At 56.2% G+C, this 50949-nt stretch carries 41 protein-coding genes and 2 pseudogenes; 18 read left to right on the plus strand and 25 right to left on the minus strand.

Translation table 11 applies throughout. The features are described from left to right. Positions 1-50: 50 nt before the first annotated feature. From Z945_RS0104085 to Z945_RS0104130, 10 genes are all read right to left on the minus strand, one after another. Positions 51-689 carry a TetR/AcrR family transcriptional regulator gene (locus tag Z945_RS0104085; RefSeq protein ID WP_161634072.1) on the minus strand — a complete coding sequence of 213 codons (639 nt, stop codon included), beginning with the start codon at positions 687-689 and terminating at the stop codon, positions 51-53. 84 nt (positions 690-773) lie between these two features. Then, entirely contained in the window at positions 774-2414 is a 1641-nt protein-coding gene (locus tag Z945_RS0104090; RefSeq protein WP_025050847.1) for an AMP-binding protein, read from the minus strand. Between the two features lie 9 nt (positions 2415-2423). Further along, positions 2424-3128: an ABC transporter ATP-binding protein gene (locus Z945_RS0104095; RefSeq protein ID WP_025050848.1), complete on the minus strand. Its 705-nt coding sequence runs from the start codon at positions 3126-3128 to the stop codon at positions 2424-2426. After that, complete coding sequence (locus Z945_RS0104100) at positions 3121-3888, minus strand: ABC transporter ATP-binding protein (protein WP_025050849.1); 768 nt, start codon at positions 3886-3888, stop codon at positions 3121-3123. Before Z945_RS0104100 ends, Z945_RS0104095 begins: the two co-directional genes overlap by 8 nt. Then, entirely contained in the window at positions 3885-4883 is a 999-nt protein-coding gene (locus Z945_RS0104105; protein ID WP_025050850.1) for a branched-chain amino acid ABC transporter permease, read from the minus strand. Before Z945_RS0104105 ends, Z945_RS0104100 begins: the two co-directional genes overlap by 4 nt. Next, complete coding sequence (locus tag Z945_RS0104110; RefSeq protein WP_025050851.1) at positions 4880-5764, minus strand: branched-chain amino acid ABC transporter permease; 885 nt, start codon at positions 5762-5764, stop codon at positions 4880-4882. Before Z945_RS0104110 ends, Z945_RS0104105 begins: the two co-directional genes overlap by 4 nt. A gap of 84 nt (positions 5765-5848) precedes the next feature. Beyond that, complete coding sequence (locus tag Z945_RS0104115; protein WP_037970507.1) at positions 5849-7111, minus strand: ABC transporter substrate-binding protein; 1263 nt, start codon at positions 7109-7111, stop codon at positions 5849-5851. A 79-nt stretch (positions 7112-7190) separates the two neighbouring features. Then, a complete protein-coding gene (locus Z945_RS0104120; RefSeq protein ID WP_081780933.1) occupies positions 7191-7988 on the minus strand; it encodes an enoyl-CoA hydratase-related protein in 798 nt (265 codons plus the stop codon). 26 nt (positions 7989-8014) lie between these two features. Next, the gene (locus Z945_RS0104125) at positions 8015-9118 is read right to left on the minus strand and encodes an acyl-CoA dehydrogenase family protein (RefSeq protein ID WP_025050854.1); all 1104 of its coding nucleotides are present in this window, start codon (positions 9116-9118) and stop codon (positions 8015-8017) included. 2 nt (positions 9119-9120) lie between these two features. Further along, a complete protein-coding gene (locus Z945_RS0104130; RefSeq protein WP_025050855.1) occupies positions 9121-10311 on the minus strand; it encodes an acyl-CoA dehydrogenase family protein in 1191 nt (396 codons plus the stop codon). A gap of 183 nt (positions 10312-10494) precedes the next feature. Between Z945_RS0104130 and Z945_RS0104135 the strand changes: the two are divergent. Further along, positions 10495-10764: pseudogene (locus tag Z945_RS0104135) on the plus strand (transposase); the annotation flags it as partial. A gap of 36 nt (positions 10765-10800) precedes the next feature. Here the strand turns inward: Z945_RS0104135 and Z945_RS0104140 are convergent. From Z945_RS0104140 to Z945_RS0104165, 5 genes are all read right to left on the minus strand, one after another. Then, positions 10801-11930 (minus strand): IS3 family transposase gene (locus tag Z945_RS0104140; protein WP_152541047.1). Its coding sequence is split into 2 segments (ribosomal slippage): positions 10801-11699 and positions 11699-11930, totalling 1131 coding nucleotides; the frame shifts between segments, so codons are not numbered across the junction. Positions 11931-12103: 173 nt separating this feature from the next. After that, positions 12104-13489, minus strand: coding sequence for a polymorphic toxin type 4 domain-containing protein (locus tag Z945_RS0104150; RefSeq protein ID WP_025050859.1), 1386 nt, complete (start codon positions 13487-13489; stop codon positions 12104-12106). Continuing rightward, positions 13476-16472 carry a hypothetical protein gene (locus tag Z945_RS20580; RefSeq protein WP_025050860.1) on the minus strand — a complete coding sequence of 999 codons (2997 nt, stop codon included), beginning with the start codon at positions 16470-16472 and terminating at the stop codon, positions 13476-13478. Before Z945_RS20580 ends, Z945_RS0104150 begins: the two co-directional genes overlap by 14 nt. Before the next feature lie 910 nt (positions 16473-17382). Then, positions 17383-17742: a response regulator gene (locus tag Z945_RS19310; RefSeq protein ID WP_025050861.1), complete on the minus strand. Its 360-nt coding sequence runs from the start codon at positions 17740-17742 to the stop codon at positions 17383-17385. Between the two features lie 11 nt (positions 17743-17753). After that, complete coding sequence (locus Z945_RS0104165; protein ID WP_025050862.1) at positions 17754-21191, minus strand: CheR family methyltransferase; 3438 nt, start codon at positions 21189-21191, stop codon at positions 17754-17756. A 47-nt stretch (positions 21192-21238) separates the two neighbouring features. Here Z945_RS0104165 and Z945_RS0104170 point away from each other — a divergent pair, with 47 nt between their 5' ends. Continuing rightward, the gene (locus Z945_RS0104170; protein ID WP_025050863.1) at positions 21239-21790 is read left to right on the plus strand and encodes a PAS domain-containing protein; all 552 of its coding nucleotides are present in this window, start codon (positions 21239-21241) and stop codon (positions 21788-21790) included. A gap of 882 nt (positions 21791-22672) precedes the next feature. Continuing rightward, entirely contained in the window at positions 22673-23248 is a 576-nt protein-coding gene (locus Z945_RS21015) for a transglycosylase domain-containing protein (protein ID WP_025050864.1), read from the plus strand. A gap of 743 nt (positions 23249-23991) precedes the next feature. On the opposite strand, the gene Z945_RS0104185 is transcribed toward Z945_RS21015, so the two are convergent. Both Z945_RS0104185 and Z945_RS0104190 read right to left on the minus strand, forming a co-directional pair. Beyond that, positions 23992-24738 carry an ATP-grasp domain-containing protein gene (locus Z945_RS0104185; protein WP_206537300.1) on the minus strand — a complete coding sequence of 249 codons (747 nt, stop codon included), beginning with the start codon at positions 24736-24738 and terminating at the stop codon, positions 23992-23994. A 772-nt stretch (positions 24739-25510) separates the two neighbouring features. Further along, a complete protein-coding gene (locus Z945_RS0104190) occupies positions 25511-26692 on the minus strand; it encodes a LysM peptidoglycan-binding domain-containing protein (RefSeq protein WP_025050866.1) in 1182 nt (393 codons plus the stop codon). A 524-nt stretch (positions 26693-27216) separates the two neighbouring features. On the opposite strand from Z945_RS0104190, the gene Z945_RS0104195 reads away from it, so the two are divergent. Then, positions 27217-28203, plus strand: coding sequence for a YHYH protein (locus tag Z945_RS0104195; protein ID WP_025050867.1), 987 nt, complete (start codon positions 27217-27219; stop codon positions 28201-28203). Positions 28204-28238: 35 nt separating this feature from the next. Then, the gene (locus tag Z945_RS0104200; RefSeq protein WP_206537301.1) at positions 28239-28853 is read left to right on the plus strand and encodes a hypothetical protein; all 615 of its coding nucleotides are present in this window, start codon (positions 28239-28241) and stop codon (positions 28851-28853) included. Between the two features lie 84 nt (positions 28854-28937). Here Z945_RS0104200 and Z945_RS19315 read toward each other — a convergent pair whose 3' ends face one another. The 6 genes from Z945_RS19315 to Z945_RS19320 form a co-directional block, all read right to left on the minus strand. After that, positions 28938-30077, minus strand: a complete 1140-nt coding sequence (locus Z945_RS19315) for a patatin-like phospholipase family protein (RefSeq protein WP_025050869.1) — start codon at positions 30075-30077, stop codon at positions 28938-28940. 50 nt (positions 30078-30127) lie between these two features. Next, positions 30128-31300 (minus strand): YHYH protein, encoded by a 1173-nt coding sequence (locus Z945_RS0104210; protein WP_025050870.1) that lies wholly within the window; start codon positions 31298-31300, stop codon positions 30128-30130. 35 nt (positions 31301-31335) lie between these two features. Further along, the gene (locus Z945_RS0104215; RefSeq protein ID WP_025050871.1) at positions 31336-32853 is read right to left on the minus strand and encodes a di-heme oxidoredictase family protein; all 1518 of its coding nucleotides are present in this window, start codon (positions 32851-32853) and stop codon (positions 31336-31338) included. Positions 32854-33170: 317 nt separating this feature from the next. Continuing rightward, positions 33171-33578: a hypothetical protein gene (locus Z945_RS0104225; RefSeq protein WP_025050873.1), complete on the minus strand. Its 408-nt coding sequence runs from the start codon at positions 33576-33578 to the stop codon at positions 33171-33173. A gap of 166 nt (positions 33579-33744) precedes the next feature. After that, positions 33745-34425: a response regulator gene (locus tag Z945_RS0104230; protein ID WP_025050874.1), complete on the minus strand. Its 681-nt coding sequence runs from the start codon at positions 34423-34425 to the stop codon at positions 33745-33747. After that, positions 34422-35876: an ATP-binding protein gene (locus Z945_RS19320; protein WP_025050875.1), complete on the minus strand. Its 1455-nt coding sequence runs from the start codon at positions 35874-35876 to the stop codon at positions 34422-34424. The genes Z945_RS0104230 and Z945_RS19320 overlap by 4 nt, the downstream gene beginning before the upstream one ends. 549 nt (positions 35877-36425) lie before the next feature. On the opposite strand from Z945_RS19320, the gene Z945_RS0104240 reads away from it, so the two are divergent. The 8 genes from Z945_RS0104240 (at position 36426) to Z945_RS0104275 (ending at position 46128) form a co-directional block, all read left to right on the plus strand. Further along, positions 36426-37058 carry a tyrosine-type recombinase/integrase gene (locus Z945_RS0104240; RefSeq protein ID WP_025050876.1) on the plus strand — a complete coding sequence of 211 codons (633 nt, stop codon included), beginning with the start codon at positions 36426-36428 and terminating at the stop codon, positions 37056-37058. A gap of 889 nt (positions 37059-37947) precedes the next feature. After that, positions 37948-38553, plus strand: a complete 606-nt coding sequence (locus tag Z945_RS20220) for an ATP-binding cassette domain-containing protein (protein ID WP_025050877.1) — start codon at positions 37948-37950, stop codon at positions 38551-38553. Positions 38554-38561: 8 nt separating this feature from the next. Beyond that, entirely contained in the window at positions 38562-39263 is a 702-nt protein-coding gene (locus Z945_RS19325; RefSeq protein WP_037970530.1) for a FadR/GntR family transcriptional regulator, read from the plus strand. Positions 39264-39266: 3 nt separating this feature from the next. Further along, entirely contained in the window at positions 39267-40916 is a 1650-nt protein-coding gene (locus Z945_RS0104255) for an amidase (protein ID WP_025050878.1), read from the plus strand. A 73-nt stretch (positions 40917-40989) separates the two neighbouring features. Then, a complete protein-coding gene (locus tag Z945_RS0104260) occupies positions 40990-42537 on the plus strand; it encodes an ABC transporter substrate-binding protein (protein ID WP_081780936.1) in 1548 nt (515 codons plus the stop codon). A 50-nt stretch (positions 42538-42587) separates the two neighbouring features. After that, positions 42588-43529: an ABC transporter permease gene (locus Z945_RS0104265; RefSeq protein ID WP_025050880.1), complete on the plus strand. Its 942-nt coding sequence runs from the start codon at positions 42588-42590 to the stop codon at positions 43527-43529. Then, positions 43526-44341: an ABC transporter permease gene (locus Z945_RS0104270; RefSeq protein WP_025050881.1), complete on the plus strand. Its 816-nt coding sequence runs from the start codon at positions 43526-43528 to the stop codon at positions 44339-44341. The genes Z945_RS0104265 and Z945_RS0104270 overlap by 4 nt, the downstream gene beginning before the upstream one ends. Further along, the gene (locus Z945_RS0104275) at positions 44338-46128 is read left to right on the plus strand and encodes an ABC transporter ATP-binding protein (RefSeq protein ID WP_025050882.1); all 1791 of its coding nucleotides are present in this window, start codon (positions 44338-44340) and stop codon (positions 46126-46128) included. The genes Z945_RS0104270 and Z945_RS0104275 overlap by 4 nt, the downstream gene beginning before the upstream one ends. A 529-nt stretch (positions 46129-46657) precedes the next feature. On the opposite strand, the gene Z945_RS0104280 is transcribed toward Z945_RS0104275, so the two are convergent. Both Z945_RS0104280 and Z945_RS20920 read right to left on the minus strand, forming a co-directional pair. Continuing rightward, positions 46658-47074, minus strand: a complete 417-nt coding sequence (locus tag Z945_RS0104280) for a hypothetical protein (protein WP_025050883.1) — start codon at positions 47072-47074, stop codon at positions 46658-46660. A 216-nt stretch (positions 47075-47290) separates the two neighbouring features. Then, complete coding sequence (locus tag Z945_RS20920) at positions 47291-47419, minus strand: hypothetical protein (protein WP_277618909.1); 129 nt, start codon at positions 47417-47419, stop codon at positions 47291-47293. Between the two features lie 342 nt (positions 47420-47761). On the opposite strand from Z945_RS20920, the gene Z945_RS0104290 reads away from it, so the two are divergent. The 5 genes and pseudogenes from Z945_RS0104290 to Z945_RS20235 all read left to right on the plus strand — a co-directional run. After that, positions 47762-48394 carry a hypothetical protein gene (locus Z945_RS0104290; protein ID WP_025050884.1) on the plus strand — a complete coding sequence of 211 codons (633 nt, stop codon included), beginning with the start codon at positions 47762-47764 and terminating at the stop codon, positions 48392-48394. After that, entirely contained in the window at positions 48312-48545 is a 234-nt protein-coding gene (locus tag Z945_RS20925; protein WP_277618911.1) for an HGGxSTG domain-containing protein, read from the plus strand. Before Z945_RS0104290 ends, Z945_RS20925 begins: the two co-directional genes overlap by 83 nt. Positions 48546-49221: 676 nt before the next feature. Continuing rightward, positions 49222-49416 (plus strand): helix-turn-helix transcriptional regulator, encoded by a 195-nt coding sequence (locus Z945_RS20230; RefSeq protein ID WP_081780938.1) that lies wholly within the window; start codon positions 49222-49224, stop codon positions 49414-49416. A 152-nt stretch (positions 49417-49568) separates the two neighbouring features. Next, entirely contained in the window at positions 49569-50144 is a 576-nt protein-coding gene (locus Z945_RS0104295; protein WP_025050885.1) for a hypothetical protein, read from the plus strand. Between the two features lie 30 nt (positions 50145-50174). After that, positions 50175-50949 (plus strand): annotated as a pseudogene (locus tag Z945_RS20235) (IS3 family transposase); the annotation flags it as partial.

A 50949-nucleotide genomic window follows, 5' to 3' on the forward strand; every position in this document is an offset into this window, starting at 1 on the left:
TGCCCGTCAGTATCAGGGCCTGCAATAGCAGACTGTCCGGTCGCTTTGCATCAGGCTTCCAACCCCAAACAGGCATGCATCCCCGCTACGACGAATGTCACATAATTATCGATCAACTCCGGCTGCAGCGCTCGTAAGCCGGAGTCTTCTTCGCAGAACCGCATGAAGAGAAAAGACCGCGCGCCCATCATCATGGATGCAATGGCCTCAATCTGCCGCGCGTCCGGCATTGTGTCTCCGAGGATGCGGCGGAAGGAACGTAGATAGCCACGCACAAGAAATTCGTGGTGCCGTTTGTAGGCTGCAGGCGCGTGCTGTGGCGCCTCATACATCACTCTGTAGATATGCGGATGCCGCACGAGATAGGCGATATTAGAGGTGATGCCGCGCCGCTCCACCTCTTCGAGCGTTTCTGCGCCTCTGACCGCCGTTGAGATGTGGGCAACCATCTCCATGCCCAATTCCGGGAGCAGGACGTCAAACAGTTTCTGCTGGTTTTTGAAGTGCAGGTAGAAAGCCCCATGCGAAATGTTGGCAAGCTCGGTGACCTTTGCGATCGAGCAGCCAGCATATCCTTTAAGACCAACGAGCTGTCCAGCGCTGTGGATGATTGCTAGCCGCGTTTCCTTGTTGCGCTTTTGCTGTGCCACGGATGTTGTGCGCGGCTTTGATTTGGCTACTTTAGTCACTGCAATTTCTTTTCCAGACATCCGCCTCGTGTATCGGTTAAGACAGTCATTCTATTGGAATCCGATCACTATTTCCAGCCGAGATCACCGAGCTGGTCGGGCAACCTCTTTTGCGATCTTTTTGCGCAAGACGTCTTTGCGGACTTTCCCGGAGGCAGTGCGCGGCAGATCAGTCACGTATTCGATTCGTTCGGGTACCTTTTGCCGCGCCAAGCCGAGTTGGCCAAGGAATGTGCTGAAGTCCGCAATGCCCGGGCGATCGTCGCCTGAAGGGATGACGTAGGCACAGACCGTTTCACCAAGCCTGTCGTGAGGCATAGAAATGACAGCTGCTTCAGTGACGGCAGCGTGCTGGTGCAACGCGTCCTCTATCTCCTTGGCCGACAGGTTTTCGCCGCCTCGTATAATTAGGTCTTTCTTACGACCAGTAATGATTAGACCGCTGTCCTGTACGTAGCGCCCGATATCACCGGTCAGGAAATACCCATCCGGATTCACCGCCCCCACACGGTCCTCTGGACGGAGATAGCCGAGGAATTGCGCAGGGCCACGGGCCAGCACCTCCCCTTCGCCTTCGGTCACAGTCAGGCCAGCATCATCCACCAACTGCACCTCGTAGTCGACTATTTCGCCGTCGGTGTCGCTGGCCAGCTCGGCATTCGCGTCGCCTAAGTATCCCAGCGTCACGACAGGTACTTCGGTTGATCCATAAACGCGAAATGCGCAGGTGTTCTCGAGTACTTTGTTCGCCTTGCGGATCAACGCCGGTGGCACCGCGGCACCGCCGCAGCCAAAGACGCGCAGGCTGGGCAGGCGGGATCCGGCCTTTTCCGCGGCCCCGACCAGTTCGGCCAGAAAGGGAGTCGCGCCAATCGTCGATGCGACGTTGTAAGCGTCGATGAGGTGAACTGCCTTGTCCGCGTTCCATTGGTCCATAAAGACGGTTCGCGTCCCTTGGATCAGCGGCCATTCGATGCCGTAGCTGAAGCCGGTCACATGCGTAACCGGCGAGGGCATCAGGGTCCAGTCATCAGCTTTCAGTCCCCAGTGGTCAAAGCAGGCCGACAACCCGCGGGCAACGGTCTCGTGGCTATGCAACACGCCTTTCGGTCTGCCGGTCGTGCCGGAGGTGTAAAGGATCATCTTGGCGGCTTCCGGGCGCTGCCGGGGCCAGGGCACATCCCCGCCTGCGGGGTCCATCAGTGCATCGAACGACAGCATCCCTTCGTGCGGGGTGCCACGTAGAACGACGACGTGCTGCAATTCGGGCAGGTTTGGCCGCAGGTCGGCGACCATCGCGGCGTAGTCGATGCTGCGGAATTTCTCGGGGATGAACAGCACCTTGGCTTCGCAGTCGGCGAGGATCATCGCCAGTTCCGCATTGCGGTAGATAGGCACCACCGGGTTGACCACAAGCCCCAGAAGGACGCAAGCGATGTCGAGGATGACCGTTTCCGTCCAGTTAGGAAGCTGAAAGCTGACAACATCGCCCTCTCGCAACCCCATGGCGTAAAGGTTGCTGGCCAATGCCTCAGCTTGGGTCAGTGCCGCCCCCGCCGTCAGGTGGTTGTCGCTTTCGACCCACAGCACCTTGTCGGGTGTCTGTTTCGCGCTGTCGCGTGCGTCGTCAGCCAGCGTCCGGTTGCGCCAGACCCCGGAAGTCCGATAGCGGTCGATCCGTTCGGGAGAAGGTTCGACGCTTTTGAGATCCTGATGTGTTGTCATGTCTGTCTCCTAGAGAACGAGGTAGCGGTCAACGAGGTCAGCGTTGCGAGAGAACTCCTCCCAGGTGCCCGAGAACACAACGGAACCGACATCAAGCAGGTAAAGGCGGTCCGTCGTCTGACGGGCAAAGTCTATGTTCTGCTCGGTGACGACAATTGACCGGCCCTCGGCCTTGCGGATGGCGTTGATAGTATCGGAAAGTTCGTCAACAATGACGGGTGCCAGCCCCTCGGCCGGTTCGTCAAGCATCAAAAGCCGGGGGCGCGCGATCAGCCCGCGCGCGATGGCAACCATTTGCTGCTGTCCGCCGGAAAGCTGATAGCCGAACCGGTTCAGCAGCGGACCGACCATCGGCAGCAGGTCCACCACCTCGGCGATGGTGTAGGGTTTCTGTTCTTCTCGAGCTGCAAAGGCACCCATTTCGATGTTCTGCGCCACGGTCAGCTTAGGGAAGATACGCCGGTCCTCGGGCACTAGGGACATGCCCAAGCGCGTGCGCGTGTGCGTCGGCTGGGTATCGAGGGTTTGGGCACCGAACCGCATCGCCCCCTCCGTTCTGGGGTCGGCGTTGAGCAGGGCTTTGAGAAAGGTGCTCTTACCGGCGCCGTTGCGCCCTAGCAGAGCAATGCTTTCGCCTTCAGCCAGATCCAGGTTGATCCCGTGCAGGATGTGGCTTTGGCCATAAAAGGCATTCAGATCGCGGACCTCAAGCATAAGCGTTCCGCCCGAGATAGATTTCGCGCACCATCGGATTCTGCCGCACCTCTTCCGGCGTGCCAGAAACCACAAGTTCACCATAGTTGAGCACGGACAACCGGGTGCCCAATTGAAACACGACGCCCATGTCGTGCTCTGTCAGGATCAGGCTGATCCCGTTATCGCGCATGATCCGGTCGATCAGATGGACGGCGGCAGCGCGGTCCGTCGGGGACATGCCAGCAGTCGGTTCGTCCAGCATCAGGATGCGGGGCCGCAAAGCGAGACTCATTGCGAGTTCGAGCCGTTTGCGGTCGCCGTGGCTGAGCATCGACGCGGGCGTGTCCCTAAGCGCGTCAAGGCCGAGAACACTAAGGAGTTCTGCCGCTTCGTCCATGACCCGCCGCGTGGCCGAGATGCGCCAAAGGCCGGGCCGCACCCCTTCGTATGCATGGCGCGCCTCGGCGGCCACCGCGACATTGTCGAGCGCGGTCATTTCCAGAAACACCCGCGCCACCTGAAATGACCGGCCCACGCCGCGCCGTACCCTGTGGAACCCGGTGGTCCGGCTCACGTCATCGCCTTCCAGAAGAATCTGGCCCGCGGTTGGGCGCAGTTCACCCGACAACACCTTGAACAGGGTAGTCTTTCCGGCCCCGTTGGGTCCGATGATGACGTGACGCTCACCCTCTTCAAGTGTCAGTGTCACATCCTTCAAGACCTTGATCGGCCCATAGTTGAGGTGAATGCCCTCGGCGGATAGCAAAGATTGGCTCATGGATTTTTCTCCTTTCTAACCAGCGACTTGGCGGGTTTGCGCGCAATCACCGACTTCAAAAGGCCCAACACGCCGCCAGGAACGGCGAGGACGACGGCCAGCAGCAGGCCGCCAACCATCAGATCCGATATCCCGACAAGCGTGCGGGTGTTGTATTCCAGCACGCTGAACAGCACCGCGCCGACCACCGGCCCAAAGAAGAAGGCCGTGCCGCCCAGGAGCGCAAAAAGCAGCGGCATGGTTGATTGGCTCCAATGGGCGAGGTCAGGTGTCACGATCTGTGCCCAGGGCGCGAAAAGTGCTCCGGCCAAGGCGGTCGCCGCACCCGACAGGACCAGCGCCTGCAATCGTTTGCGGTTGATGTCCGTACCCAGGAAGTCAGCGCGCATCGGGTCGGATTTCACGGTTTGCAGGGCGCGACCAAACCGGTTCGACCACAGCACCCAAAGAATCGAGATCAGGACGGCGCAGGACAGGATAATGAAATAATAATAGGAGTCGCCTTGGCTGAGGTCGATTTGAAACACCGCGAAGTCCAACGTCGGGCGAAAGACGCCAACCATGCCGTCGTTGCGGCCAAGGAAATCCATCTTGGTAATCAGTACGTGGATCAGTTCTCCGACGGCCAGGGTGATGACTGCGAAATAGACACCGCTTGATCGCCGCAGGGCCAGCAGGCCCGTGATGAGGGCAAGAAGCGCCCCGGCCAGACCGCTGAGCGCGATCATCAGCAGAAAGGGGATCTGCGGGACCTGGGTGATCATGTAGCCGGTTGCATAGGCACCGGTGGCAAAGAACATGGCGTTGCCAAAGGACAGGATGCCCGCCTTTTGGAACGCGATGTTGAAGGCGATGCCAAAGACCATGTTGATTGCGACCACGCCGCCCAGGAACACGATGCCCCGGTTGGCGACATGCGGCAGCAGGAACCCTGCCACGATCAGCAGGGCCATGACGCCTGCAAAATGTTGCGGTTTGATGCGTGTGATGCTCATGTCGTTGCCCTGCCCAACAGCCCTTCGGGGCGTAAGATCAACACCGCGGCAATCGTGGCGAAGAACAGGACGCCGGGGTAGCTTGGCAGGTAGGTGGCGCTGATCGCCTCGACAAAGCCCAGCAGGATCGCCGCAATGAAAGCGCCACGAATTGAGCCCATGCCACCCACGATGACCACGCCAAAGGCCTGGAGGATGAAGATACCCGCCAGATCCGGTGACAGGCTTTGGTTCGCAACCAGTAGCCCCCCTGCCAGACCCGCCAGTGCGAACCCCACGATCATCGTCCAGCGGTAGACGGACGAGACATTGATGCCCAGAACCTGGGCCATCCAGGGGTCCGCCGCGATCGCCTGAAGTGTTCGCCCGACAGATGTGTGGTTCAGCACCGCCTCGAGCACCAGAAACGTCAAAAGACCGGCCAGCACCACGAAGATCGAAAAATGCGGAAGAATCGCGCCGCCGGCAAAGAGCACACCCAGAAGGCTCTCGGGAGGGGAGACGCTGTGATAGTTCAGCCCCCAGACCAGTTTAACAAAACCGTCGCAGACCAGCAGCAGCGCGTAGGTAGCGATCAGAACATAGACGCCCTCAAAGTTCTTCAGCCGTCGGAACACAACCTGATCCACGGCCGCCCCTGCTGTCCCCATGGCGGCGGCTGCGACAATCGCGGCCATCAGGTAGGCCCAGAGGGGCACCGTTGCGCCAAACTGTTCGAGGACCGTGTAGGCAACATAGGCACCGATCATGAAGAACCCGCCGTGCGAAAAGTTGAGCACGTGCAGGATTCCGAAAACTAGCGTCAGGCCTGATGCAATTAGAAACGTCGCCATCGACCAGATGAGCGCGTTAAAGGCGATGGTGATCAGTTCGCCAGTCATGGCTACCTATCCTTGTCGATCAGTTGTGTTGATGTCTGGCAGCCGCCCGCCCGGGGCAGGCGGCCGCTGAGTCACAAATAGCGGTCAGGTGGGGCTGCGCAGCTCGACCGCCTGGCCTGGCGATGGCGGTTCGATTACGCTGGTGCCTTCGACCTTTACGTAGTCAGTCACGGCATAGCCCTTTTCGGTATCCGGTTTTGGTTCAATATAAATCAGTTCCACGTCCTTGATCGCCTGATTGTCCTCGGCGCGCATGGTCCGCTCGCCGGTGACGGTTTGCCAGACCAATCCTTTGAGACCCGATATCACCGCATCCGTTTCTGTTGAGCCGGCTTTCTCTATCGCCTTGGCATAGGCGTAGATGCCGGCGTGCGCCTCGGCCAACCAGCCCATCGGCGTCGTGTCACCGGTCATTTCCACATAATCGGCATAGAGTTGATCGCTCATCTCGTTGCCCTTGTTGGTTTCATGATACCAGTGGATACCGGTCCAATGCGGCGGCGTCTGGGTACCCAGCGCACCTGCCACGATGAATTCATTCGCGGAATCCATCAAGATGCGATCCTCGAACAATCTGTAGGGCTTGGCTTGCTGGAACAGCGTTACTGAATCGCCCCCATAGGTGGAGTTGTAGATCCCCTTGGCAGAGCTGCGGGCGGCTTGGGTGATGAAGCTGCGGTAATCGCCTGCGCCGTAGGGCACGATGATGGGGTCGATGATCTCGGGCTGGACGCCCGCGATGTCGGGGTAGAATTCCAATAGCCCGTCCACAAAGACAGCCCAAGTTGTGCGACCATATTCGTGATCAGGAATGATCCCAGTCCAGCTTGTCACTTCGGGCTGACGCTCTGCCATGAGTTGCGCCTGCGCCCGCATCCTCATGTAGGGGCCGTCACCCGGCCGGAACACGTGCTTGTTGTAATTCTCATGATTGATCTTTTCCGAACCCGCACCGCAGGTTATGACCACGCCTCCTTCTTGAGACATCAACGGCCCCATCGCCAATGCCACGGCGGAGGATATTGTGCCAATCTGCAAGTGCGCACCCAGACCGATCAGTTCGCGCGCGGCGGCGGTGGCGTCGGCGGGATTGGCTCGGTCGTCGCGAACCTCCAGCACCAGTTCGCGCCCCATCACGCCGCCTTGCGCGTTAATCTGGTTTACGGCGATCTTGCAGCCGTTCAGCACAAAGCTGCCGATGAATTCTTGCGGGCCGCTCAGCGATGTGACCACGCCGATCTTGATCGGCTCGTCCGATTGCGCCCAAGCGGTCCGCGTCAGGAACGGCGCTGTCAGGGCCGAAGCCCCCAACCCCCCAATGACGGTTCTTCTCTTCAAGTGGGTCATGCTATCCTCCTCAGTGGTGATGCGTACGTCGCGCACGCGGCTATCCATCCCGTCCTGCCTCCCCAGGTGACGGGATCGGTCACTTTCCGGTAAACTGGGGTTCTCTCTTATTGCGATAGGCATCCACGGCCTCGCGGTGGTCCGCGCTGACATTGGAAACCGTTTCATACGCAAGCCCCGCGTCGAAGGAAGCGTGCATCGCCTGCTTAAGCTGAAGGTTAGTGGCCACCTTGGTCCAGACAATCGCCTTGAGCGGCCCCTTGGCAAAACGCTTAGCCAGGCCATAGACCTCGTCCTCCAACGCATCGGCCGGGACCACCTTAGTGATCAGGCCGATACGCTCGGCTTCTGCGGCGGTCATCAGGTCACCGGTCATCAGATAGTATTTTGCCTTGGCGTACCCAATGTTCTGCGGCCAGAGCACAGCCCCGCCATCGCCGGCCACCAGACCCATGACAACATGGGGGTCGCCGATCTTCGCCTGGTCACTTGAGATGATGACATCGCAAAGCAGGGCAATCGTCGCACCGAGCCCCACCGCATGACCATTCATCATGCAGATCACAGGCTTGTCGAGGTCAAGCAGGTTGAACACGATGTCGCGCGCCTCGCGGCCGGTCCTTTCGAACTGGCCGGGGTCGTCGATCCCTTCTTGCATCCAGTTGATGTCGCCCCCTGCAGAGAACGCCTTGCCAGCGCCGGTCACGACGACTACGTCGACATCGTCGTCGTGCCGCACATCAGCAAAGATGCATGAGACCTCCTGATGGAGAGTGGCGTCCGTTGCATTCATCTGTTCGGGCCGGTTCAGGGTCACAGTCATGATCCGGTCGCCCAGATCGCATCGGATCGTCTTGTAGTGATCATAGTTCATCATCGAAATTCTCCCAAACTTTCTGTTTCTCAGGGCCGCAGTTGGCGATACTTTTCCGCGTGCCAATCGGCGTCCCCGAACATTGTCTCGCTCAGCATTAACCGGCGAAAATAGCGGCTTATCCTCAGGTCGTCTGTCATGCCGATGCCGCCATGAAGCTGCACAGCTTCCTGCGACACATAGCGGGCGGCGCGGGCGCAAACGATCTTGGCTAAGGCAATTGCGCGCGCCTCGCGCGCTGTGCCTTGGGCATCGAGGGCGGCTTCCAGCGTCGATTGCGCCTCTTCGAGATGCATCAGCATGTCGACCATGCGGTGCTGCAACACCTGAAACTGCGACAACGGCTGGCCGAACTGCTTGCGTGTCTGCAGATAGGTTTCCGTCTCAGCAATCAGGACGTCCATCGCGCCGATTGCCTCGGCGCAGACAAGCAGCGCCGCGCCGTCCAGCACCCGAGAGACCAGCGCGTCGACATCCGCCCCTTCGGCAAGGTCGGCATCAGTGGGCAGGCGGCATCCCTCAAAACGGGCCGTTCCCAAACGCCGTTGGTCCACCGACCGGTGCTGATCCAGGGTCAGGCCCCTTGTGTCAGGCGTCACGGCGAGCAGGGCCATCCGGCCTGCTGCATCCCGTGCCGTCACCAAAAGCACATCCGCGCCGACCACGTCGAGCACTGGCGCCTTGGCCGCATTCAGGTCCAACGTGTCGTCCACGGGCCGCAGCGTGCTGTCGGACAAGCCCCGGTCGAACCCGGCATCACGTTCGTAATGGCACAAGACGGCTGTTTTTTCGCCGTTCATGATCTGCGCCAGCAACGTGTCGGCCGCCGGTGTCCCCAGCCGCGCCAGCAGGGGCGCAGTGATGCCGCCTATTGACAGGACAGGCTCAGAGACAAGACCCCTTCCGACGGCCTGCATGATCCCGGCCATTTCGGCCAGATCGCCGCCGGTGCCATCCTTGTCCTCCGGCACCATGGCACCCAGCCACCCCTGCTGTGCGATCGCATCGTGCAGAACGGCATCAAAGCCGGTTGCGCTGTCGCGTCCCGCTTTTTCACGATCCTCGCCATAGTTCTCATCGACCCACTTGAATGCGTGGTCACGTAGTATTTCTGCGTCTGTAGGCTCTAACATGCTCAAAACCCGAACCTCGCCTTTGATACGATATTTCGCTGAATCTCGTTTGAGCCGCCGTAGATGCTGGCGGCGCGTTGCGTCAGGTGTTCGCGCAAAAGCCCCGACATTTCTGCGTTGGGGTCAGGGGCCTCGTTCGTACCGTCGAACATCTCCACGGTCTCCAGCGGCATTCCTGATCGGGCCGCGACCCGCGTCGCCAGCGCGGTGATTGACTGCAACAGTTCCGATCCGCGTATCTTGAGCAGCGATGCCTCGAAACCGGGTTGCTGCCCCTGCGCCGCCCGTTTCAGAAGGCGCGTGCAGAATGCTTCGAGCGTTTCCAGCGCGATTTCCGTTTCGGTGAAGGCATTGGCGAAAACCGGGGTATCCAAAAGCGGTTTCCCGCCTTCACGTGCGTCACCTGCAATCTGTCTCACCTGATCCAGCAGTCGGCGCGATTTACCTGTTTCGGCCACGATCAAACGCTCGGTGGACAGCAGGAATTTCGCTATCTCCCAACCGGCCCCTTCGGCACCGACAAGGTTGTCTATCGGCACTCTTACATCTTCCAGAAATACCTCGTTGACGTGATGCCGCATGTCCATTGTCACGATGGGCCGGATGGTCACGCCGGGCTGGTTCATGTCCAGCAGCAGGAATGAGATGCCCTTTTGCGGGCGGTCCTCGTCAGAGGTGCGGACAAGGCAGAACATCATGTCCGCCCAATGCGCGTAACTGGTCCAGAGCTTTTGGCCGTTGACGATATAGCTGTCACCATCGCGTGCCGCGCGTGTCTTGAGCCCGGCCAGGTCCGATCCGGCACCGGGTTCGGAGTACCCCTGACACCAAGCGGTTCGCGAAGAAATGATAGCTGGCAAAAACCGCTGCTTTTGGTCGTCTGACCCGTATTCTGCGATGACCGGGCCGACATAAGCAGGACCAAACGGCAGGATCCAGGGCGCGCCCGCCTCTGCCAATGCCTGCTCTAATGCATAGCGCTTGAGCGGTGACCAGCCTGCGCCGCCGTCCTCTTTCGACCAATGCGCGCAGTACCATCCCTTGTTCTCGAGTATCTTTTGCCAACGGACGAAATCGTCCTTTTCCAACTCTGCGTTCAGGCGAACTTTTTCGGCGATGTCTGACGGCAGATTCGATTCGACGAAGGTCATGACCTCCTGCTTGAACTCGGCAAGCGCTTGAAGCGTTTCCATCCCTGCATCCTCCCAAACACAAAATATGATTTATGAATCACTAATCATATTATTTTTGAGATTGTCAACGGGTTTGCAAAAAAGCAAACAAAGATAGGTTCTGTAATTGGAGGTACATTGGGCTTTGTTGCACAAACGAGTTGAGGGATTCATCTCGCCAATCCAGCATGATAGCTTGAGCACATGAGCAGCTGGGCCCCTACGAAGTACAAGACCACGAACTGGTCGACTTACAATGACAGCTTGAAGCGACGTGGGTCGCTATCAATCTGGTTTGATCCTCAGATGATCTGGATACCGCCACCGACGGGCAAACGCGGTCGGCGGCAACAATTCAGTGACGCCGCGATCCAGGCCTGCCTGACACTGAAGGTGTTGTTCGGCATGCCGCTCCGGCAGACGACAGGCTTCGTTGAGAGCTTGCTGAAGTTGGTATGGTTGGGCTGGGAAGTGGACCTGTCCCGCTTTAGTGCCGCCCCAAGTGCTCGTTTAAGCCACCTTGCGTTCTAAAGCGACCGGGCTTTTCCAACCCAATGCTGAGTGTCGGCGACGCGGATTGTAGAAGCCATTTATGTATTCGAAGATCGCCATCTCGGCTTTCCGTCGCGTTTCCCAAGGATGCCGCCAGATCAGCTCAGCTTTAATGGTTTTGAAGAAGGTCTCGACTGCCGCATTGTCATAGCAATTGCCTTTGCCGCTCATCGACACCTTGAAGCCATGCTTGCGCAAGATTTTCTGATAGTCGTGAGAACAATATTGGCTGCCACGATCCGTGTGGTGGATGCAGTCCTTCGGCGGTGACCGGAATGCGATGGCCATCTTCAATGCTCTGATTGCCAAGTCGCGTTTCATGCGGTTGCTAACAGCCCAACCAATGACACGGCGTGAGTGCAGGTCCAGTATCACAGCCAGATACAGCCAGCCCTCGCGGGTCCAAACGTAGCTGATATCGCCTGCCCATTTCTGATTGGGCGCATCAGCGGTGAAGTCCCGATCCAGTAAGTTGGGCGCGATGTTGAACTTATGGTCGCTGTCCGTGGTCACTTTGTGTTTGCAGGTTCTTACGACTGATATGCGGTTCTGGCGCATCAGCCTACCTACGCGGCGGTGCCCCACATTCAGACCAATCTCTTTCAGCTCTTCGGTCATTCGTGGCCTGCCATAACTGCCCAAGCTGAGACGGGACTGTTCCTTGATGTGGACCAGCGTGACCAGATCAGATCGCTGTCTGCGACTGGCCGGTCGATTGCGGAATGCTCGTAAACCACGTGAACTGACATCCATGACCTTGCAAAGACGCGCCATTTCGAAAGCTCCCGTGTGTTCTTCAATAAACCTGAACCTCATGGCTTTTGGCCCGCGAAGAACTGCGTTGCTTTTTTTAAGATCTCCCTCTCCTCCTTGAGAATACGGTTCTCGCGCCGAAGCCGGTCATTCTCCTTGGCAAGGCTCAAATCCTCTTTCGACACCACATCCGTGTCTCTATGCGCAGTAATCCACTTGTTCAGCGTCGACATGCCGACACCCAGATCGTCGGCCACCTGCTTGCGCGTTAGCCCACTGGTCAGCGCGATACGCACTGCATCTTGCCGGAATTCGTCCGTCCGTTTCAGTCCCATAGTCAGTCTCCTTTGTTGCAGTAAATGCTATCAAAGGAGCGGCTTCAAACCGCGACAGGTCCAAACATTGCCGATTATCAAGCCTGGAAGGACAACATAATGTGCTGCCGGATCAAAGGGGATAAGCCTTCAATCCGCAATTGCAGCGTTTTGGTGCTTGAAAGGGGGGCCACTCAGTTCTTCTTAACTGGTACCCACTTCTCCAACTCCATGAACAGGGCGCTCTTGCTGTTTTTCCAATCCTGACCCGCGGTGACCGAAACATTGGGTTTGGCACCCTGCATGACGTCTAGTGGGTCGTTGTCCAGACTGATCATGAATTTCTGTGACACGGTGCCTTCGGGCGTTGTCAGATCCATGTGATAGGTCACACTCCTGAAGAATGGCTCTTTGGTTTCTGACGTCAGCCCCTTGGGCGTGGGATTTCCCCAGGTGGTCATTTCAATTCGCAGCTTGAAATGCAGGTTGTCGGCGCGGTGGGGCGCGACCTGTTCAGAGATGCTGCGAATGAAATCCTCGATGCCGGCATTCTGATACTCGTGGTTGATTTCCCACGGACCGAGGGCCAGACCGGCCCCTGCCTCATCTCCAAAGCCGGGGCCGGCGAGGTGCAAGCGGTTCCAGCCCCCCTTGCCACCGCTCAAGATGACCACGGTGAGCTCCCCCGTTTCGGGATTCACGACCTCAAGCCGTTTGCCGTCGACCAACATCTCAAGCTCATTGATGGCTGGTTTGATCTTGGTGTTGAAATCCGGTGCCAGGTTCTGACCAGGTTTCAGCATGCCTTCGCTGCCGCGGGTCATTCGGTGGGCGAGAGGCTCCATCGACAGGGTGACTTTCTCGCCCCCGCCAAGCAGTTCCACGCAGGTGATATCGTCAAAGGCCCCGGTGCCGCCAATCTCATCTCCATATTGAAAGATCTGGTTGAGTAGCTTGCGGTGCTCTTCGTTTTTGATGACGTCGTCGGGGGCAGGGATGGACCCGGTAGAGCTTGGGTTGGGTGCCGCCTTGCGGGAGCGCACTGGGGTTGCATCCGGCAAGTAGAACCGCATTCGGTCCATGATTTCGTCGACTGTCAGGTTGGGATGCTCCATCCAGAACATCAGCGAGCTGTTCAACTCTGCCGCGCCAAGCTTGTTCTCAGCAACGTAAGCGTCAAGCACCTTGAAATCGTCCATGGCCTTGCCATAGGCCGCGCGGACGTTGGCCAATGCCTTGGTGTCGTCGGGTCCGACGCGCGCCAGCAGTTCGGCGGCATGGCGGGTATCCTGATACGCTTCAAAGCCGCGCGTGCCCCAAAATGCCCATGCGCAGGCGGAACTGGTAAGGGATTTGCGAAAGTCATCGACCGTTGAGGCGGCGGCCGGCGGGACATTTGCCGCAATCCCGATGGCAAAACTTGCCCTCAAACGGGCCTCAACCAGGGCGGCGGCCTTAAGCGATTTGCGCAGCCGTGCAGGATCTGGGGTGACCCCCTTGGTCTTGGTCACTTTCATGGGGGCTGCGTCAATCGCGGCCTCAAATGCCTCAAGGCCCCTGCCTGCCTTAAATCTGCTCAAGTAAATCCTCCGGGTCTGCGGCGTTAAAGGCCCTGACGGCGTCACCCGTCTCGGCATCAAGAAGCTCCGCGATCGCCTTGATGCGTCGAGCTTTGGCAACTTTGGCGGCGACCCCCACCACTTCGAAAGCGTCCGGGCCCACGCTGACCATGGCGATGACGGCCCATGCGAAATTTGGCTCGGTGCGTATGAGACCTGCGTTTGAGCCTGCTTCATCTTGCAGATAGCGGTTATAGGTCTCCCACGCGTCATAGCTGCTGATGGCAAAGGAAGCGGTCGCTCCGATGACAGCCACCGTTCCGGTGCCCATGGTCAGCAGACCCGCAGCAATGGCGGCCGCGCCAAGTTTCAGGGCATCTGCGAGTTCTTCATCTGCGATCTTCTCAAGCTCGTCCCCGACGATTTCCGCGTGGATCGAGCTCGGCTTGGCTCCGCTCTCCTGCAGGTTCTGTTGAATGGCACCGGTGCGCCAGATGAAGTCTTCCGGGTCTTGTTCCTTGATGAACTTGCGGCTGTCTTCGATCCCTTTGCGGCGCTTGGAGACCAGCTTTTGCAGCTCATACTTGAACTTGCTCGCGGCTTTGGGGTCGTCTGGATCGAACATCGCAAAGAACTCGTAAAACGTGCCCATTGTGTCGGACCGGTTTCCGCCAAAAGGTTCGTTGCCGCCAAGCGCGTCCAATATCTGCGCTAGGAGCGGATTGCCACGCGCCAACGCTTGCAACTCCAGGAAGAGGTAGTCGTTGTCCCCCATGTTGTTGGTTCTTTCCAGAAAAGCCACACAGGTGTCGCGGCATTCCGCGAAGGTTTCGGCAAACGCGGCGTCGTCCGCCATGGCGATCGACACCGCATCAAACTCCGTCTCGAATTGCGCCATGCCGCGCAGAGCGACCTGTTCTGCCTCTTTTTTGAATGCGGCCTTGTATTCCTCCACATCCGCCATGAAGGCATCAACCATCTGACGCACCGTCCCGGTATACCCCCAAGCCTCCAGCTTCGGGCCAAGGATATTTTCAAGCGCGGCCGCGCTTACCGGACCATCGAGGTACTTCTTTGCCAGATCATATTCATACGCCATCCCGGCAATTTGCTCTCCCTTGGCAAAGCGATCCTCTGACGCGGCCTCCCGCCCTTCGGCAGCGGCAAGAAATTCATCGAGCTTGCCCCTGAGGTCAGCCACGCTGTCACATCGGCCCGCAAAGGCCACAAACCCGGCCCGCTCGGTCGGCGAAAGCTGTAGCAGGTCCTTGGCAATGCCGATGAGCGCCTCGGCGTTCTCAAAGAGCCGCATTTCCTCACCGGGAGCTGGCAGGCCCAAGGGCATGCTCGGCAGGACCTGCTCGAAAATTGTGCGCGCGCTGTCTGGCAGATTTGAAAGACGCACAACCCTGCCCATGAACTCACGCCGCATAGCGATCCAGGCCTCGGCCTCGATATGCTGGCTTGAGGGAATTTCGTATCCCGGCTTGTGCGCCATAGCGAGGTAGAAGGCGTCATCGGTCGCCTTGTTCAGCGCATCGAGGCCTGCCTGATCCAGATCGTCGATATATTCGTCGATAAACGCGGCGCTGTCTTCTTCACGCACGGGAATGTCGAGCGGCACGATCTTGAGCCACGCTCCGCCATCGCGCTCAATCTCGGCCCAGTAATTGTCGGTGATGACCAAAAGCTCGCCTGTAGTGAGGTCGAGCAGGGGTCCCGCTTCGTCCTTGAACCTCAGGAAAAGATCATAAGTGTATTCTTCCCCGTGCTTGTGACGCAGAAAAGTCTCATAGGCGTGGTCGGTGAGCGCGTCATTGGTCATTTCACGCTCAATGCCGCGCAGAAAGAAGGGGCCGCGCCGCCGGGTTGTCTGAACATAGTTTTCATCTTCGAGAAACTGCGAAATGGCCCAGGTTTCATCGTCGGCGAAGGCCTCGAACATGTCGGCATCAAGTTCCACGGGCAGGGCACCAATCGAGCCTTCGGGCTCGTCCCCCGGGCCGCCTTCCAGGAGGGTATCCGCGTCCTGCGCAGGAGGGGCTGCACCTTCCTCATGGGGGGCGATGAGATCCTCCAGCATGGCCAGCAGTTGCTCTGACTTTACGACCTCACCACCTGCCAGTTTGGTGGTCATGAGGGTCGCGATGGATTGTGCCCGTTTGGCGTCATTCTCGGGCATCATGGGCAGGATCGCCTCAAGCCGCGCAGCGGTTGCTGCCATGCGGTCTTCGACGCTTTCACCGTCGAGGGCGGCATCGTCGAGGTCGGCCAAGTCGTCTTCGAGCACGTCGCCCTCGGGCGTGCGAATGCTCACCTGCAGGGAATGGCCAGCGTTGCGCAGGAAGACCCGCGCTTTCTTGGCCGCAGTTGGGGGCGGCCTGTTTTCGACCGTCATGATCAGCAGGCGGCCCTCGCGGTTAAGCTGCCCCCACGCACCTTGCGGCCCGGCGCCTTCGGCCTTGGCGGCGCGCACCAGTTTCGCAGCAGGGTGACGCTTGTGCCCTTTTAGTACAGAGGGATTTCCGAAGAGGAAGGCAAAGTTGTAGGTCTTGCGCAGAACCGCCTTTAGTAGGGCCGTAAGATCACCTGCAGCGGCGGCGATGTCATCTTCGTCATCACCGGGGTCCGGCGCGTCTTCTTCTGGTTCGGCTTGAGGTGTGCTGGCGACGGTCGGCTCTTCTGCCTCTCCGAACCGCACGGTCATTGAGTGGCCGTGCTGCGACAGCATGGACTGGAGAGATTTACCCAGGCTGCTTGGTGGCAACGCGTCGCAGGTGAGCAGTAGAGTGCTGCCCTTAACAGACATGTGGCCAGCTGCCCCGTTGGATGACCCGCTGGTTTTGCGGACGGTCTTGAGCAGTTGGGCGGGGCTCTTGCGCAGGTCGGCTTCAAGCACAGCACCATCGCGGCCGACGCAAGCAGCAAAATTTAGCGGTGCTTTGCGGGCCAGCGCAATAATGCCTTTGATCCGCTTGGTCTCGTTCGACTTGTCCGCAGCCATACGGAGCCTCACATCACCAGATTTTATACACTACCACAGATGGAAAAGTCCGCCAACCCTATCTCCATTGATCTGCGAAGCTTCGCCGAGTTGAGTTATCTGTCGATCAAGAAGGGACGCACTGATCCGCTCCCCTTAGTGTCCCGGGCCGCTCTCGGCCCATTGCGGACCTTCACGTTGGCTTGAAATCTGCGGTGCGGCGTCCGTAAAGCGGTCATTCGTCGTTTGTGCAGCAATTTGACCACCCAAAGGTCGGGTATGCGGACAAAGCGGCTATTCACTTTTTAGACTTCGCTGACGCGGCATGTCCTCGCGCTTGCTACATGTCTGTCGCCGCGTTGCAACTCAGGTCGCCAATGGGGTCATTCAATTCTGCTTAATGGGGTCGAATCCGAACTGCACTTTAGCTACACGGTGTCGGCACAATCGAGACGTGGTCTTTCCCATGGTTCGTTTCTGTGAACTTCGCTGACGCAGCAGTTACTCGAGGACATGCCGCTGTTTTCGTAGACTTTTCACAAACGTCTCATCTGTTACCCGGTAACGCACCGCGCAGCAATGTTTCGAAAATGGGGTCATCTAAATTGCAGCATCGGAGCCTTATGCCCTTGCGGCTCTAACGCTAGAGCCGCCGTCTAATGGCAAACTGCCTTCCAATGAAGGAAATCATGAAGCTACCTTCTTAGTAAAATAAGATGGCCTGATAAAACATCCCGACAGGTTTTTGGCGGCACCCATTCACAGCCTTGCGTGTGATTTGGCAGTGGTATTACCGTTTGATCGCTCGTCCGGACCACTGCAATCAAGGAAAGAATGACCTTCGTTCAGGACAGCGCGAGAGCTGAAAAACAATAGCGAATCTTGGAGATATCGGGAGTGGTGTTGGTCGCGAATTAGGACTGCCAAGAATTTAGGTATTGGCGGCTTGCTTCAGCATCGACGTTAACTGGGTCAGCGAAAATGGCTTATCAAGGAACAAGATACTTTCTCCACTGATTTCGCGACCTAAGCTGCTATTGCCCGATGCAAAAATGACCTTGGTGCCGCGCGATGCAAGTTGATGCCCCAACTCAAGGCTGGTTTGGCCCTTGTCAACGTTGATGTCGAACAAGGCAACATCGAAATTGTCTTCGCAGGTCAAAGCCTCGGCATCCCTGAGCCTTGAGACCACTTTAACTTCACCGAATCCAAGATTCTTAAGATGCTCGCTTGTATCGAGCGCCACAATTGGTTCGTCTTCTAGATAAACGATCTTGAGGTCGTCAAACATAAGTGCCCATTTTATTCTATAGTGTTCTCTTCAAATCCTAGCTTGATAACAACCCGCAGTCCGCTTGGTTCCCAGCTCTTTTCGAAATCGCCGTCAAGGTTGCTCGTGAGCGTCGAAGAGATCAGCTGACTTCCAAATCCCAACTTTTCAGGTCGTTCGACTTTGGGTCCCCCGGTCTCGACCCAATTGATCACGAGGCGGTCACTTTCGGCGTCGTTGATCCGCGACCAGCTGATCGTAACATGGCCCTCAGGTACGCTGAACGCGCCGTATTTGGCCGCATTGGTTGAAAGCTCGTGGATCGCCATGCCAAGTGCCAGCGTAGCCTCGGACGTGACTTTGATGTTCGGCCCCGAGAGCGTCACGCGTTCTTCGCCATAGATATCAACCGTTTCGGGTCGGATGATATCTTCGAGTGATGCAGAGGACCAAGACTCAGACGTGAGCAAAGCATGGGTATTGGCCAAGCCGCGCACCCGGTCGCTGAGCGTTTTGAACACTTCACTATCGGTTGTCGCTTCGCGGGACGCACGGTTCACCAGGGCGGTGACATTGGACAGCATGTTTTTGACGCGATGCTCAAGCTCTCCCATGATCAGTCGCAGATTGTCAGCGACATCGACCTCCTCAGTGATGTCCCGCACTGTGAAAGACACGCCGGTCAATTCCCCGCTGGAATAGAAAGGTGTCCAATCGCTTTCCCAGACACGACGGTTATCAGGATCGAACAGAGTGGACCCTCGAACACGTTCGCCAAGAATCGGCGTCTCGGTCTCTAGAACCTTTTTCACCAAGCTCTCCGTGTGCTCCGCAACCGCTGGAATAACTTCCCTGATGGTCCGACCGATGATATTTTCGATCGCCATACCGTTGATTTCCGCCAGCTTTGAGTTCAGCCGGACGTACCTCATCTGCGTATCGACAAGACCCATGGCGATCGGACTGGCAGAGTAAATCTGCTCAACCTCTTCCATGCGTACCTCAGCAATGGATTTTGCATCATGCGCGCCTTTGATGGCGTCGCGCAGCTCGGTGACATTCTGCAGCGTGAACACGACGCCAAGGCTTTGACCGCCTTCCGGCGCGTAGGGCATGATACGAACCGACAGACTGACATCTCCGTCCTTGGTCTGGAATTCTGCGTCACGCTCTTGTTTGTCGCTGACCGTCAGCGCGCAAAGGTCGAGCAGATCGTCTTCTTCCAGAACCGAATTCAGATCAGTCATGGGGCGGCCAATATCACTTGCCGAGAAGCTGAAGTACTCAGTGGCCTCGGTCGTGTAGCGCAGCAGGTTAAGCTCTCCGTCCAGAAAGACTGTCGCGATACGCGCGCTTTTCTCGAAGCTCTTGAGGTTGATGTTCGCAAGGTTAAGCTCGCGCAGCTTTTCTTGAAGCTCGTCATTGATCGTCGTGAGCTCTTCGTTGGCCGACTGAAGCTCCTCGTTCATCGACATCATTTCTTCGTTGGAACTTTTTAATTCCTCGTTCGAGGTTTCAAGTTCTTCGACAGTGGTGCGCACTGCTTGGCGGGCATCGTCCAGCTCGGACTCAAGCTGTCGAATATAGCTTTCCTGATTGTCGTTGGTGTCGCCGCTCGCAGAGGGGCGTCGCTCAAGGAGTTGCAGATTGTCCTTGATGACAAACAGCTGCCCTCCGTCCGGCGTTGCACGGGCACTGACGATCAGCCGCTGCTGCTGGTCGCCTATTTTGCCCTGAAACTCATATTCTGCAGCATGATCGTCGGTCGCTTTCAGACGCGACAACCGTCTGAACGTTGCCTCCAATTCTGGACTGACGAATTGGAACAGATCGGTGGTGATGGCCCCACCGCGCACCGACAGATACTTTTTGGCATTCTGGGATGCAAAGGTCACCTTGCCGTCCACGTCCACTTGCAAATAGGCCGGTGCAAATTCGTCGAGAATAATGCGCTCGGCGTCTGACGGGTCGGGCTCGGCGTTTGCCCGCTCGGCCGCAGCACTTGGGCGGTTCATCACTGTAACCGACAACCTGCCGAGATTGAGCGTTTTTGAAGGCCCCGGTCGGCGTTTGAAGATGCGGGCACGGGCTGCGACCTCGGAAAACAGGTTCCCGAGGTCCTTGGGATTCTCGCTGGGCCCGAGGAAAAGATAACCGTCTTCGCGTAGCGCATAGTGAAAGATGCGGTTGCTGAGAACCTGCAGGCTATCTTTGAGGTAGATCAGCACATTGCGACACGACACCAAGTCGAGCTTCGAAAACGGGGGATCCTTGATAAAACTGTGCCGCGAGAAACGGACCATTTCGCGCAATTGCGCCCCCACCTCGTAGCCATCTTTCACGGGCTTGAAATAACGTTCGAGCAAAGCAGGGGGAATACTGTCGACAAGCGTGTCGGGGTAAAGCCCCTGACGCGCGGTGTGCAGGGCCTGTTCATCGATATCAGTGCCAAAAATCACCGCGTGACATGGCTTTTTCACGCGGCTGATCTCTTCGGCCACAAGCATACCGATCGTATAGGCCTCTTCGCCAGTTGAACACCCGGCCACCCATATGCGCAGCTCGCCGTGTTCTTCGGCCGCATCGACTAGCTCGGGGATGACAGACTTCTTCAACGTCTCGAAGTGGTCTGCGTCGCGGAAAAAGCTTGTCACATTGATGAGCAAATCGCGAAACAGAAGGTCGCCTTCGGACTTCGTCTCAACGATATATTTCAGATATTCCTCTGGTTTGGTAATGTTGAGCACGGACATGCGCACCGCAATGCGGCGCAGCATGGTGGCGTTCTTGTATTCTGAAAAGTCATGACCGGTCCGGAACCGGACATGGCGCAGAATTCTCAGCAGGAATTCCTCGTCAGAGCCGAACGCCCCCTCTCGGTCCACGCGAAGGTTGAAATAGTCGCGCACCACATCGATGATTTCTTCCGAGTTGGCAACGACATCTGCACCGCCCAAATCCATGACGCCGCGCGGCATTCCGTCATACTTGGCCTGACTGGGATCCTGCACCAACACCAGGCCGCCTTTGCCCTTTAGCTCGCGGGCGCCGTTTGCCCCGTCACTTCCGGTTCCCGACAAAACGACCGCCGCGGCATGATCGCCATGCTCGGCGGCCAGACTGTTGAAAAAACGATCGATGGGACGGCGCAATCCGCGGGGGGATTCGAAATCCGCGAGCTTTAGCGTGCGACCCGAGATTTCCATCTCGTAGCCCGGTGGCATCAGGTAAATGTGCCCGGTTTCAACCTTCATCCCGTCCGTTACACTGTGGACGGGCGATTTGGTTTTGGCCGCCACAAGCTCTGGCATCAGGCTTTCGTGGTTGGGATCAAGGTGCTGGATCAGAACAATAACCAGCTCATGCTCATCGGGCAAACCGGTCAGCAAGCTTTGAAACGCCTCAAGCCCGCCAGCCGAGGCCCCAATTCCCACAATTACAGGGCTGTCGGTCGCTAATTTTTCTGTCATGAAGTATAAGTCTGAATTCCACGTCGGCTGTCAAGAAAGGTATCTCATTGACCGAGAGAAGCAAACTAGATTTTGGCTCACTTGACGCAACGCTGGATCGTGCGCCGTACCCGTTGACACTGTCAGACCTGGACCGTGACGACCAGCCGCTGATTTATATGAACCGTGCCTTCCGCGACATGACGGGTACGACGGACGCGCATTTGGGGCAAAACTGCAGATTTCTGCAAAGTGATCTGGAAAACGATGCCGCCCGCGCCGAGATCAGATTGGCTCTAGAAGAAAACAGGCGCACGCAAGTCATCCTGAAAAATCGGCGCATGAACGGTGAAACGTTCCATAACCTGCTCTTGTTGGAGCCCATTTCGAACAAGCTCGACAGCCGTCGTTTGGCACTGGGAGCACAGTTTGAATTAGCGCGCCACGAGCTCGAAGAATTTAAGGAAGAGCCTGTTCAAGAGAACGGGTTTCTGTCCAAAAACATGACGGATACAACGTTGCAATTGCGGCTGGAGAGGCGGCGCGTTGCCGCAAATTCAGCGGTTCAACTTGTGCAGTCATTCATAACGTTGGACGGGTTGTCCAAGCAGAATCTGTAGTCCTCTGGTTTTGAAGACCGACCAAAGCAACTGAGCGGGGCGGTCGCATTATATCTGGTCTGAGCTTGTGCGGACCGCCAGCTTGGAACGAGCGTTTTTCCCGCTCAGGACGGTGCAAAATAAGGCTTTGCGTTCGTCACATCAAAGCTTGTTTGGATTTGGAAATGCAACGGACTGGATTTTGAACAATTCGGCAATGACGGCCCGCTCATGAGGGATCGCCATATAGCGCAACACGATGATCATCCCACTGCTGTTGACGCGTTGATGACGTTGCGATCCATTGAAGACGAGCAATGGTTTCCGACACCAAACCTAGCCATTCATTGCACCGAAACCAAGCTCTGTCCCGCGACCCATAAATCGCGGTCCAGATTTCTCCCCGCGCCATGAAAGATTGGCCGCTTTGGCTGAAGCGGCACAATTTGGTCTACCGATCATCCGCGACAAAAATTGTGCTGCGAGTGCACGCAGCGCGAAATCAAGACTTTCGCTATGGGCTCCTTGCCGCCATTAGATCGGTCGCAGCATACTCTTCGATCTGCCCAGATAGCGACGTCAAGGACGGCCCAGAGCCGACCTTGGCCGAACATCAGGATTGCTGCGTTGCGGCCCGTCGAACCAGCCGTTCGCTGCACCTGCGAATTCAGGTTGTTGCTGAACTCAAAGTCTGCGGGACTAAGCGGTTGTTCGCAGCGCCTGCACGAATGGCGGCTTCCCGATGTTTAAGAATTCGTTTTCCCATGCAATCGATGGATTGGCTCGCAATCAAGCTCCTTCCATCGTAGGCTTCAATAACTTTGTTTGACTGGCTTCCCTATGCGCCTTTTTTCGCACCTACTCTTAGCCACTCTTGTGGTCATCATCTCGGCAAATGATTCTATGGGCCAGAACACAGAGCCACAGCTTCCGAGCACCGATCAGATACGTCAGCGCTATCAAGAATTAGCGAGGAGTTGGCCGACGATACCCAGCGTCGCTCTGCTAGCATTCGTTGCGGCAGAGGATCGCTTCTTTTTTGAACGGCCACCTCAAAACTCGACCGTCACCCGACAGATTGGACGTTGGTATCTTTACCCGAGGGCAGGGAAACTTCAAAGAGTAGCGCTTTCATTTGTCATAGGTGAAGCGCTCTCACACGATGAAGTTATAAATTGGTATGTGAACCAAGTTTTCCTAGGGCAGACGTGCTTTGGAATTCCGGGCGCGTCCATGGCTTACTTCGGAAAATCTATTGACGATTTGAAGCTTGAGGAAATCGCTTACTTGGCAGCATTACCCAAAGCGCCAATGGTTTATCATCCTGTTAGATCATATGAGCGGGCTGTTGATCGACGAGATTTCGTACTGTCAGAAATGTTAGAAGCCGGGTTCATATCATCCGATGAAGCTGAGAGTGCCATCCAAACGGCCCTAGTCGTTAGGGAACCGTTGGAGCAATGCAAACAAGAGCAATAGCCAGGATGCCTTCTTAGCGCAAAATTCGACAAATCGGGCTCGTTGAAAACATTCGCTGCAGACCGCATCGACGCCGGTAATGCGGGACGAAGTAGTCGTTCCTGGGTTTGCGCCAGTGACCACATCGCATTCAGGTATCCAATCAATGGATAGCGGCTAGTTCAGGTTGTCGGCCTGTGATCCATCAGAATTTCAGTACTGGAACCAGCTTGTTCGTCATCTAATCTTTCGATGTCGCAACCCCAACAATTTCAAATCGGTACAATAAGCTCACGGTAAACCAGATCATCAGACATATCAAAAGGAACCCCAAGAAATTAGGCTCATAGCCGCCCCGGGCTTCACGGTAAATGTTCAGGCCATTAACTCTGCTGAAAACGGAATGTCCCAAAATACTGACTCCCCAAAATACTGGTAAAACAAGAAGGAAAAACCGCCGGAAGCGCCGATTGCCAGTCAAATAGAGGAGCTTTCCACAACCGCCGCACATGTGGAAATCCGTTCGATTGTATATGCGATAAGGGTTGGTTGAATGCATTCTTCGAGGGGATTGGGGCCGAGCACAGTTGGGACATCGAATGCCTATAATTCTCGACCACCAAGTGGGAAGCTCTCCATGTCGCGGTTTGCTTACTCTGGGTGGGCTGTCAATATGTCGTGCCAATCGTCAAGACCCGCGTTTTCTAAAATGTCTTCTCGTTCAGTCTGTGAATGAACCACCAGCGAGTAGCCATATTCTCATGCTAGCTAACCGCAAGTTCGTCAATTGATGATACTAGTTCCAATAGGTCTGCCTCATAGAAACCGGCAGCATTGATGCAATTTGTTTCAAGCATCTTGAGTCCATCTTTTGTGCGACAAATGTCGATAACATAAGCGGGTGCGTAACCTGGGTTTGCCTCCACCAGCCTTTTGGCAAATTCTAAGGCATCCTCATCAATCTCATTTCGATATACGATGCGTGAGCCCTCTTTGTAGAGAGAAAAAGTCACAATCTTATCTCTGACTGCCCACAGTCGCCATTCTTTGAGAATATTAACCGGTTCCGTGAACATCAATTCTGTATCGTGACGAAGTGATCCTTTGGGTATCTCGCGTTCTTCTAATGCCAGTACCTTGTTAGCCAAATCAATGATGTCACCAGTAGACTTTACGTTTCCCGGCTCTTCCTTGTTATCTTCTACTGGGCGTAGGAACCAGCTTTTTCCATCATCGGGAAGTTTTTCTGGAACATCTCGTAGCTTTAAGAAAAGAGCATCCGCGCCATTTAGAAGAAACGGGTGCCACGATACTTCATGGACAAAAGGCCTGATTTTGAAAACGCCGGGCTTGAGGTCGTTGTTCCTTGCGTATCGCCATAGGGTATACGAACCAAACATGACCACTGCGTGTGGGTCGTTGATAGTCGGTGCTGGTATTAGTTCGCCGATAAACGGAACAACTTGGTGCCATGAGTAGGGTAACCCCAGTCGATCAAGCGCATCAGCCATCTTCCGAGTGTCTTCAAAATCCTGAAGTATCCATTGCATGTATTTGTACTCAAAGCTGACAGCTTCACTCGCTGTATAGAGAACACCATTCCGTCAAATTCTCAACAGCAGACATTGCAGCCGAGTGTAACCTCGGTAGGTGTGGGCTCGAAGCGGTCATGCGGCGGCGCAGCGGCCGGTGCCGACCACGTCGGCCAGGTCCGACGTCACTCTCGGCCCTTTGCGGACATTGATGCAACCACGTGTCGCCGCGCCGCCGCTTCCCCGAAGCGGTCATTGGAACAGTTGCGCAGCATTTGGGCCCGTTCGATGTCGGCAATGCGGGACGTTGCTGCCCTTCGCTACTCGCGCAGCAACGTCCGCTTCCATCAAAGTCATCCAACCATGCCGAAGGGGCATCGGGTCAAACCGCCCCCCTTCGGCAGTATCTCACACGCTGGAACGCATAGTTCCAAGGTGCTTTGAGCGGGATAGAGTTACGCAGTGCGTTTCTTCCAGCGCTTGTTCTCGGGCGTTGGGACAACGCCGGAAAAGGTCGGAGAGCTTCGCTAAAAACACGGAATCTACTTGGCGGATGACACTCGGATGAACATCGCCGGTCTGAATGCGCAGACTGTGCCGTCCTTGCCGCCTTGATCGACGTGGGCGTCTGAAGGATGCAGATCGCGCCTGAAGCAGTTTTCGAAAAACCTGAGTCACCTAACGCTTCCTTAAATAAGAGATTGGAGCACGTTAGGTGATAATATGTGTCTCAAGTTATTCAGGAAAAGCTCTAAAATGCGGCCAATGCCCCTCCTGTCGCGGCGGTGCCAAAACTGACCATTCCGCTGGGAACAGATACCGGTGCCGTGACGATAACCGCGCCTCCGACAAGGATAACCGCCCCTGCGGCGGCAGTTTTTTTATGCAGTTCCTCGGACACATCGTAGGCGTCCCATGTCTCGCGCACTCCTGGCGGCAGGTCGCCTGGCACACATTGATAATCCAGCGAGACGGTCGCGCCGACATTCCCCTCAAATGTATAGTTCCCGACTTTCTTGGTGACCTTCTTTGAGCTCACTGAGGCGGTTGCTTTCAAATCATTCGAGATAGCGATCTTGAAGCTCCCGAGCGAGCCTGTCAGCCCGGTCGATATCGTGCCTTCGGGCTTGCCCTTTACCAGGCCCACATCGACGGTCGTGTATTTGTTCAGCTCCTTCGACATCTCTGCGGCATAGCCGCTTTCGCTGAACTTGTTCTTGATTACGCCGTCCTTGAAGCCTGAGATCGCGCCGGTCAGCGTCACGGTAATCTTGCAGAGGCAAAAGCCGGTGTTGATCGAAAGGTATAGAGGTTTCGATTTGCTGAGATCAAAGTCGATGCTGGGCAGGCAAATCTCATTGCCCTTTTGCTCTTTATATTTGGTTAAGTCGCCCTTGATCGAAGACGTCATCCATGCGGTTTCCGCCTTCTTGTCCAGCACGTCCATCGCCGGTAGAGTCAGTTGAGAATGCACGACGATAAAGTCGCCCTTGAACTTGACCTGCTTTGCGTTTGCGTCCGCGATCACCGGATAATAGATGCCGTCCCCATAGTGGGACTCCGCGAGTTTGAAGAGCGTATCACCTTTTTTCACCGTCACTGTCTTGGACGAGATTTTCTTTTTGATGAACTTGGCATCAGCCTTTGCGGTCGCGCGCCATTTGTCCTTTTCGACTTTGTAGGTCATCTCGGTATCGACGCTCATACCACCGTAGGTTCGCGTGCCCGCTTTGACAGCATCGCCGAGCGCCTTGTCGAACAGCTTGCTGATGTCGCTGGGCGGTTTGGGTGTGTTTGGCTTCTCCTTTGTCGCCTTGTCCACCTTGGACAAAAAACTCGAGGCGGAGAGCGCCTTGTTGATCGAAGCCATAAGCGCGTCAGAGCGCGTCTTTTCTTCTTTGGTCCATGCGTCGAGAAATGGATTGGTAGCCATGGAATCTCCTAACTTTGTCAAAATACTTCAGTCGTCTAAATTTACATTCCCAAAAAAAAGTGCCTTCACCTGAATGTTGGCGCTGTTCTGCGCTCTGATCAACCCTTTTGGAAGGTTCGGGCACGACTTCATATCCGGCCAACCGCCCTAAGACCGACTGGCGCAACAGACTAACCAGCGAGTGCAGACGGTTATTGATGTTCTGAGCGGCGTTCTGGCGGCAGAAAGCCGTCTCTCAAAAAGGGGTCCAGTTATCTTCCGTTCCAGCTGGTCAGCTAAAGGGGCCACGCCTCCCGCGAGAAGCAAACAGATTGCCCGCAGAAACTTTGGGTTGTCTGTCTGTTTTCATAATAAGGCTGTCATACCGATGTGGCGTTCCAACTTGCCCAGAACCGTATGAGCGGCGGTAACGGATTCGGCAAAGTCTTGCTTGCCAAACTACTTTCCGAGCTTTGAAGCGACGGAAAATTGCGCCATTCCTGTATAAGAGGTGCAATGATCAGAAGAAGAGCAGGAAGAGCAGCATGGAATTACCGCAATTTCACCGAACCGCCCTCGCAACCGTAGTAGCCGTATTGGTACTCCCGTCCCACGTGCAGGCGCAGACCACGCTTGAGGAGGTTGAGAGTTTCTTTGACGCAGCACAGGTTGTTGCGGGACCAACCATAGTGGATTGCACGCTCTCGGGCGGGACCGAAACGACTTGTTTCTCGATCACGGTGATTGCAGAGCCGGCCAGCTATACCCCGGGTCCGTGGTGTCCGACCAATATTTCCGATGGACCAGATAAAAGCGGCATCTGGCTGGAAGACGGTAAGGTCCATGTGGCCGACGGCGCGTTCATGCAAAACCTTTCCACATTCTATGACGTTGGCACATGGCAGCTCTCCGATCCGTCGACGGGAAAAATCAACGTGACAGACAGCCTTGAAGCATGCCTTGCCGCTGCGCGCCCTGATGTCGATCCGGCCTATACCAATCATTGTGTAGAGTGTTTGGTCGAATACATGCCCGAGGGCACCACCCAAACCTATGTAATCCCTGTTGAACCCCAGCCGCTTCTGCGTGGGCGCAGCATCGGATTTGCGGGCGCTGGCGTTGCGCGCAACGAAGTTTCGCTGGCGGCCGCTGCTCCGACGGATGCGATCCTCGGGGCTTATACAATCGCCCCCTTCGATGTCTGCGGCGGACATGTGAACCCGCATGCAGGATATCATTACCACGCTGTGACTGATTGCCTGACCGAACTTTCGGATCTGTCGGACCACGGCGGCCAGATTGGCATCGCCATGGACGGCTACCAAATTTATGCGCAGAACATGACAGATGGCTTAACCCAGACCGGGCTTGACCGCTGCAACGGGCATGAGACGGATCATCTGGGCTATCACTACCATGCTGGTGATCCGGGATCGAACGCGATCCTTGGTTGTATGAGCGCGGAATATGGCTGTGTCTCGGATGACCCGACCGCAGTATGTGATGCAACGGCCCGACCACCACGCCCCTGAACAACCTCCAACTATAACCTCAAAGGAAGATCACCATGATCAACAGACTTATCCTCGCCACTGCCCTATCTCTGACGGGCGCGACCCTCGCATCGGCTCAAGACGCGGATATGAGCTTTTTCATCACCAGCGCGAACCTTGGAAACGGGGCTGATCTGGGCGGTTTGGAAGGTGCGGATGCCTACTGCACCACTCTTGCCGAAGCGGCGGGCGTGACGGGCAAGACATGGGCTGCCTACCTGTCATCAGCCGAGCAGAACGCGCGCGACCGGATCGGAACCGGCCCGTGGATGAACGCCGATGGTGTTGTCGTGGCGCAAAGCGTCGATGATCTGCACAGCGACAGCAACAATCTGACCAAGGAGACGGCAATCTCCGAGACAGGTGCAGTGATCAACGGCCGCGGTGATAAACCAAACCGCCATGACATTCTGACCGGTTCAGACCTTGACGGAAATCTGGTTGGCGATGCGTGCGAAGGCTGGACCACAAGCGGCGAAGGCTCTGCCATGGTCGGTCACCACGACCGCACGGGCGGCGGTGATCATCCGACAGCGTGGAACTCCGCGCATCCGTCGCGCGGGTGTGGCATGGAAGCGTTGCAAGGGACAGGCGGTGACGGCCTGTTCTACTGCTTTGCCACAAACTAAGCAGTCCCATCGACAAACTCAAACGGGCATGCTCTGCGTGCCCGTTTCTTGTTGTCAGCGCCTTAAGTGAACGACGGGTTTCTCTTAGCTATTTGTCCAGAGCGAGCCACTTCGCGCACGCTCTGTGCCGTGACGATAGAGCGCGTTCATGTATGTGGATGAAAATCGATCCGACGGATCATACTGAACACCCGCATTTGGATCGATCGAGGTTACAGAAAAACGCATCCCATATTCGCGCGCAAATAGCTGTGTTGCGTTGACTTGTAACAACGCACTTGCCCGTCCTGTCGTTGTGAGTGCTTGTTGCGATATGCTCAATGCAGATCGCCCGACAGATGCTGGCGCAGGATTGAGTGTGTTGTTGATGATCACGTAGATATGCCCGCCTTCCAGCTCTTGATCCGGCGTGGTGAAGGCAAAGCTGGGCACGGCAAGAAACTGCATGTGAACGCCACCGTCGATGTGGGTCTCGGAATAGGTCTTGCCGCCCGATGCAAAGCTCAGATTGGCGGGCGGGAAGAGGCCTGGCAGTGCCGCAGAGGCTCGCATGATACTGCGAAACAGATCAAATTGCCTTGCTTGCGCAATCGCACCCATGTCCCAGACCGAGGCCCGGGCGCTGTCGAGTTCCGAGGTAACAACAAGCAGATTATTGCCTGCCGCGTGCCGCTGTGCGACGGCCTGCAGGAAGGCAGGCGGTGTAAATTCCGCGATCAGTTCCGCAAGAGGCGTGGTATCATAAAGCGCGTCACTGAACACCGCCTGAAAGGGGCGCAAGCGCATAATATCACTTGCATCCGTTTGGGTGAAGACTCGGGTGAGAACATCGTCATAGTCCTGTCCCATAAAGGCAAACGGAGCAATCAGGGCACCGGTCGAAATGCCAGTTACGAGATCAAAATCAGGTCTGTCCCCGCGTGCCGACCAGCCGACAAGCGCGCCTGCACCGAATGCGCCATCCTCCCCGCCACCCGAAAGCGCCAGCACGCGTGGTCCTGTGGCAGACCACGAAGACTGGCGGGGGTGCAAATGCTTCATCCACTCTTCGGAACCATCATCGGCGAAAAAGCGAAACCGGGATAACGGATCATTAGCCGCAGTCACGGGCACGCGTGCTGAAGCCTCGATCCGACTGGTACAGGCCGAAAGCGCGGTTGCCCCCAAACCCATCAGTAGGTGCCTGCGTCCGATGCAGCGTTTGGTGGTGTACGTATCACTCATGTCAAAATCCTGTGGAAGGGCCGATCAGACGCATCTGCCCGGCGCTTGATTTAGCGGTTCGGTGGCGGAGGCAAGGCAGCACGCAGGGTTTCCTCGGTCACACCGAGCGTTTTTGCGGCGGCAGCAAGGTCAGGTGGACCCGAACGGGGATCACCCAAAGCTTGCATCAGGTCATCCGGTGTCACCCCAGGCGCGTCAGCGGCTTGCGAAAAATCCGGTGGCATCTGTCCGAGAGCACCGCCATCGGGGCGTGGTGGTTCATTGCGTCCATCTGCACCGGCCCGTGTGGCGCCAACGCCAGCAGTTGCCGTTGTCGAGAAGTTATTTGCAGCTTGCACACCGGCCAGACAAGCTGGCAGGTTCGGGAAATCGTCCGTCGCGTGATAATGATATGTCTCACCAGCGGACGTCATTCCGACATGGCCGTTGCAGGCATCAAGACCGGCTGCGACGGTCCCGTCAGCCTCGGTGCTGCCGAACATTGGAAACCCGTCAAATGCATATCCGAACAGGGCAGCACTATCCTGCTGCAGTGCGCAGTCCGCAGTGACACCACTCGCTGCGAAAACCGTTTCAATGTCCGTCGAGGTTGCGTGCCAATGATACCATCCGCCGGGGTCGATGTGGCCACCGCAGGTATCGAGTGCGGGCATGTGCCCTGTCTGCTGGATGCTGGGCGCGTCTGAAAAAACCGGCACACCGTTCAGGGCCACGCCAACCTTGGATACTGTCCCCAAGGGGGTCGGGCGGTCGGCCATCACAGGGGTGACCGGCAGCAGCATTGTGATCTCGACACTTTCATCGGGCGAGACGTTGATGCAGGCGTGATCCACTGTGGGTTGTTCGGTTGCCGCGTCGACCACATGAACAGTCCCGTCCTCGTCAAAGAAACGATACCCCAGATCATCGAGCATACGCAGGAATGTCTCATCCACGCGGTAGAGTTTGGCGTTCTCCCCGGTCCATTCCCAGATGCCACCCGCATCCGTCAAGGTCGCTGGACAGAAGGGTCCGATCTCCAGATCTTCGGGCAGGTAATTGACTATGATTTTATAGCAAGTCGATGCTGTGCCGTTCTCCAATGTGCAGTCCACGGTTTGTGGCTGTTGCGCGAAGGCAGTTTCAGAAAATTCATCAAGATCGGGATGGGCGAGCGCCATTGGTGCCGCGCTAAGAGAGGCGAGCGCCAGAAGGCTTGGCCAAAGGTGGGATTTGAGGGTCATCAGGCGTATCCATCGTTTGTATTAAAGATTAAAAATCAGTGCTCGGTATCGGCACTGAACAAGATGAGGCTTTCGAGATAGGTCACGATCCGCGCGGCATCCGCCTCAGACATCGCAGCATAGGCGTGTCGGCTGGCCGCCGCCTCACCGCCATGGGCGAGAATCGCCTCATCCAGGGTCGTCGCGCGGCCGTCATGCAACCATGGACCGGTTGAGCCCACACCGGCAAGCGAGCGGGTCATAAACACTGATGCGCCCATGCCGAGCGGATCGGACGGATCTGACAGAGCGGGTCCCATGTCATGGCGTTTGAAGTCGGAGAACCAGCGGGCGGTCCCCTTTCCTTTTGCGTCAGTTTCAAGCGCGCCCAGATAGTACACCCCGCCATCGTCCAGCAGTACCTGATTGTTCGGTGGATCCAGCCGCATGTCGAACGTGACCGCGGTATCAGAACCCAACCCGTGCGCGCCGGGATTTGACCCGTCTGGAAACAGAATATCGGCGTATCCTGCAACACGGCTCGGCTCGCTAAATGTCGGGTTGGCGATTTCCATACTTGGGACGTGACAGCTGCTGCACCCTACGGTGGTAAACAGATGCTCTCCGGCGGCGATTTCTGCACTCTGCGCCTCCGTGAGATTGATCAACCCAAACTCTGCAAGCTCAACCGTGCTGACAGGCCGCTCAAGCGCCGCCATATAGAGGGTAAGAGCGGTCACATCACCAACGCTGAGCTCATGGATCACACCGTCAAAATCACCGTCCTGCGCGCCGACCAGCTCGGTTGCCTGCAAACCCAATTCGTTGTGAGCCGCATCACGGGTAAACGACCGAATTGTGGCGTGATTGCCTTTCCAGCCGAACGGGCGAACCACCAAATCAGCGTCGATACCGGCCAGCTGACTTGTATCAATATTAACTTCGCAAGGCTCCGTGTTGATGCGGGTCAATGACAAGGTGCCAAACTTAACCTCCTTGGCCACAAGAGCTACGGTCGTTGCACCTTGTGAACAGGCAAGACCCCTTGCACTTTCGCGCTGGAGGTAAAGCTCGACGCTCATTTCCTCTGCGAGGCGTTGCGGTATGGAAAGCGCAAACAGCGACGTGGTGTTCCGTTCGAGATACTGGCTTGGATCGCCGGTATGATCCGGATCAAGGACCACATTCATCGCGACGCCTCCTGCGCCGTTGGCGAAGGGCGCACTGTGACAGCTTATGCAGCTTGTGGCGTTTGCACCGCCCTCGCGTTTCGGGAAATGGCTGGCCCACTCCTGATCTCCGTCCAGATCGGCGCGCGGAAACCGTGTAAAGCGGCGGCCTTCGCCGATATTGGCACCGACCCCGTGGTCAGCAGTAAAGTCGAATTCGGATAGCTCGTCACCTGCCTCGAACGCCTCCAAGAATGCAACATTGCCCTGCCCGTGTTTCACCAGATCATTGAGGTGATCTTGGTCAACTTGGCTGAGGGTTTCCTCCGAAAATACGGCGAGAGGCGTGAACAGAACCGCTGCCAATATGGTGGCAGGAATGACGCCCAGATATCTCTGTTTCATGTGTCACTCCAGTTCTTAGACTCCGACAGACGACCGATTGACCGACCTTGCTCTGAGGCCTCGCGGCCTGGCCCAACTTTTGAGAGTTTGGCCGCAAGGTTATTTGACCAAACCTTTGCATCAGCGTTCTGCTGAGGATCGACCGAGTGCGCGATATGCGTCTCGGAGGAGGTGATGCGCGCGGCTGACGCAGACGACGCTTTGCGTCCATCAGAAAGAGCGATTGCCGAGGCAAATAGAAATACGGGCAGCTTTATGAGGGATCCCATGAGCTTTCCTTTCGGAGATGTTTTTAGAAGTGGGGAGAGGGTTAAAAATCAGCCGTTCTTTGGCGCGTTTGCAGGCGCGCATGCCAAAGGCACATCTGCTTTGGGCGACATGCATTTGCCTTGGACTGTGTCGCCCTCGCGATTGTTGAATGAACATGCCGACTGCGGCTCTACATTCGCGCAGGCTTCAAGCGCTTCACGAGGGGGACGGCCCGCGCGGTTTCCCTGTCCAGCAGGTGCGGCTTGTGCGACCGAAAAGCTTTGCCCTGAAGTGTCCGAGACGCTGTCTGCCCGAAGCGCCGAAATATTGAGCGCACCAAGGATGACGGCCGCGAAAGTCGTTGCAATAATGATGTACTGGTTGCCACGAATGCGCGGGACGGTCGATCTGTAGATCGGAGTTTTTCGGTTTGCTGCGGACTGCGCTCGGATCGCTCTGAGTTTTTCTACGAACATTTTTCGTCTCCTGTATTGGCGTTGATTCGCCATTCACAGGTTCGGTTTGCCCGTTCTTTGAGAAGTGAGTTTGCAGCAATTATGCAGGCAAAATGCAGACAACAAAAAAACGTCTGCTGTTTCAATTTCAGCTCATGTTGCAGTGTGAACGCAACTGTTGCCCGCTTCAGCCGTCGTAGGCATAGCCCACACCGTAGACCGAGCGGATGGGATCCCATGAGCTGACGGCCGCGATTTTTCGGCGCATATTCCGGATGTGGCTGTCAACGGTACGGTCAAAAACCTCTGTATCATCCGGAAAAGCCAGCGACAGCAGTTGGTCGCGCGAGAAGACCCGCCCCGGACGCGCGACAAGCGATTGCAGCAACGCAAATTCCCGCCGTGTTAGGCCAAGCTGTATGCCATCAATCGTCGCTTGCCATTTGTCGGCATCAATCATCAAACGTATATCTTCCGACGCATGCTCGATCACGCCGCCGGAGGGACGTCTGCGCAAGACCGCTCTGACCCGCGCAACAAGTTCGCGGGGGGAATAAGGCTTGCACATGTAATCGTCGGCTCCAAGCTCAAGCCCCAGCAGGCGGTCGATCTCTTCTACTTTTGCGGTTGTCATGATGATCGGCACATCAGATGTTTTGCGGAGTTCGCGGCAGATCTTCAGACCATCGACTCCGGGCAGCATTAGATCAAGGATGACCAGATCATGCTGCTGTGCCTGGGCCATCTCGACAGCGCCTGTGCCCTCGGCCAGCAAGTCGACGCTCATACCCTCTGCAATCAGATAATCCCGCACGACTTCGGCAAGGGTTACCTCATCCTCTATGATCAAGATGCGTGGCGCTGTCATGCGGTATCCTTAGGCAATCGTATTATGATTTGCAGCCCGCCCAAGACCGAGTGTCCAGCGGAAATCGTACCGCCGTGGGCCTCGACGATCGCCTTGCACACAGACAGGCCCAATCCCGACCCACCCGATGCGCGTGATCTTGAACCCTCCGCGCGGAAAAAGCGGTCAAACAGCCGACCAACATCGGCATCCGGCGGCGCAGGCGGCGTGTCATCGACGGACAGAACGGCAAAACCGTCAATCTCTTCGAGATTCATACGCACCTTTCCCGGTCCGTCCGTGTATCTGCGCGCATTCTCAAGCAAATTATCAATGACCTGACCAATCTGCACGCCGTCACATTCAATCAGCATCGGGGCCGCCAGATCAAGGTCCAGATCAATGCCCTGCGCGACCAGCTTTAATCTCGCCGCGTCAGCGGAAACACGTGCTAAGCCTGACAGGTCTTCGCGGGCAAAATTGGCCGCCAATTCTGCCTCGCGCGCGTAAGAAAGCGTTTTGAGGTCCTGCACCAAACGGGACAGCCGCATCAGCGCTGCGTGCATCTCGGTCAGTGTCTTTTCATCGGGCTGACGAATCCCATCCTGTAATGCCTCGATCTGGGCGCGCAACACCGCGAGGGGGGTCTGCAATTCGTGACTGGTGTTCGATATCCACTCCCGCTCGGCCCTTTCCGTCTGTTCAAGCGTTGCGGCCAGAGTGTTGTAGTGGCCGATCAACTGACCCAACTCATCCTTGCGGTTCTGCCTGATCCGCGCCGTATAATTACCCGACGCCATGGTTTTCGCGCCAGCTTCCAACCGCCTGATCGGCCCCAGCAACTGACGCGCGATGATATAGGCCGCAATGGCTGAAACGGCGATTGCAATCAAGGCGGCCAGCAGGAGAGACAGATACTGGCCGCGCAGAAAGAAGGCATCACTGGCGCTCTCCGCTGCGACGGGTGCGTTCATTCCAAGATAGCCGAGAAGCTCTCCATCGGCACAATCGCCCTGCGCACAAATCGGGCGACGTTCAAACACCTTCGTGCGTTCCGGATTGCCTGCAAGTTGATAGCCCTCGCGATCAAGTAGAACAAGCCGTTCGTCCAGTCTCAGGCCTTCACCACCTGCGCCAAGGGGTGGCGGCTTTCCTGCCGTTGGCGGCGGCCCGCCGGGCGGAGGACGAGGCGGTCGGCCGCTGTCTATACCCGGACGTCGAGCATGCGTGCGCACAAAATCGCTCCATTGTTGCGGATTATCTGCGAACTGGGTCCAACCGCCCGGATGGACGTCAGCCAAAGAGGATGTCAGGTCGTCGAACCGCGCAAGTTCACCTCGAAGCAGATACTGGGCAAAACCATCCCGCATCCAAAACGCGACGATCACCGCCATAACCATAACGACCAAAACTGCGGTCGCCGCAATGGCGGAAAATATTTTGGCAAACAACGATCTGCGGATAGTCTTCATAATGGATGATATCGCATCAAATTGTGCAGAGTGTATGCAGGTTTTTACCCAATTCGAAAATTTGTGCTTGGAAGTAGCGCGCGTGAAAGCTGAATTTTCTTACCTTTGGCGAGGATGTTATCCAGGTGACAGCAACTGAGATGCTAATTTTCAGCCCAGATTGACCCACCAAAGCAATGCCAGAAACACCGCGGGCAAGTCGGTAGATCACTCAGGCGGCGGGCGGTTCAATGTAAACGCAATTTTTCATTCTCCTGACCCTAACACTGCGGCGTTTTCCACAGTTGCGAATGCAGAATGTGTAGCAAAATTTGCAGCAGCGTTTCTCGCTACGACCTGCATGAATGATCGGTTTCCCCGCTGCACGGCAGCAATGAACCTTACGCCTACGCAGAACTTTTCGCGCTGCGAGCGCGTGCAGCAAGACTTCGTCACGTCTGCTTTGGGATCAAAGCCGACTTCGGATGCGTTGCAGCATCCTGTGATATGCTGGCCAGGTCAACGTCGGGTTGTCGATGTGGGAGGGATTGGCGGATCGGAGGATCAGTCATGGAAACACCAAACTTACCTGCCATTCGCGCGCTACGTCCAGCTTGGAACAAGGGCCGGATCGTCGGCCAGAAACGCCCGCTGAAACCCAAGCATGTATGGGCAATCAGAGTTCGACTTGAGCTCGCCGCAAACCATCGCGATCTCGCGTTGTTCAACCTCGCCATCGACAGCAAGCTACGCGGCTGCGATTTGGTCAGAATGAAAGTGGTCGATGTTATGGCATCTGGCCAAATCAAAGAACGGGCGTCCGTACTGCAAAGCAAAACACAGAAGCCCGTGCGCTTTGAGATCTCCGAAGGGACAAGAGCCTCGCTCGCGAAGTGGATGGAAGACCCGCTGATGGTCGGGTCCGAACACCTCTGGCCTGGTCGTTTTCACCAGTGTTTGCATATCTCGACCCGCCAGTATGCCCGGATTGTTCGAGACTGGATTTCATCAATTGGATTGGAAGTGACAGCATATGGAACCCATTCAATGCGACGCACGAAAGTCACGCAGATATACAAGAAGACGGGAAACTTGCGTGCGGTTCAGCTTCTGTTGGGTCATACCAAGATGGACAGCACAGTGCGCTATCTCGGCGTTGAGTTGGAAGATGCTCTTGCTATCGCGGAAGCCATCGAAATCTAAATTTTTGGGCCGTCTTCATGGACGGCCCAAAGCGGTCCTCTCCTGTCAGTCGCGATGCCGCGACGCAGAACCGCCAGACCTGACGTTCACGCATTGCGCAGCATGTTCGAACTGTAAAGGTCGGCGGTTTGGGACGAAGAGACTCCTCAATACTTGCCCCCGCCCGGAACTAAGGCCGAGGGCTGCCGCGTAGCAAAGTGTGATATCCCGCGGCTGTCAACGCTGTCTTTTCGTTGTGAAAGAGGACGCTCACTTGGAATGTGCCCTTACGCTGTAAATGCACTAAATCGGGCATTTACCCTTTTTTATTAAATGGCTTTTCAGAGACATTGAACAGCGCAATTGCAGCATAGTTCGCCTCATGGGATTGAAACCGAACAGGCGCGTTGAAGGCGCTATTTCCAAGACTTCCGCACCCGGAAGAAGCTTGATCTCCTCATTCACGGAGTCTTTTTGGTTTTCCTATGATTCCAAGTCCGTGGTGGTGCGCAGGATCAGGGCAATAGAATGCATATCGCCAGAACCCAGATCGAGGCGTCCGAGTTTCGACTGTTGCCACAGACAGTCATTCTTAGTGTCGACTTCCAAGTCGCACCGACTTGGAAGTCGGTCGGCGCTCGGAGGTATGTTTGATAAATTTGGGTTGTGTCGATGGAGACATGTGATCCTTCTTCTCGCTTCTCGAGTACGTCACGACGGTGATATCTATGTTGGTCCATCCGTCAGCAATCTGGGTTGTTGACGTTGTTGCGGGGAAAAGCCATTGCCTCGATTTTAGGCAGGTCTATGCAATTAGGCAATCGTCGCCATTTATTATTTGACTAACTGGCCGTCGCACATCAGCGTGATTGCACCAATATCCAATTGGTTCATTAAGTTTGGAGTGTAGATGACATCATCGAGTCGAGCCGAAGATGATGATGCGCCACTGCTATCGCTAGCGCATTTACCCGTTGGTTTAAAAAGGAAGCCAAATGTTGTTAATGATGTAAGTCGCGAGGTTAAGCGCGGTGAGGCGCTTTGTGTCGTTGACGGATCCGGTTTCGCTAAAAGCGTGACGGAGTTGGCCGTCATGGCTGTTCTTCCAAAATACACAGCAAATTTTTCTCCAATAAAACTTGAGTTTGAAAGAGTATTATCTGTACCGGCTGAGCAGATCATGTCAGCTTCACAACGCAAAAACCGACTGGCGAAGATATTTCAAGAACCGATGACCTCGCTTGATCCGTCATGCACCATAGTCAACCAAATCAGCGAGACCATTCTAAGCCACCAAGAAGGGAGCAAAACGGATGCTCGGGCCCGTCGTTTGTCGATGCTTAAGCGAATGGGCATGGAAAACTTCAAAACGAGGCTATTTAAGGATCCGCACCAATCGTCCAGTGGTACACGCCAGCGGGCAATGATCGCTGCCTCTTTTGCAGAATTTGCCAACCTGCTGCGCATTGGAAAGGACGGAGCGAGCCGTTCACGCGTCATGGCGGTTTCACAATGACCTCGGTGATGAACTACTCAGGCCCTGAAAACAGGGTCCGTGTGTCCCTGCTTGACCTGATCCGCTTGGGCGAACTGCCGGAAAACGGTAAGTTGCCGACAGAACGTGCGTTAGCCGAGCAACTAAACGTCAGCAGGCGAAACATCCGCGCAGCGTTAGACCGGCTCGAGGAAGAAGGCCTTGTCTGGCGACAACAGGGCAAGGGTACATTCATCGGCCAACCTCGCGATCCGATGGGCGATCTGGCCGCAAAAATTGTCGGAGAAACAAACGCGCTCGAAGTCATGGAAGCACGTCTTTGTATTGAGCCTGAACTGGCAGCGATGTGCGCGCAGCGCGCGTCGCCGGACGAAATCACACGCTTGCGCCAACTTGCGCAAAGACGTTTCGAGGCTGCGGATGCGAAGGCGACAGAACTATGGGATGCCTCTCTGCACCGCTTGATTGCACAATGTGCACGCAACCGTCCGCTACTGACAGCCTATGGGCTGTTCGACAATATTCGCAGAAATATGGATTGGGTCTCGATACGGGCGCGTGCGCGCAGCACCTCGTCCGTTCTGGTCAGCCACAGCGAACATACGGCCATCATTGATGCCATCGAACTTGGTCATTCCGATGCGGCACGTAACGCGATGCGCGATCACCTCGAGACTATTTCAGCAGCGCTTCATGCAGCGCTGGACAGCAAACCCCACGCGGAGGACTGAGACATGACGAAGGACATCACCACATCGGACATCGCTGCCGCAGAAAAGCTGATGGGGATTGATTATACGCCCGCCGAGCGCGAGCAGATGATCGGAAATCTGGAAGGCCAGATGCTGTCCGCACAAGCACGCCGCGCGGTGAAGCTGGACAATGGTACTCCTATGGCCTGCAAGTTCGATCCGCGGTTGGCAGGATTTGTCATGCCGCACGGTCAGTCTATGGTCACACGATCGCATGTCGCACCAGATTTGCCAGCGTCTGATGAGGACATTGCGTTTGCCCCGTTGACGCATCTTTCCTACTGGATTGGCGCAGGTCAGATTACATCACGACGTCTGACGCAGATCTATCTTGCACGGATCGAGGCGCTAAACCCCAAGCTGGAATGTTATGCGACCATCACAGCTGATCTCGCCTTGGTCGAAGCTGATGCAATGGACGCTCTGACCCGTGCAGGCAGCAACCTCGGGCCTCTGCATGGTATCCCCTACGGCCTGAAGGACTTGTTTGACACCAAAGGCATCGCGACAGGCTGGGGGGCAGAGCCGTTCCAGCACAATATGCCTGACAGCGACGCGGCCGTGACCCGGAAAATGCGCGCAGCGGGTGCCGTTTTGCTGGGCAAAACCACGCTTGGCGCATTGGCTTATAATGATGTGTGGTATGGCGGTTGGACGCGTAACCCCTGGAACCTCAATGAAGGCTCGTCGGGGTCAAGTGCCGGATCAGCTTCGGCCACGGGCGCGGGGCTATGTGGGTTCTCGATCGGGACGGAAACACTCGGCTCCATCACCTCGCCCTCGCAGCGATGCGGTACAACTGGACTACGCCCCACGTTCGGGCGGGTCAGCCGCGCGGGTGCAATGGCGCTGTGCTGGTCGTTGGACAAAGTTGGGCCGATCTGCCGCTCGGTCGAGGATACTGCGCTGGTTTTGGCCGCCCTCAACGGCGGTGATCCCGCTGACCGTGGCAGCATTGACGCCCCGTTCGTGTTCGATGCGAAGAAGGGCATCGAAGACATGGTGTTGGGTTATCTGCCAGAAGCTTTCGGGGAGGGAGCCACAGACGTGGACCGCGCCGCGCTGGAAACCGCAAAAAGCCTCGGGATCAAAGTGGTCGAGGTCAGCATTCCCGATCTGCCTTACGGCGCACTTATGAATATCCTGTATGCAGAAGCAGGCGCCGCCTTTGAAGAGCTGACCCTGACAGACGCTGACGACACATTAACATGGCAGGACGAAGGCGCATGGCCCAATACCATGCGCAAGGCACGGTTCCTGTCCGCGGTTGACCACGTCAACCTTGACCGTCTGCGGTACCGCGTCATGCAAGCGGTCGGCGAAATGATGAGCGGTATGGATGCCTTGATCGGTCCATTTATGACCGGTCCGATGCTGGTTGCGAGCAACTTTACTGGACACCCCTGTTTGCACCTTCGCGCAGGGTTTGAGCAGGTGCCCACCCGCTCCGCTGCTTCTTTGGGCGCGGGCAAGCTCACCACAGGTGATGCGATGGGAGGCGATACCTTCCGCGTCCCGCAGGGCATATCCTTATGGGGGCACCTCTTTGACGAAGGGCCGCTGCTAAACCTCGGAATGGCGCTGGAAAAGGCGTTGGGTGTAGCAAGCGAAAGGCCTGATTTTCCACAATAACAAGACCCAAACACGTAGGGCTATTCCATCCACTTTTATCGCATGACACACCCAAAAACCGGAGAGAGAGAATATGAAACGTAGAGAGTTCTTACAGACATCCACTGCCATGATCGGCGGAGGGTTGATGACCGGCGCACCGATGGCATTTGCCGATGCACATGCCACCCCTGTCAGCGGAGGCACCTTGATTTGGGGCCATTCCGAGACAACCCAAAACCTTGACATACATCAGACTGGCACCGCCTCAACAGGGCGCTTGCTGCAAAACGTACATGAAAGCATCGTGACCACGGATGCCGATCTGAACGTTGTTCCAAACCTCGCCAGCAGCTTTGAGCAATCTGATGATGGCCTCACGTACACTTTCACGCTGCGCGATGATGTGATGTTCCACACAGGCGCAAAGATGACATCGGCAGATGTAAAATACTCGTTCGAGCGCTGCGCAGACCCTGAAACCGGCGCCACGAATTTCGAGGTGTTCAACGCTGTCGAAGCGATTGAAACCCCCGATGATGTAACTGTTATTGTTAAACTGAAATCTGTAAACGCGCCGTTTCTGTCACGCTTGGCTGAGAATGGTGCAGGCGTAGTGATGCCAATAGGCTCAGGCGACGTTCAGGGTGACACCCCTGTCGGTGCCGGCCCCTTCAAATTCGTGCGTCGCGAATTTGGCAACGAGGTTGAACTGGAGCGGTTCGAGGAATATTTTGACGGTCCGGCCTATCTGGAAAAAGTCATCAGTCGCGAAATCACTGAGCCCACAGTACGGCTGACAGGCCTGCGCACAGGCGAAGTGCACATGATCAACGACATTCCGCTGGATCGTATGTCCGAATTTGAGAGTAACAATGAATTCCAAACGGTTTCGTGGTTTCCGCTGAACTTTGACTTTCTGAACTTCAACCATGAATTTGAGCCGTTCAAAGACGCGCGCGTCCGCGAAGCCTTTGACCTGATGATAGACAAAGAAGTGCTGATGCAAGGCGCGCTCTGGGGGCAGGGTAAAGCCTCGGCATCGCCCAGCTTCCCCACCTCTGCGTCCTATAACGACAGTATCAGCCAGCGCCCGCAAGACTTCGAACGTGCGGCGGCTTTGCTGCAAGAGGCAGGATTTGGCCCAGGAGAGCTGAAGGTCGTGTTCAAGGTCACAACCAACTACCCCTACCACGTTGATAGTGCGCAAATCATGCTCGAATGGTTCCGTCAGGGCGGTGTCGACATAAAAATTGAGCAGCTTACATGGTCGGACTGGTTGTCACAGGTTTGGGTCGATAAGGACTTCCAGATCACGATGATGAACTTCTTCACGTTGTGGGAACCGGATTTCCTCTACTATTCGCTGTATCACACCACGGGCGGTTTCAATTATCGCAAGATATCCGAGCCCGCGCTGGACGAGATGCTGGAAAAGGCTCGCATCACCGTGGACACTGATGATCGCATGGCGATCTACAAAGACGTGCAGAAATACATCAATGAAAACACCCTGGACGTGATCTTGTGGTTCCGCAATGGCACTATCGGCGCACAGACAAATGTGATGGGTCTGGACACCATCGTGCAGCCTAATGGATCCGAGATGAACTTCCACAAGGTCTGGCTCAAAGAAGCCTGATGCAACTGCGCCGGGGGGGTAACTCCCGGTGCTTCACCCCGGGGACGTGCATGACCTATATCGCTAACAGATTGCTGTCGGTGGCTTTGACGCTGCTGCTGATCTCGGTAATTACCTTTATGGTGACCAATATCTTGCCGGGCGATGTAGCCATGGTGATTATGGGCACGCAGTCCAACCCCGAAGCCTTAGCGGGCTTGCGGGAAAGCCTGGGATTGAACGACCCGCTGATTGTGCAATATGGGCGCTGGATTGGCGGAATGTTGACGGGTGATTGGGGCAATTCGCTGGTGTTCAAAGAGGCCATTGGCCCGCTGATTGCCAACAAGGTTGCGGCCTCGGCTCTGATCGTAGTGATGTCGATGACCATCGCACTGGCAGCGGCCATTCCGCTGGGCGTTTGGGCGGCAGTGCACCGTGATAAATGGCAAGATACAACCGCATCAACGACCGCGCTGATGGGCGTCAGCCTGCCTGATTTCTTTTGGGGCATCATGCTGATCTTGCTTTTTGCCCGGTATCTGGGCTGGCTGCCTTCGTCGGGGTTTGTGCATCCGGCAGATGATTTCATCGCAGCAGTGCGCCATGCGTTCCTGCCCTCTCTGGCCCTCGGGCTGGGGTTGATGGCGCATCTTACGCGCATGACCCGCTCTACCATGTCTTCCATTCTCAGTCAGGAATTCATCCGCGTCGCGCGCGCAAAGGGCCTGACCGAACATACGGTGATCTGGCGTTATGCGCTGGCTAACGCGATTGGCCCTGTGATGACCGTGGCGGGCCTACAAGTCGGGTATCTTTTCGGCTCTATCATCGTGATCGAGAGCCTGTTTAATTTTACCGGCATGGGCTGGCTGACCTATCAGGCCCTGCTCAACCGCGACATTCCTCTAATTCAAAGTACGGTCTTCGTCATTGCTGCCGTTGTGATGATCACCAATCTGGTGGTGGATCTGCTCTATGCTGCAATTGATCCAAGGATAAAATTACCATGAAGGAATTTTTCACCGGAAAGGGGATTGTTGGCGGCGGCATCGTGTTGCTGGTCCTCGCAGTCGCCCTATTAGCGCCGTTGCTCATTCCCGACACATGGGCCACGCAGATGGATATGCGGTCGCGCCTTGCCGGGCCAAGCACGACCTATCTGATGGGCACAGACCAATTGGGCCGGGATCTAATGTTTCGAATGCTTCTTGGCGCACAAACCTCCATTATGATTGCGGGCACAGCAGTGCTGATGAGCCTCGTGATCGGTCTGCCGCTAGGCGTCATTTCGGGATACTTCGGAGGCTGGATTGACAATGTATTGATGCGGTTGGTGGATACGCTGCTTGCCTTTCCGGCGTTGTTGCTGGCGCTGACCATATCGGCGGTGCTGGGGCCGAACCTGACCAATACGATCATCGCCATCGGCATTGCTTTTACGCCGTATCTGGCCCGCATCATTAGGGGTGAAGCGCTGCGCGTAGCACAAATGCCCTATGTCGAGGCCGCGCGCGCCGTAGGCACATCAGACACATGGATGATTATCCGCCATATCCTGCCCAATATCATGCCACCCATCATCGTACAGGCTACGATCAGCCTTGCCTTTGCGATATTGGCCGAGGCGGGTCTTTCGTTTCTGGGTCTTGGCACGCAGCCGCCCGATGCCAGCTGGGGCCTGATGATCCAGGCCAGCCGCGATTATCTGGATGTGGCTCCTTGGACTGCACTGGTGCCGGGAGCAGCTGTGGCGATCACTGTTTTAGGACTTAACATGTTCGGAGATGTCCTGCGCGACGTTCTGGATCCGAGGACAAAATGACCAAACCAATTGTAGAAATAGTTGGCCTGCGGGTTGGATTCGGCGGCGCTGCTGCAGTCAAGGATGTCAGCTTTTCCATCCAGCCGGGGGAGACGGTGTGCATCGTCGGTGAAAGCGGATCGGGCAAATCGGTTACGTCTTTGTCGTTGATGCGCCTGGTGGAGTTTGGCGGTGGCGAGATCCTTGATGGGCACCTGATGTTTCAGCGCGGTGACGTGACAATGGATCTGGTCACCGCCGATGCCGCCACAATGCAGAGTATCCGCGGCAATGAGATAGGGATGATTTTTCAGGAGCCAATGACGTCCCTGAACCCTGTGTTCAACATCGAGCGGCAACTAACCGACGGCCTGTTGATGCATGAGCCGCTGAGCAGGTCCAAGGCCCGCGAGCGTGCGTTGGAGTTGCTTAGAGAGGTCCGCATACCCGAGCCTGAGCGGCGGTTGAAGCAATATCCGCATGAATTGTCTGGTGGCATGCGCCAGCGTGTCGTGATCGCCATCGCCATGGCCTGCAGACCCCGCCTGCTGATCGCGGATGAACCGACAACAGCTTTGGACGTGACCATTCAGGCCGAGATTTTGGCCCTCCTCAACCGTTTGAAACGTGAGATAGGCATGGCGGTAATGTTCATCACCCATGACATGGCTGTGGTGGCCCAGATCGCCGACCGCGTGGTGGTGATGTATAAGGGTGACGTGGTGGAGACCGGCCCTGTAGCTGAGATTTTCGCAGCACCCAAGGCCGAATACACCCGTGCGCTGCTGGCCGCTGTGCCGCGTCTGGGGGACATGGCGGGCCAATCGGCTCCCGAGCCCTTGCGCCTTGTAGGCGACACGCATGATCCCAAACCGCTCACGCCGCGTGCGACACCAGAGCCGCTGCTGGAGGTGCGCAATCTGACCACGCGCTTTCCTGTCAAAGGTGGCGTATTCCGCCGAACGGTAGCGCAGGTACACGCGGTCGAAGATGTTTCGTTCACCGTAAACAAGGGTGAAACCCTCAGCCTCGTCGGGGAAAGCGGATGCGGGAAATCATCTTGTGGCCGCTCCATTTTGCGGTTGGTGGAAGCGACCAGTGGCACCGTCCATCTGGGCGGCCAAAACGTCCTCGCCCAGACCAAGCACGAGCTGCGCGGAATGCGCCAGCACATGCAGATGATCTTTCAGGATCCGTTCGCCTCCCTCAATCCGTACATGCGGCTGCAGGCGCAACTCACCGAGCCCATGCAGAACTACGGCCTGGACAACCGCGAGGAGCGCGCCGCACAACTGTTCGACCGTGTCGGTCTGCCGCGCGATTTCCTGCGCCGTTTCCCGCATGAGCTGTCGGGCGGTCAACGCCAACGGATCGCAATCGCCCGCGCGCTTGCGGTCTCCCCCGGCTTGATCGTTGCGGATGAAGCCGTGTCGGCGCTGGATGTCTCGGTACAAGCGCAGGTGCTGAACCTGATGATGGAATTGCAAGCCGATCTTGACATCTCGTATTTATTCATCAGCCACGATATGGCGGTGGTCGAGCGTGTAAGCCATCATGTGGCAGTAATGTATCTGGGCCGGATTGTGGAAATTGGCCCGCGCGCCGCCGTATTCGAGAACCCGCAGCACACCTATACCAAATCCCTGATGCAAGCCGTCCCAATTGCTGATCCGAACCAGCGCAAGCTTGACGGCGATCTGGCGTTCAAACCAATCCCCTCGCCCATCCATCCGCTCGACTATCAACCACACCAATCCGTCTACGAAACAGTTGGATTGGACCACCGTGTTTTAGTTCAGGCTGGTTAATCCGAAATATTGATGAAGGGTTGGTGAAGGCGGTGTAAGGATTTGAACGCACGTATTTTTTCTCTTGTGTTGGCCAAAACTTCCAGTGTCCGAAGCGGGCCACATCACTTCAAACCAGTCTACCCCCGCCGCCCCAGCCTCGTAACCCGTGAACGGCAAGCTGATCCTCTCCAATTTAGATGCCGCAGCGATGAGTTCTGACGCGGGCCTAACACTTCTACGGGAAGTGGAGCGCCGGTTGGGATTGGCTGGTGTGCTGGCGTCCTGCCTTATACTCGGACAAATTTTGAAGATCGTAAGGTTTTCGATGGTGAAATCGCGAGTTGCATAGGCTCCCACGCTCGATCCACGTCAAAGGTGGAACAGTTCGCACTGAAACTCATTTTGCCACGCGCTGCGCCCAGCATTGCGTCAGAGGCATTTAATGCCCGATCGAGTTGGAAAAACGTAATACCCGCCCGAGCACTGGTGGCAAGGCAAAAGAATGTGCCGGTGATCAATGGCGTCTGGAGGGCCGACTGCCTCCAGTTCATCGTGTCGCTAAAGGTTTACGCTTCTTTGGCTTTTGCTTCGATGTTTGGTCCGAAATCTTATCACCCGGATAGCCATCTTTGCGAGGCGTCACGTCTGCACTGTTCTCCAGCAATCGAACCGAGGGAGACCCGTTTGCCGTCGCTTGCTGGTGCAGGGCCAAGGTCGCCTGAATGCGAGCTAAGGCCTGCGCCAGATTAACGGCTTCGCGCGAACTTCGGCTTTCCCGCGGGTAGCTATACTCAGCTTCCGCCATCCCCTTCACGGTGGTAACAAAATCTTCCAACGTGCGTAGGACCACTCGCGCGACGGTTGACGTCGCGAGCAGGACAAAGATCGCGGCGACGGAAGCCGCGGCAACTAAGCTTTGCAGAAACTGCGGGACCCCATTGATCAACTTGCTCAGGTCCAGCATAGCGAAGACGCGCCAGCCGAAATTGGGCAGTTCATCACTGACGAAGTTCGGCGAAAAAGCATAGTGCCCATCCCCTTAATCAAACAACTGAAAAGTTTCGTGCAGGTCCCGTACCAAACTGGCCTACGTTATGGCAGCGTCGGGAAGAACGCGGACGGTGTCGCGGGTATCAACGATTGTCTCGCCATCGCGGTTTTGCGCCACCACGTCTATATCTTACTGTTCACGGACACGCGTCAGAAAAGACTGCACCCATGCCATACGCTGGCTGTAGATGACGACCCCCGCCATCTCGCCTGTCTGTTCATCGAAAACCGGCGTGGAAGGGTTGAGCAGCCATTGCATGCTTCCTGCGCACCGCCGCCCTTTGGCCTGCAGCGTACCATGGGGGCTTCGGTCTGCTACGGCATGAATAGCCGCTTTTGCAATTCTGGCACAGAACCTTCGCAGATGCAGCGAATGTCTGGTTTCCGCCAATGTTTTCGGCGCAGTTTTTCCAAACTGGCCCCTCAAATCCCCATGTTAGCGACTTAATCTCGGTCGCAAAATTTGTGTTTTTGTGTAAATTGAGGTATCCTGTTACCACATGAAACATAAATAGGTGCGAGCCTTAGCTTCGTCTAGCGGAAGCCGAATGATGAGACCGGAGTGCTCTCAGTAGCGGGCCGAAGGCTGAAATGAGGATGGATGACAAAGAGAAAAGCAGAGAGTGTCGCCGGACCGAAGACAACAGGTTCGAAGGTCCCCCTCGTGAGAAGAGGCGAGGTGAAATCGCTCGGCGGCGCGAAATCCGACGAGTGGAACTTGATCTTGGGGGCTCAGGTGGTCCAGTCACTTTGGACGAAGCACTCTGATGAAACAACGAGGTCAATTCAGATCGATGCCGCGGTCGCTGCCCTCGAAGAGGTCGCTCCCCGCGATGTTTTAGAAGGAATGATGGTGGCCCAAATGATTGCCGCCCACAACGCGGCGATGGAGTGCTACGGACGCGCTATGATTGGTGATCAGACCTTTGAAGGCCGTCACTCAAATTTGAACCAGGCCAACAAACTCTCTCGTACTTCGGCGGCGCTGCTTGACGCATTGAACAAGCATCGTGGCAAGGGTCAGCAAAAGGTTACCGTCGAACATGTTCACGTCCATGCAGGCGGTCAGGCGGTCGTTGGCACGATTGAAAGCCCCGGGGGAGGGGGGCAGAGCAAATTGAAGGAACAACCCCATGCAAAGCAAATTGCCCATGCACCTGAGCCCGCGCTGCGGGGCGCGAACTCGGAACGGGACGCCATGCCGGTCCCCCGCAATGGCGAACGGCAGATGTAGAATGCATGGAGGTAAGTCTTCGGGTGCGCCGATCGGAAATGACAATGCAAGGAAGCACGGCCTCTACGCTGCCACCGCAATATCAGAGCGGAAGGAATGGTCGGCACTCCTCCGTTCGATGCGCCAGCTCATTGATGAGGTGGGCGGATAGCGTTCTCTGGTAAAGGCGTACTGCCATGTGAGACGCCCACGGCTGGATTAACCACAGCGTATGCCAGTGCGTCGATTACGCGGGCAGGGAAATCCACACCTACCCTGCGGAAAGCACCTACGCGGACAGATTGTGCAAGCTTAGAAGTAGCTATTCGAGGATTGTGATTTCTTCGCGAATATCCATCCTTCTTTTTCCACACTTCGAATAAAACCGCTTGGCAGGCAAGCGATGAGGAATCCCACTGCACGTCGGGACAAAGCAAGCACGCAGCGAGCAACACAGTGTAATTTCTGTGTAACAAAGACCGGAACGTACTAGGTTTGTTCAGGCGCATATAGATAGTGGGCAGGCAAGTAGCTCCAGTAATCTGTTTAGTTTCCATACGGTTCAGACCTGCCTAGGCTCCTACCCCCAAACCGAAACGAAAATTGAAAATCCTCGTGTCGGTGGTTCGATTCCGCCCCCGGGCACCATTGTAAGCCTCAGTAAAATATGACATTCTTCACATTTGCCATGTGCTGAGCTTTAACTATTCCGGCTTCGGGACGACAGCGGGATAACAGACTTCCCTCCCTTGAGAGATTGCATCGAACCCGATTATTGGCACATCCGCGTTTCCGTTGAAACCTGATCGACATCATTTCTTCTACAGTTCACCAACTGGAGAAGAAAAATGAACCATGACAATACTCCCCACGACGTCCTGCTACCCATTAAAGCCGTCTGCGAAATCGTAGCCCGTTCTCGTGCGAGCATTTACCGCGACATTCAGCGCAAGACATTTCCCGCCGCACAAAAGCAGGGTCGCTCGAGTCGCTGGCGTCGCTCAGAGATCATGAAGGTTGTTGAAGGCAGATACCCGTCGTGAATGGGGGAACAAAGTCTGTTTGCCGAGGCTCCACTCCGGAATGTGTTAAATCCGTTCCGCAGCAGGAGCACCGAGCCCAGATCCCTAAGGCAAAAGCAAACGCACCACAGGTTTGTCAAACTCGGTTTGACAAACAGAAAGACAAACTCCCAATGACAAATATTGCATCCGAAAAGAAGCAGGGCGGACGCCCACTTAGCTACCCTCCCGAACTCGTCTATGGCGTCGTCGAGCAGCTTCTGGACGCTGGTACGCCCTGTTCACAGATAGATGCGCCTCTCGTGAAAGATGAGCTTTGCAAGGTGCACGGCATTAAGGGGTCGATCCGCTTGGACAGCCTGCAACGCTTGGTCGAGGATGCCGTTTCCGAGCTTAAAGAAGAGCAGGATCGCGCTTTGCTCGAAGCCTTGCCTGACACGGTTACGGCGTCAATTGATCATTTCATGAAAGGAGCTCGTGACGCGTTCGCAATTATGGTCGCAGAGCAAAATGCAAAATGCCAAGCTGATGCTGATGCCATGTGCGAAGGGCTACGCTCTGACAAACGTTCCGCACGCCGGCACATCGCAGAGCTCGAGACGGAAAATGCACGACTTCAGGCAGACATGGAGGAAATCATCCAACAGAGGGATCGTAGTCTCGCTGATGCAGCAAGCCTTCGCGAGCAGTTGAGTGTGGGCAAAGAAGAAGTCGACTGGACCTGTCGCGGTTTGAAGCCGCTCCTTTGATAGCATTTACTGCAACAAAGGAGACTGACTATGGGACTGAAACGGACGGACGAATTCCGGCAAGATGCAGTGCGTATCGCGCTGACCAGTGGGCTAACGCGCAAGCAGGTGGCCGACGATCTGGGTGTCGGCATGTCGACGCTGAACAAGTGGATTACTGCGCATAGAGACACGGATGTGGTGTCGAAAGAGGATTTGAGCCTTGCCAAGGAGAATGACCGGCTTCGGCGCGAGAACCGTATTCTCAAGGAGGAGAGGGAGATCTTAAAAAAAGCAACGCAGTTCTTCGCGGGCCAAAAGCCATGAGGTTCAGGTTTATTGAAGAACACACGGGAGCTTTCGAAATGGCGCGTCTTTGCAAGGTCATGGATGTCAGTTCACGTGGTTTACGAGCATTCCGCAATCGACCGGCCAGTCGCAGACAGCGATCTGATCTGGTCACGCTGGCCCACATCAAGGAACAGTCCCGTCTCAGCTTGGGCAGTTATGGCAGGCCACGAATGACCGAAGAGCTGAAAGAGATTGGTCTGAATGTGGGGCACCGCCGCGTAGGTAGGCTGATGCGCCAGAACCGCATATCAGTCGTAAGAACCTGCAAACACAAAGTGACCACGGACAGCGACCATAAGTTCAACATCGCGCCCAACTTACTGGATCGGGACTTCACCGCTGATGCGCCCAATCAGAAATGGGCAGGCGATATCAGCTACGTTTGGACCCGCGAGGGCTGGCTGTATCTGGCTGTGATACTGGACCTGCACTCACGCCGTGTCATTGGTTGGGCTGTTAGCAACCGCATGAAACG

The organism is Sulfitobacter noctilucae, assembly GCF_000622365.1.
In the GTDB taxonomy this organism is placed as follows: Bacteria; Pseudomonadota; Alphaproteobacteria; order Rhodobacterales; family Rhodobacteraceae; genus Sulfitobacter; species Sulfitobacter noctilucae.

What these genes read in the sequence shown, in the direction of transcription:
- Z945_RS21015 (WP_025050864.1), top strand. Translation starts at nt 22,673, where the DNA reads ATGGGCCAGAACACAGAGCCACAGCTTCCGAGCACCGATCAGATACGT.
- Z945_RS20580 (WP_025050860.1), bottom strand. Translation starts at nt 16,472, where the DNA reads ATGGCTGCGGACAAGTCGAACGAGACCAAGCGGATCAAAGGCATTATT.
- Z945_RS0104270 (WP_025050881.1), top strand. Translation starts at nt 43,526, where the DNA reads ATGAAGGAATTTTTCACCGGAAAGGGGATTGTTGGCGGCGGCATCGTG.
- Z945_RS0104125 (WP_025050854.1), bottom strand. Translation starts at nt 9,118, where the DNA reads ATGTTAGAGCCTACAGACGCAGAAATACTACGTGACCACGCATTCAAG.
- Z945_RS20920 (WP_277618909.1), bottom strand. Translation starts at nt 47,419, where the DNA reads ATGCAATGGCTGCTCAACCCTTCCACGCCGGTTTTCGATGAACAGACA.
- Z945_RS0104295 (WP_025050885.1), top strand. Translation starts at nt 49,569, where the DNA reads ATGACAAATATTGCATCCGAAAAGAAGCAGGGCGGACGCCCACTTAGC.
- Z945_RS0104260 (WP_081780936.1), top strand. Translation starts at nt 40,990, where the DNA reads ATGAAACGTAGAGAGTTCTTACAGACATCCACTGCCATGATCGGCGGA.
- Z945_RS0104130 (WP_025050855.1), bottom strand. Translation starts at nt 10,311, where the DNA reads ATGGAAACGCTTCAAGCGCTTGCCGAGTTCAAGCAGGAGGTCATGACC.
- Z945_RS19320 (WP_025050875.1), bottom strand. Translation starts at nt 35,876, where the DNA reads ATGAAGACTATCCGCAGATCGTTGTTTGCCAAAATATTTTCCGCCATT.
- Z945_RS0104100 (WP_025050849.1), bottom strand. Translation starts at nt 3,888, where the DNA reads ATGAGCCAATCTTTGCTATCCGCCGAGGGCATTCACCTCAACTATGGG.
- Z945_RS0104215 (WP_025050871.1), bottom strand. Translation starts at nt 32,853, where the DNA reads ATGAAACAGAGATATCTGGGCGTCATTCCTGCCACCATATTGGCAGCG.
- Z945_RS0104230 (WP_025050874.1), bottom strand. Translation starts at nt 34,425, where the DNA reads ATGACAGCGCCACGCATCTTGATCATAGAGGATGAGGTAACCCTTGCC.
- Z945_RS0104275 (WP_025050882.1), top strand. Translation starts at nt 44,338, where the DNA reads ATGACCAAACCAATTGTAGAAATAGTTGGCCTGCGGGTTGGATTCGGC.
- Z945_RS0104255 (WP_025050878.1), top strand. Translation starts at nt 39,267, where the DNA reads ATGACGAAGGACATCACCACATCGGACATCGCTGCCGCAGAAAAGCTG.
- Z945_RS0104240 (WP_025050876.1), top strand. Translation starts at nt 36,426, where the DNA reads ATGGAAACACCAAACTTACCTGCCATTCGCGCGCTACGTCCAGCTTGG.
- Z945_RS19310 (WP_025050861.1), bottom strand. Translation starts at nt 17,742, where the DNA reads ATGTTTGACGACCTCAAGATCGTTTATCTAGAAGACGAACCAATTGTG.
- Z945_RS20220 (WP_025050877.1), top strand. Translation starts at nt 37,948, where the DNA reads ATGACATCATCGAGTCGAGCCGAAGATGATGATGCGCCACTGCTATCG.
- Z945_RS0104195 (WP_025050867.1), top strand. Translation starts at nt 27,217, where the DNA reads ATGGAATTACCGCAATTTCACCGAACCGCCCTCGCAACCGTAGTAGCC.
- Z945_RS0104200 (WP_206537301.1), top strand. Translation starts at nt 28,239, where the DNA reads ATGATCAACAGACTTATCCTCGCCACTGCCCTATCTCTGACGGGCGCG.
- Z945_RS0104265 (WP_025050880.1), top strand. Translation starts at nt 42,588, where the DNA reads ATGACCTATATCGCTAACAGATTGCTGTCGGTGGCTTTGACGCTGCTG.
- Z945_RS0104210 (WP_025050870.1), bottom strand. Translation starts at nt 31,300, where the DNA reads ATGACCCTCAAATCCCACCTTTGGCCAAGCCTTCTGGCGCTCGCCTCT.
- Z945_RS0104225 (WP_025050873.1), bottom strand. Translation starts at nt 33,578, where the DNA reads ATGTTCGTAGAAAAACTCAGAGCGATCCGAGCGCAGTCCGCAGCAAAC.
- Z945_RS19325 (WP_037970530.1), top strand. Translation starts at nt 38,562, where the DNA reads ATGAACTACTCAGGCCCTGAAAACAGGGTCCGTGTGTCCCTGCTTGAC.
- Z945_RS0104190 (WP_025050866.1), bottom strand. Translation starts at nt 26,692, where the DNA reads ATGGCTACCAATCCATTTCTCGACGCATGGACCAAAGAAGAAAAGACG.
- Z945_RS0104090 (WP_025050847.1), bottom strand. Translation starts at nt 2,414, where the DNA reads ATGACAACACATCAGGATCTCAAAAGCGTCGAACCTTCTCCCGAACGG.
- Z945_RS0104120 (WP_081780933.1), bottom strand. Translation starts at nt 7,988, where the DNA reads ATGATGAACTATGATCACTACAAGACGATCCGATGCGATCTGGGCGAC.
- Z945_RS0104290 (WP_025050884.1), top strand. Translation starts at nt 47,762, where the DNA reads ATGACAAAGAGAAAAGCAGAGAGTGTCGCCGGACCGAAGACAACAGGT.
- Z945_RS0104115 (WP_037970507.1), bottom strand. Translation starts at nt 7,111, where the DNA reads ATGACCCACTTGAAGAGAAGAACCGTCATTGGGGGGTTGGGGGCTTCG.
- Z945_RS0104095 (WP_025050848.1), bottom strand. Translation starts at nt 3,128, where the DNA reads ATGCTTGAGGTCCGCGATCTGAATGCCTTTTATGGCCAAAGCCACATC.
- Z945_RS0104165 (WP_025050862.1), bottom strand. Translation starts at nt 21,191, where the DNA reads ATGACAGAAAAATTAGCGACCGACAGCCCTGTAATTGTGGGAATTGGG.
- Z945_RS0104185 (WP_206537300.1), bottom strand. Translation starts at nt 24,738, where the DNA reads ATGGCTGATGCGCTTGATCGACTGGGGTTACCCTACTCATGGCACCAA.
- Z945_RS20925 (WP_277618911.1), top strand. Translation starts at nt 48,312, where the DNA reads ATGCACCTGAGCCCGCGCTGCGGGGCGCGAACTCGGAACGGGACGCCA.
- Z945_RS0104280 (WP_025050883.1), bottom strand. Translation starts at nt 47,074, where the DNA reads ATGCTGGACCTGAGCAAGTTGATCAATGGGGTCCCGCAGTTTCTGCAA.
- Z945_RS20230 (WP_081780938.1), top strand. Translation starts at nt 49,222, where the DNA reads ATGAACCATGACAATACTCCCCACGACGTCCTGCTACCCATTAAAGCC.
- Z945_RS0104105 (WP_025050850.1), bottom strand. Translation starts at nt 4,883, where the DNA reads ATGAGCATCACACGCATCAAACCGCAACATTTTGCAGGCGTCATGGCC.
- Z945_RS19315 (WP_025050869.1), bottom strand. Translation starts at nt 30,077, where the DNA reads ATGAGTGATACGTACACCACCAAACGCTGCATCGGACGCAGGCACCTA.
- Z945_RS0104110 (WP_025050851.1), bottom strand. Translation starts at nt 5,764, where the DNA reads ATGACTGGCGAACTGATCACCATCGCCTTTAACGCGCTCATCTGGTCG.